At 61.8% G+C, this 56185-nt stretch carries 56 protein-coding genes and 1 pseudogene (1 of these 57 cut by a window edge); 23 read left to right on the top strand and 34 right to left on the bottom strand.

What is annotated here, in order from left to right; translation table 11 throughout:
* A protein-coding gene (gene pcaQ, locus KFO72_RS22630) for a pca operon transcription factor PcaQ (RefSeq protein ID WP_225033079.1) crosses the window boundary here: on the bottom strand, positions 1-575 show its 5' portion. 568 nt of this gene lie to the left of the window's left edge; 575 of the gene's 1143 nt are visible here — the first part of the coding sequence; the start codon lies at positions 573-575; its stop codon lies off the left edge, out of view.
* Positions 576-684: 109 nt separating this feature from the next.
* Here pcaQ and pcaH point away from each other — a divergent pair, with 109 nt between their 5' ends.
* Entirely contained in the window at positions 685-1389 is a 705-nt protein-coding gene (gene pcaH, locus KFO72_RS22625) for a protocatechuate 3,4-dioxygenase subunit beta (RefSeq protein ID WP_062917141.1), read from the top strand.
* A 2-nt stretch (positions 1390-1391) separates the two neighbouring features.
* Positions 1392-1982: a protocatechuate 3,4-dioxygenase subunit alpha gene (pcaG, locus tag KFO72_RS22620; protein ID WP_225033078.1), complete on the top strand. Its 591-nt coding sequence runs from the start codon at positions 1392-1394 to the stop codon at positions 1980-1982.
* Between the two features lie 179 nt (positions 1983-2161).
* Here pcaG and KFO72_RS22615 read toward each other — a convergent pair whose 3' ends face one another.
* The 4 genes from KFO72_RS22615 to KFO72_RS22600 all read right to left on the bottom strand — a co-directional run bounded on the left by KFO72_RS22615 (position 2162) and on the right by KFO72_RS22600 (position 5878).
* Positions 2162-2947 carry a class II aldolase/adducin family protein gene (locus tag KFO72_RS22615; RefSeq protein WP_176054609.1) on the bottom strand — a complete coding sequence of 262 codons (786 nt, stop codon included), beginning with the start codon at positions 2945-2947 and terminating at the stop codon, positions 2162-2164.
* Positions 2948-3039: 92 nt separating this feature from the next.
* Positions 3040-3294: an H-NS family nucleoid-associated regulatory protein gene (locus tag KFO72_RS22610; RefSeq protein WP_035997725.1), complete on the bottom strand. Its 255-nt coding sequence runs from the start codon at positions 3292-3294 to the stop codon at positions 3040-3042.
* Between the two features lie 326 nt (positions 3295-3620).
* Entirely contained in the window at positions 3621-5273 is a 1653-nt protein-coding gene (locus tag KFO72_RS22605) for an acyl-CoA synthetase (RefSeq protein ID WP_054933543.1), read from the bottom strand.
* Positions 5274-5569: 296 nt separating this feature from the next.
* The gene (locus tag KFO72_RS22600; RefSeq protein WP_036001651.1) at positions 5570-5878 is read right to left on the bottom strand and encodes a hypothetical protein; all 309 of its coding nucleotides are present in this window, start codon (positions 5876-5878) and stop codon (positions 5570-5572) included.
* A gap of 352 nt (positions 5879-6230) precedes the next feature.
* Here KFO72_RS22600 and KFO72_RS22595 point away from each other — a divergent pair, with 352 nt between their 5' ends.
* The 3 genes from KFO72_RS22595 (at position 6231) to KFO72_RS22585 (ending at position 9596) form a co-directional block, all read left to right on the top strand.
* Positions 6231-7130 (top strand): DUF72 domain-containing protein, encoded by a 900-nt coding sequence (locus tag KFO72_RS22595; protein ID WP_225033077.1) that lies wholly within the window; start codon positions 6231-6233, stop codon positions 7128-7130.
* Between the two features lie 134 nt (positions 7131-7264).
* Entirely contained in the window at positions 7265-8728 is a 1464-nt protein-coding gene (locus tag KFO72_RS22590; protein ID WP_225033076.1) for a hypothetical protein, read from the top strand.
* Between the two features lie 22 nt (positions 8729-8750).
* On the top strand, positions 8751-9596 hold the full coding sequence (locus tag KFO72_RS22585) for a hypothetical protein (protein WP_225033075.1): 846 nt from the start codon (positions 8751-8753) through the stop codon (positions 9594-9596).
* Between the two features lie 8 nt (positions 9597-9604).
* Here KFO72_RS22585 and KFO72_RS22580 read toward each other — a convergent pair whose 3' ends face one another.
* The 4 genes from KFO72_RS22580 to KFO72_RS22565 all read right to left on the bottom strand — a co-directional run bounded on the left by KFO72_RS22580 (position 9605) and on the right by KFO72_RS22565 (position 15050).
* Positions 9605-11992, bottom strand: coding sequence for a penicillin-binding protein 1A (locus KFO72_RS22580; RefSeq protein ID WP_225033081.1), 2388 nt, complete (start codon positions 11990-11992; stop codon positions 9605-9607).
* 249 nt (positions 11993-12241) lie between these two features.
* The gene (mctP, locus tag KFO72_RS22575; RefSeq protein WP_062917145.1) at positions 12242-13717 is read right to left on the bottom strand and encodes a monocarboxylate uptake permease MctP; all 1476 of its coding nucleotides are present in this window, start codon (positions 13715-13717) and stop codon (positions 12242-12244) included.
* Positions 13714-13911: a DUF3311 domain-containing protein gene (locus KFO72_RS22570; protein ID WP_054933538.1), complete on the bottom strand. Its 198-nt coding sequence runs from the start codon at positions 13909-13911 to the stop codon at positions 13714-13716. The genes mctP and KFO72_RS22570 overlap by 4 nt, the downstream gene beginning before the upstream one ends.
* A gap of 245 nt (positions 13912-14156) precedes the next feature.
* Positions 14157-15050 (bottom strand): LysR family transcriptional regulator, encoded by an 894-nt coding sequence (locus tag KFO72_RS22565; RefSeq protein WP_035997750.1) that lies wholly within the window; start codon positions 15048-15050, stop codon positions 14157-14159.
* A 167-nt stretch (positions 15051-15217) separates the two neighbouring features.
* Here KFO72_RS22565 and KFO72_RS22560 point away from each other — a divergent pair, with 167 nt between their 5' ends.
* The 8 genes from KFO72_RS22560 to KFO72_RS22530 all read left to right on the top strand — a co-directional run bounded on the left by KFO72_RS22560 (position 15218) and on the right by KFO72_RS22530 (position 21864).
* A complete protein-coding gene (locus tag KFO72_RS22560) occupies positions 15218-15943 on the top strand; it encodes a pirin family protein (RefSeq protein ID WP_060605141.1) in 726 nt (241 codons plus the stop codon).
* 44 nt (positions 15944-15987) lie between these two features.
* The gene (locus tag KFO72_RS22555; protein ID WP_054933535.1) at positions 15988-16398 is read left to right on the top strand and encodes a DoxX family protein; all 411 of its coding nucleotides are present in this window, start codon (positions 15988-15990) and stop codon (positions 16396-16398) included.
* Between the two features lie 318 nt (positions 16399-16716).
* On the top strand, positions 16717-17853 hold the full coding sequence (locus KFO72_RS22550; RefSeq protein ID WP_225033074.1) for a porin: 1137 nt from the start codon (positions 16717-16719) through the stop codon (positions 17851-17853).
* 176 nt (positions 17854-18029) lie between these two features.
* Positions 18030-18164: a hypothetical protein gene (locus KFO72_RS42120; RefSeq protein WP_007731897.1), complete on the top strand. Its 135-nt coding sequence runs from the start codon at positions 18030-18032 to the stop codon at positions 18162-18164.
* A 168-nt stretch (positions 18165-18332) separates the two neighbouring features.
* Positions 18333-19361 carry a fatty acid desaturase gene (locus tag KFO72_RS22545; protein WP_107203643.1) on the top strand — a complete coding sequence of 343 codons (1029 nt, stop codon included), beginning with the start codon at positions 18333-18335 and terminating at the stop codon, positions 19359-19361.
* A 48-nt stretch (positions 19362-19409) separates the two neighbouring features.
* Positions 19410-19757, top strand: a complete 348-nt coding sequence (locus KFO72_RS22540) for a MocE family 2Fe-2S type ferredoxin (protein WP_042309950.1) — start codon at positions 19410-19412, stop codon at positions 19755-19757.
* The gene (locus KFO72_RS22535) at positions 19754-21001 is read left to right on the top strand and encodes an NAD(P)/FAD-dependent oxidoreductase (protein ID WP_225033073.1); all 1248 of its coding nucleotides are present in this window, start codon (positions 19754-19756) and stop codon (positions 20999-21001) included. The genes KFO72_RS22540 and KFO72_RS22535 overlap by 4 nt, the downstream gene beginning before the upstream one ends.
* Positions 20998-21864: a sugar phosphate isomerase/epimerase family protein gene (locus tag KFO72_RS22530; protein WP_225033072.1), complete on the top strand. Its 867-nt coding sequence runs from the start codon at positions 20998-21000 to the stop codon at positions 21862-21864. The genes KFO72_RS22535 and KFO72_RS22530 overlap by 4 nt, the downstream gene beginning before the upstream one ends.
* On the opposite strand, the gene KFO72_RS22525 is transcribed toward KFO72_RS22530, so the two are convergent.
* On the bottom strand, positions 21854-22861 hold the full coding sequence (locus KFO72_RS22525) for a LacI family DNA-binding transcriptional regulator (protein ID WP_225033071.1): 1008 nt from the start codon (positions 22859-22861) through the stop codon (positions 21854-21856). The genes KFO72_RS22530 and KFO72_RS22525 overlap by 11 nt on opposite strands.
* A gap of 140 nt (positions 22862-23001) precedes the next feature.
* Here KFO72_RS22525 and KFO72_RS22520 point away from each other — a divergent pair, with 140 nt between their 5' ends.
* On the top strand, positions 23002-23829 hold the full coding sequence (locus KFO72_RS22520; RefSeq protein WP_225033070.1) for an SDR family oxidoreductase: 828 nt from the start codon (positions 23002-23004) through the stop codon (positions 23827-23829).
* A gap of 50 nt (positions 23830-23879) precedes the next feature.
* Here the strand turns inward: KFO72_RS22520 and KFO72_RS22515 are convergent, their stop codons facing one another.
* Positions 23880-24797, bottom strand: coding sequence for a LysR family transcriptional regulator (locus KFO72_RS22515; protein ID WP_054933551.1), 918 nt, complete (start codon positions 24795-24797; stop codon positions 23880-23882).
* Positions 24798-25373: 576 nt separating this feature from the next.
* The gene (locus KFO72_RS22510) at positions 25374-25877 is read right to left on the bottom strand and encodes a hypothetical protein (protein ID WP_176054599.1); all 504 of its coding nucleotides are present in this window, start codon (positions 25875-25877) and stop codon (positions 25374-25376) included.
* Here KFO72_RS22510 and KFO72_RS22505 point away from each other — a divergent pair.
* Positions 25870-26388 (top strand): phasin family protein, encoded by a 519-nt coding sequence (locus KFO72_RS22505; protein ID WP_054933529.1) that lies wholly within the window; start codon positions 25870-25872, stop codon positions 26386-26388. The genes KFO72_RS22510 and KFO72_RS22505 overlap by 8 nt on opposite strands.
* Before the next feature lie 113 nt (positions 26389-26501).
* On the opposite strand, the gene KFO72_RS22500 is transcribed toward KFO72_RS22505, so the two are convergent.
* Both KFO72_RS22500 and KFO72_RS22495 read right to left on the bottom strand, forming a co-directional pair.
* A complete protein-coding gene (locus tag KFO72_RS22500; RefSeq protein ID WP_225033069.1) occupies positions 26502-26690 on the bottom strand; it encodes a hypothetical protein in 189 nt (62 codons plus the stop codon).
* Between the two features lie 41 nt (positions 26691-26731).
* Positions 26732-26953 (bottom strand): hypothetical protein, encoded by a 222-nt coding sequence (locus KFO72_RS22495; RefSeq protein WP_225033068.1) that lies wholly within the window; start codon positions 26951-26953, stop codon positions 26732-26734.
* A 189-nt stretch (positions 26954-27142) separates the two neighbouring features.
* Between KFO72_RS22495 and KFO72_RS22490 the strand changes: the two genes are divergently transcribed.
* Positions 27143-28210, top strand: a complete 1068-nt coding sequence (locus KFO72_RS22490) for a hypothetical protein (protein ID WP_225033067.1) — start codon at positions 27143-27145, stop codon at positions 28208-28210.
* A gap of 72 nt (positions 28211-28282) precedes the next feature.
* On the opposite strand, the gene KFO72_RS22485 is transcribed toward KFO72_RS22490, so the two are convergent.
* The 3 genes and pseudogenes from KFO72_RS22485 to KFO72_RS22475 all read right to left on the bottom strand — a co-directional run.
* Complete coding sequence (locus tag KFO72_RS22485; RefSeq protein ID WP_063787016.1) at positions 28283-28621, bottom strand: DUF4148 domain-containing protein; 339 nt, start codon at positions 28619-28621, stop codon at positions 28283-28285.
* A gap of 94 nt (positions 28622-28715) precedes the next feature.
* Complete coding sequence (locus KFO72_RS22480; RefSeq protein ID WP_225033082.1) at positions 28716-29054, bottom strand: hypothetical protein; 339 nt, start codon at positions 29052-29054, stop codon at positions 28716-28718.
* Between the two features lie 86 nt (positions 29055-29140).
* A pseudogene (locus KFO72_RS22475) lies at positions 29141-29278 on the bottom strand (TetR/AcrR family transcriptional regulator); the annotation flags it as partial.
* A 170-nt stretch (positions 29279-29448) separates the two neighbouring features.
* Between KFO72_RS22475 and KFO72_RS22470 the strand changes: the two are divergent.
* Positions 29449-29832 (top strand): VOC family protein, encoded by a 384-nt coding sequence (locus tag KFO72_RS22470; protein ID WP_060605113.1) that lies wholly within the window; start codon positions 29449-29451, stop codon positions 29830-29832.
* A 102-nt stretch (positions 29833-29934) separates the two neighbouring features.
* Positions 29935-30690 carry an acetoacetate decarboxylase gene (locus KFO72_RS22465; RefSeq protein WP_054933523.1) on the top strand — a complete coding sequence of 252 codons (756 nt, stop codon included), beginning with the start codon at positions 29935-29937 and terminating at the stop codon, positions 30688-30690.
* Positions 30691-30718: 28 nt separating this feature from the next.
* Here the strand turns inward: KFO72_RS22465 and KFO72_RS22460 are convergent, their stop codons facing one another.
* Positions 30719-31606: a ketopantoate reductase family protein gene (locus KFO72_RS22460; RefSeq protein WP_225033066.1), complete on the bottom strand. Its 888-nt coding sequence runs from the start codon at positions 31604-31606 to the stop codon at positions 30719-30721.
* A 93-nt stretch (positions 31607-31699) separates the two neighbouring features.
* Complete coding sequence (locus KFO72_RS22455; RefSeq protein WP_225033065.1) at positions 31700-32590, bottom strand: alpha/beta fold hydrolase; 891 nt, start codon at positions 32588-32590, stop codon at positions 31700-31702.
* A gap of 243 nt (positions 32591-32833) precedes the next feature.
* Between KFO72_RS22455 and KFO72_RS22450 the strand changes: the two genes are divergently transcribed.
* Positions 32834-34168 (top strand): MFS transporter, encoded by a 1335-nt coding sequence (locus KFO72_RS22450; protein ID WP_176054596.1) that lies wholly within the window; start codon positions 32834-32836, stop codon positions 34166-34168.
* Between the two features lie 17 nt (positions 34169-34185).
* Here KFO72_RS22450 and KFO72_RS22445 read toward each other — a convergent pair whose 3' ends face one another.
* The 6 genes from KFO72_RS22445 to KFO72_RS22420 all read right to left on the bottom strand — a co-directional run bounded on the left by KFO72_RS22445 (position 34186) and on the right by KFO72_RS22420 (position 41157).
* The gene (locus KFO72_RS22445; RefSeq protein ID WP_225033064.1) at positions 34186-35259 is read right to left on the bottom strand and encodes a glycosyltransferase family 4 protein; all 1074 of its coding nucleotides are present in this window, start codon (positions 35257-35259) and stop codon (positions 34186-34188) included.
* A 72-nt stretch (positions 35260-35331) separates the two neighbouring features.
* The gene (locus KFO72_RS22440) at positions 35332-36249 is read right to left on the bottom strand and encodes a glycosyltransferase family 9 protein (protein WP_225033063.1); all 918 of its coding nucleotides are present in this window, start codon (positions 36247-36249) and stop codon (positions 35332-35334) included.
* Position 36250: 1 nt separating this feature from the next.
* On the bottom strand, positions 36251-37153 hold the full coding sequence (locus KFO72_RS22435; protein WP_054933518.1) for a glycosyltransferase family 9 protein: 903 nt from the start codon (positions 37151-37153) through the stop codon (positions 36251-36253).
* 240 nt (positions 37154-37393) lie between these two features.
* Positions 37394-38248, bottom strand: coding sequence for a hypothetical protein (locus KFO72_RS22430; RefSeq protein ID WP_225033062.1), 855 nt, complete (start codon positions 38246-38248; stop codon positions 37394-37396).
* 108 nt (positions 38249-38356) lie between these two features.
* Positions 38357-40636, bottom strand: a complete 2280-nt coding sequence (locus tag KFO72_RS22425; RefSeq protein WP_225033080.1) for an LPS-assembly protein LptD — start codon at positions 40634-40636, stop codon at positions 38357-38359.
* 116 nt (positions 40637-40752) lie between these two features.
* Complete coding sequence (locus KFO72_RS22420) at positions 40753-41157, bottom strand: hypothetical protein (RefSeq protein WP_054933514.1); 405 nt, start codon at positions 41155-41157, stop codon at positions 40753-40755.
* Between the two features lie 450 nt (positions 41158-41607).
* Between KFO72_RS22420 and bamA the strand changes: the two genes are divergently transcribed.
* Positions 41608-43917, top strand: a complete 2310-nt coding sequence (gene bamA / locus KFO72_RS22415) for an outer membrane protein assembly factor BamA (protein ID WP_225033061.1) — start codon at positions 41608-41610, stop codon at positions 43915-43917.
* A gap of 172 nt (positions 43918-44089) precedes the next feature.
* Here bamA and KFO72_RS22410 read toward each other — a convergent pair whose 3' ends face one another.
* From KFO72_RS22410 to KFO72_RS22390, 6 genes are all read right to left on the bottom strand, one after another.
* Positions 44090-44368 (bottom strand): PAAR domain-containing protein, encoded by a 279-nt coding sequence (locus KFO72_RS22410; RefSeq protein ID WP_225033060.1) that lies wholly within the window; start codon positions 44366-44368, stop codon positions 44090-44092.
* Between the two features lie 365 nt (positions 44369-44733).
* Positions 44734-45282: a hypothetical protein gene (locus KFO72_RS22405; protein ID WP_225033059.1), complete on the bottom strand. Its 549-nt coding sequence runs from the start codon at positions 45280-45282 to the stop codon at positions 44734-44736.
* Entirely contained in the window at positions 45276-48089 is a 2814-nt protein-coding gene (locus KFO72_RS22400) for a glycoside hydrolase family 19 protein (protein ID WP_225033058.1), read from the bottom strand. Before KFO72_RS22400 ends, KFO72_RS22405 begins: the two co-directional genes overlap by 7 nt.
* Before the next feature lie 22 nt (positions 48090-48111).
* Positions 48112-49494: a DUF2345 domain-containing protein gene (locus KFO72_RS42600; RefSeq protein WP_412101795.1), complete on the bottom strand. Its 1383-nt coding sequence runs from the start codon at positions 49492-49494 to the stop codon at positions 48112-48114.
* Positions 49494-50426 (bottom strand): type VI secretion system Vgr family protein, encoded by a 933-nt coding sequence (locus tag KFO72_RS42595; RefSeq protein ID WP_412101794.1) that lies wholly within the window; start codon positions 50424-50426, stop codon positions 49494-49496. Before KFO72_RS42595 ends, KFO72_RS42600 begins: the two co-directional genes overlap by 1 nt.
* A gap of 179 nt (positions 50427-50605) precedes the next feature.
* Positions 50606-51427, bottom strand: coding sequence for a response regulator (locus KFO72_RS22390; protein WP_224101796.1), 822 nt, complete (start codon positions 51425-51427; stop codon positions 50606-50608).
* Between the two features lie 257 nt (positions 51428-51684).
* On the opposite strand from KFO72_RS22390, the gene KFO72_RS22385 reads away from it, so the two are divergent.
* Both KFO72_RS22385 and KFO72_RS22380 read left to right on the top strand, forming a co-directional pair.
* Complete coding sequence (locus KFO72_RS22385) at positions 51685-53202, top strand: ATP-binding protein (protein WP_225033057.1); 1518 nt, start codon at positions 51685-51687, stop codon at positions 53200-53202.
* Positions 53195-53944, top strand: a complete 750-nt coding sequence (locus tag KFO72_RS22380) for a response regulator (protein ID WP_225033056.1) — start codon at positions 53195-53197, stop codon at positions 53942-53944. The genes KFO72_RS22385 and KFO72_RS22380 overlap by 8 nt, the downstream gene beginning before the upstream one ends.
* A gap of 4 nt (positions 53945-53948) precedes the next feature.
* Here KFO72_RS22380 and KFO72_RS22375 read toward each other — a convergent pair whose 3' ends face one another.
* From KFO72_RS22375 to KFO72_RS22365, 3 genes are all read right to left on the bottom strand, one after another.
* Entirely contained in the window at positions 53949-54215 is a 267-nt protein-coding gene (locus tag KFO72_RS22375; RefSeq protein WP_035997854.1) for an H-NS family nucleoid-associated regulatory protein, read from the bottom strand.
* An 81-nt stretch (positions 54216-54296) separates the two neighbouring features.
* A complete protein-coding gene (locus tag KFO72_RS22370; protein ID WP_007732479.1) occupies positions 54297-54527 on the bottom strand; it encodes a hypothetical protein in 231 nt (76 codons plus the stop codon).
* A gap of 258 nt (positions 54528-54785) precedes the next feature.
* Positions 54786-55583, bottom strand: a complete 798-nt coding sequence (locus KFO72_RS22365) for a hypothetical protein (RefSeq protein WP_054933548.1) — start codon at positions 55581-55583, stop codon at positions 54786-54788.
* Positions 55584-55682: 99 nt separating this feature from the next.
* On the opposite strand from KFO72_RS22365, the gene KFO72_RS22360 reads away from it, so the two are divergent.
* On the top strand, positions 55683-56024 hold the full coding sequence (locus KFO72_RS22360; protein WP_054933508.1) for a helix-turn-helix domain-containing protein: 342 nt from the start codon (positions 55683-55685) through the stop codon (positions 56022-56024).
* The last annotated feature ends 161 nt before the right edge of the window (positions 56025-56185 follow it).

Below are 56185 nucleotides of genomic sequence, written 5' to 3'. Positions count from 1 at the left end.
GACAGCGGGCCCGACGCCAGCGCATGCCCCGCGCGCACCACGGCGACGAGCGGCTCGCTATATAGCTGCTCGAACGTCAGCCCCACCATGCGCTCGGGATCGGCCAGCCTGCCGACCGCGAACTCGATTGCGCCCGCCTTCAGGCGCTCCAGCAGTTCGGTATTCGAGCCCGTCTTGAGCCGCACGATCGCGTTCGGCCACTGCTCGCCGAACAGGCGCATCACGGGCGGCACGAGCGATGTCGCGACGGTCGGCAGCACGCCGATATCGAGTGTCGCGGCAGCCTCGCCTTCCACGCGCGCAAGCAGATCGACGCCCTGGCGCAGCGCGCTCACGCAGGCGCTGGCATGCGGCATGAAGAGCTGGCCTTCGCGCGTCGGCACGGCGCCATGCCGGCCGCGCTCGAACAGGCGCACGCCGAGAATTTCTTCCAGTTCGGCCACCGTCTTCGACACAGCCGGCTGCGTGATCGACAGGCTCTGCGCCGCTTTCTGCACGCCGCCGAACTGCGCGACGGCAAGAAAGCACTGCAGATGCCGGAATTTGACGCGGCTGTCCGCGAGGCTGCGTTGCATAACGGATCGTTATACGAGATGGGAAAAAACGTCATTTTGCATAACTTCTCGGCTTCTATAAAGTCACGTCATCCACTAGCCCAAATCGAATCCCCCAAGGAGACACCTGATGGACGATTCCATTCTGAGTCCGCGCGACTTTCCTTCGCATCCCGCCTATGTGCATTCGCCGTATGGATCGTCCGTCAAGCGCGGCCCGACCCGCCCGCTGATTCCGCTGAAGGAGCGCCTGCGCGACCAGCGCGTGCCCGTCTACGGCGCGGAAGACCTCGGCGCGCTCGACAACGACCTGACGCGCAATGCTGCAAAGAACGGCGAGCCGCTTGGCGAACGCATCATCGTGACGGGCCGCGTGCTCGACGAAGGCGGCCGCCCGGTGCGCAACACCCTGGTCGAAGTGTGGCAGGCGAATGCAGCCGGCCGCTACGTGCACAAGAACGATCAGCACGACGCACCGCTCGATCCGAATTTCCTCGGCGCGGGCCGCTGCCTGACCGACAATGACGGCCGCTACCGCTTCATGACGATCAAGCCGGGTGCGTATCCGTGGGGCAATCACCCGAACGCGTGGCGTCCGAACCACATTCACTTCTCGCTGTTCGGCGACTACTTCGGCTCGCGTCTCGTCACGCAGATGTACTTCCCGGGCGACCCGCTCCTGCAGTACGACCCGATCTTCCAGGGCACGCCGGAAGGCGCCCGCGACCGCCTGATCTCGCGCTTCACGCTCGACGTCACCCAGGAAAACTACGCGCTCGGCTATGAATTCGACATCGTGCTGCGCGGCCCGAACGAAACTCCGATGGAGCGCTAATCATGACGACGCTTAAGCAAACCCCTTCGCAGACGGTCGGACCGTACTTCGCATACGGCCTGTGCCCCGAGCAATACAATTTCGACCTGAAGAGCCTCTTTACGAACGAACTGGCGGACCGCGAGGCAGCGGGCGAGCACATCACACTGATCGGCCAGGTATTCGACGGCGACGGCGCGGCGATCGGCGACGCGATGATCGAAGTGCAGCAGGTGGACAGCGAAGGCCGCTATCCGCAGTCGCGCGAAGACGTGGCGAAGACGGGCTTTCGCGGCTTTGCGCGCTTCGGCACGGGCACGGACCCGCAGAAGCGCTTCATCTTCGAAACGGTGAAGCCGGGTCGCGCGTCGCCTGACGAAGCGCCGCATCTGAACGTGATCGTGACGATGCGCGGCATGCTGCTGCACACGTTCACGCGCGTCTACTTCGACGACGAAACGGCCGCGAACGACAAAGACCCCGTGCTCGCGAGCGTGCCCGCCGAACGCCGCGCGACGTTGGTCGCAAAGCGTGAAGCGAAAGGCGGCAAAGCGGTCTATCGCTTCGACATCCACATGCAGGGCCCGCAGGAAACGGTGTTCTTCGACCTGTGATGCGACGCACAGTGCGTGAGCCTCGTATGCATTCGATGCAAGGTTCATCGCCTGTTCACAAATGAAGGTTAGGATGCGTTGCGCGAGTCAAATCGCGCAACGAAACTCCGAGCAGTTTTTAGACGCCCGCTTTGACGCGGGCTTTTTTTCGTCTGCGATTCGTGGCGCCGCGCCGTGGGTCAACTGCGGTAATCCGAAACCGGATTATCGATCAGCCGCAACGCCGATTCCCACGCCAGTTCGGCGATGCCTTCCTCATCGTCGCGCGCGAACTGGCTGGCCGTTAGCTTGCGCACATGCTCGGGCGGCAGCGTCAATTCCGCATTGCCCGCGAGTGCGTCGATCTGGATCTGACACGCGCGTTCGAGGAAGTAAATCTCCTGAAACGCCGTTGCCGCCGACTTGCCGCCCGCCAGCAAACCGTGATTGCGCAGGATCATCGCGTTGCAAGATCCGAGATCAGCGACGAGGCGCTCGCGCTCGCCGAGATCGAGCGCAATGCCTTCGTAGTCGTGATACGCGAGCGCGCCGTAGAACTTCAGCGCATGCTGACTGATGGGCAGCAACCCCTGCTTTTGCGCGGACACAGCCGAACCCGCCGGCGTGTGCGTGTGAATCACAAAGTGCAGATCAGGCCGCGCGGTGTGCACGGCCGAATGGATCGTGAAGCCCGCCGCATTCACGCGATAACGCTTCGGATCGGCAGCGACCTTGTCCGCCGCTTCCAGAACGCGCCCGTCGCGATCGATCTTCACGAGATCCGACGCGCGCATCTCGTGAAAAAGCACGCCATAGCGGTTGATCAGAAAGTGGTGCTCGGGACCCGGCACGCGCGCCGTGATGTGCGTGTCGATCAGATCGGTCATGCGGAAATGCGCGACCAGCCGGTACAGCGCGGCAAGCTCGCAGCGCGTCGCCCATTCTTCGCTGCTGTATCCAGCCTGTTGCGAGGTCATGTCGGACATGGCGGAGTCTCCATGAAAACAGTCGCGCGGCGCGTGAACTGAAAACGGAAAGCGAAAAAACGGAATCAGTGAAGCGCCCGCGAATGCGGCGCTCAGACGCGGAAATGCTCGATGTCCTGACCTGCGTTGATGGCGCGCGTGAGCCAGTCGGGGCGGTCGCCCTTGCCGTCCCATTCGTGTCCGAATGCATCGCGGTACCTCGGCACGGCGGCGTCCGCGATTAGCGCCTCTTCGAGCGCTTCAAGCGTAATGCCAAATTCATCCATGCGGCGACGGATCCACAAGACCAGCCGCTCACGAGCTTGACCGTCGAGGTCGAGCGTCCGATGTTCCTCTCGCTCTTTCATAACGTGCCGATAACGTATCGAATTACGCGGCCAATTAGCACGCGTTAAATAGATTATTCGCTTCACACTTGCAGCGAAGCCTTAATACGGATCCATCAACTTCTGCCGAATGAAGTTGTCAGCGCGTTTCGACAGATTGAATGGCGGCGAAAAACCCGCATGACGCGTACTGGAATTCGCCATGAACCTTGAAGAACCAAGGTCGCTTCCCTGATTTACTCAGGATTCTAGCATTCATTCCCGTGCGTGCGCGTCATACCCGGTGCTTTGATAGATGCGGAAAGCGGCATGGGCTCTAGGTTTGCGATGATCAGACCATAAGCATGCTACTTTTTCTCCGGCTCCTGATCGATCGCGCTCGACGACTTCACGCGCGCGCGCAATTCGAATTTCTGGATCTTTCCCGTCGAGGTTTTTGGCAATTCGCCGAAGAAGACTGCTTTAGGCAATTTGAATCCGGCGAGCAATTGACGGCAATGCGCAATGATTTCCTCGGCGCTCGCGTCCGCGCCGTCCTTCAGTTCGACGAATGCGCAAGGCACCTCGCCCCATTTCGCGTCCGGCATCGCAACCACGGCGGCCACCGACACGGCAGGATGCCGGTACAGCGCATCCTCTATTTCGATGCTCGAAATGTTCTCGCCGCCGGAAATGATGATGTCCTTGCTCCGGTCCTTGATGCGCACATAGCCGTCTTCGGTGATCACGCCGAGATCGCCCGTATGAAACCAGCCGCCACGGAATGCGGCCTCGGTGGCGCGCTCGTTCTTCAGATAGCCCTTCATGCAGATATTGCCGCGAAACATCAGTTCGCCGATCGTCTCGCCGTCGCGCGGCACGGGTTCGAGCGTATCGGGATCGCGCACGTCGACGGCTGCCTGCAAGTGGTAGCGCACGCCCTGACGCGCGTTGAGCCGCGCGCGTTCGTCGTCGTCGAGCACATCCCATGAGTCCTGCTTCGCGCAGACGGAGGCGGGCCCATACACTTCCGTCAAGCCGTACACGTGCGTCAGATCAAAACCGATCGCCTTCATGCGGGCAATCACGGCAGGCGACGGCGCCGCGCCCGCCACCATCGTCGAGACGCGGTGCGCAATTCCGTCGCGCCATTCGGCAGGCGCGTTCGCCAGCGCGCTTTGCACGATGGGCGCGCCGCAATAATGCGTAATGCGCTCGCGGCGAATCAGTTCGAATACCAGCTTCGGATCGAATTTGCGCAGGCACACATTGACGCCCGCGCGCGCCGCGACGGTCCATGGAAAACACCAGCCGTTGCAGTGGAAGAGCGGCAGTGTCCACAGATACACCGCATGCTTCGGCATATCCCATTCGAGGATATTGCTGAGCGCGTTCAGATAGGCGCCGCGATGGTGATAGACGACGCCCTTCGGCTCGCCCGTCGTGCCCGACGTGTAGTTGAGCGCGATGGCGTCCCATTCGTCGGCGGGCAGCGCCCACGCGAACTGCGGATCGCCTTCTTGCAGGAAAGCTTCGTAGTCGGTCGCGTTCGGGAAATGGCGAGTATCGGCGGGCTGCGCATCGCTGACACTGATAATGCGCAATTGCGGAAACTCGCGCGCGGCACGCAACGCAAGCTCTCCGTATTCGCTATCGACAATCAGCACTTTCGCCTCGCCATGCCGCAGCATATACAGGATCGACGCGGCATCCAGCCGGGTATTCAGCGTATTGAGCACGGCGCCCGCCATCGGCACGCCGAAATGCGCTTCGATCATCGGTGGAATGTTCGGCAGCAGCGCCGCCACGGTCTCGCCGCGCGCGACGCCCGCGCGTTGCAGCGCACTCGCAAGACGCCGCGCTCGCTCATACGTCTCGCGCCACGTGCGGCGCATGTCGCCATGCACGACGGCCAGCCGGTCGCCATAGACTTCGGCGGCCCGCGCAATGAAATCGATCGGCGTCAGCGGAACATGATTGGCTTCGCGGCGGGCGAGCCCCGCTTCGTACATATTCGTCATGGCTGTGTCTCCTCCGAAGCGCGCGGCCTCGTCGGTTCAGTTGTTTTTTGGCAATGGGTTTCGGGTGCGAAACACGGTGACTCACGCATTGTAGATGCGTAATGCACGTGCAAAGCGCACGTGCAAAGCGCACGTGCAAAAGCATCGCATGAATCAATGCTGCAACTAGCCCCGGCACAGGATTTTGTGCGCAGCCGCAATGCAGCGCGGAACGCGCGGCAGCCGCGACGAACGCGGCCCGCGCGCACCTACCGGAAATCGGGCCTTCGCCCTTAGAACATCGCGCGCCTGAAAAATCAGACGCGCGGCAGGTCGTCGATGAATTTCTCGACGTGGCCGTCCGGTACTTCGGTATCGATCCCGTCGTGGCCGTCGGCATGCGAGACCGTTTTGATCTTCGGGCCCAGCAGATTCAGGCCGCCCAGCGTGAAGAACGACCACACGGCATTGCCCGCATGAATGGCCGTCACGACGTCCGCGACTTCGACGATTTCGTGCGGCGAAAGCCATTCATTCGTTTTCGGATTGACGAGAGCCCAACGGACGTGGGTGACGCGGTCAGTCATAGGGTTAATGCGTACGGCATCGATAGCATAGGTCGCCATTTCCACCTCCATCGTCGTCACCCAGGCATCGTAGCACTTATGTCTGGGTAGACGAAACAGGCGCGTATCGCCCTATGCAGACGGACCCATTCGAAGAGCACCGCTCCGTTGCACGGCCACTGTCCGGATGTACTCTGCGGCGCCGGCCGCCGCGTGAAAGCGTCAGTGCAGGGAATGACTGCATCTTCGAATGGCTTCCACTTTCTATAACGGTCGTGCGTAAATTGTTCTGAACCCGGGTTTGCACCAATGCGGCGCGACGCACATACGGGCGCGCGCCGTACTCAGCGTGCTCATGATCCGCGGGCACATGCAGTACGATGGCCGCACTGACCTGCACGGAAGACGAGCCATGTCGATCGAAGTCGGGACGGCGTCGTGGACGGACGCCACGCTCATCAAATCCGGCCGCTTCTACCCGAAGGGCTGCAACAGCGCCGAGGCACGGCTGCGTTTCTATTCGAGCCAGTTTCCTATGGTCGAAGTCGATGCGTCGTACTACGCGATGCCCAGCGCGGCAACCAGCGCGCTGTGGGCCGAGCGCACGCCCGAGCACTTCACGTTCAACGTCAAGGCATTCCGGCTTTTCACCGGGCATCAGACGGAGCGCAAGTTCTTCCCGCCCGACATTCAGCCGCTGCTGCCGCAAAGCGATAAACGAAACCTCTACTACCGCGACGTGCCGCCAGACCTCGTCGACGAGATGTGGCGGCGCTTCTTCGAGGCGCTGGAGCCGCTGCGCAAAGCGGGCAAGCTCGGCGCCGTGCTGTTCCAGTTCGCGCCGTGGATCTCCACCGCGCCGCGCGACACATCACACGTGCGGCACTGCGCGGACCGGATGACGCCCTATCTGACGGCATTCGAATTCCGCAACGCGAGCTGGTTCGACGACCGCCATCGCGAATCGACGCTCGCATTCGAACGCGAACACGGCCTCGTACATGTCGTGATGGATGCGCCCGAAGGCGTGCCGAATCGCGCGCATACCGTATGGGAAGCGACCTCGCCGGAACTGGTGATCGTGCGCCTGCACGGCCGCAACGCGGACACCTGGAGCGGCAGCACGACGGCCGCGGGCCGCTTCAATTACGACTATACCGAGCGCGAACTGGAAGACATCGCCGTGCCCGTGCGGGAAATCGCGAAACGCGCGGGGCGCACGCATGTCGTGTTCAACAACTGCTTCGAGGACGCTGCGCAACGCAACGCGCACTCGATGATTCGCATCCTTCAACAAGAGCGCTTTGCGTAAAAGCGCGTTGGCACCTTCGATCACGCAAGGCATTAACGCGTTTTCCGGTTGCAATTCAGTTTGCATCGACTAGCCTCGTCTTATTCGAACCAGACAAATACCTTTCATAAGACGAAAAAGACAAAGGTGCACCGATGCTACTGACGGCTTATGTGCAGGCCAGCAAGCCGGGCGTATTGCAGCTATGGATCGGCATGTTCGGCGTGGCCGCGCCGCCCGTGCCGCAGGTTTCCATCGACCGGCAAGCGGCCGTGCCGCTCGATCCGCCCGCGTTCTTTCCGATTCGCGATTTCAGCGTCGACGGCAACGGCCAGTCCATCAATCATCAATGCGTGCTGCGCTTCGACGTGCGGGACGAATCGCGGCCGCGACAGATCGTGATCGACGCAGGTGGCGAACGGTTCGAATTCGCCAGTACTTCGTTGCCGAAAGAAGTGCCGACACTGATGGACGGCAGCTTCAATATCCTGTTGTCGTCGTGCTATTCGCAGCCGGAAGATATCGACGGACTGCTCGGCACGATCGTCTCGCAGATCAAGGTGCAACCGCATCTGACCGTGCTCGCGGGCGACCAGGTGTACCTCGACCTGCCGCTCACGCAGCGCGTCCCCGATCAGAACCCGGACCGCGCGCGTCTGCTCGCCAACAAGTACTACCTCAACTGGCTTTCCGGCGCGTTGCGCGTGCCGGGGTTGCAATCGGTACTGGAGCGCGCGCCCGTCGTGTGCATTCCCGACGATCACGAGTTCTGGAACAACTATCCGTTTGCCCAAAAGCAGTTGCCCGATACGTGGACGGACGGATCGCGCCAGTTGCTCGGCGACACGGCGCGCGCACTGTACGAGGACTATCAGATCGGCGGCGCGCCGGGCGGCGCGGGCGGTGCGATCCGGCTCGACGTCGAGCCGTTGAAAATGCTGTTCGTCGATATGCGCTGCGACCGCGACAGTACGTTCAAATCGTTGATGGGCCCTAAAGCCGTTGCAGCGATGCAGGCCTGGGAACACGATCTCGTCGATGCGCGGGCAGCGGGACGACCCGTTGTCGGCCTGCTCGCTTCGGGCCAGGCGCTCTTCATCGATCCGCCCGAAAGCAACTGGCGCAAAAAGACCTTCGATGCCGAAATGCCGAATTACGCGCAATTCGACGTGCTGCAAGCGACCCTCGGCCGGCTTGCGGACCAGGGCGTTCCCGTCGTCTACACGACGGGCGACGTGCATTGGGGACGCGTCGCATCGGGTCACGATTTGCAGACGGGCACGGCGCTCTTCGAAGTGATCGCCTCGCCGTCGCGGTTGATCCGCACGCCGTTGCTCGATACCGCGAAAGAAGCGGCCAATTCGGTCAAGGGGATTTTCGGCGGCGGCAATGCGTGGCCGCGTCATTCCGATCCCGAGGATGTGCCCGACCGCTTCGGCGTGAATCATCGCTTCGCACTCAAGCAGGAATTCGGCCGGCGCGGCGATCAGGTTGCGATCCTGTCGTTCACGCGCGTGGGCAGCGGCGTGGATATGCAGGTCATGTACTACGGCATTTCCAGCGACAAAGCGCTTTCCCAATCGGACTCCACCACGCGCTTCGAACTGCGCGCGCGTTAATCAAAAAAGACGAGGCAAGGTCATGCTGAAGATCGTACGATCGACGACGACGCAGTCGAATCCACAGTTCACGCCATTCGAGCGCAACGCAGGCGAGAGCAATACCGCATGGGGTGAGCGTGCGGTACTCGATATGCAAGCGGGCGGCCCCGATGCATGGACCTATGTCGTGCTGCTGGGCGGCAGCGATACGCTGGCGTTTCGCGTGCGCGTCGCGCAATCGCATCTGCGGCACGACATGCTGCCGTCGTTCTGGTCCGAGTCGATTCTCGTGCGCCTCGCCAGCGCAACGCTCAAGAACGCCGAAGCCTTGCATGTGCCTTTGCATCAGCCGGAAGGGCCCGCGTTCGCAGCGCGCGTGAATGGCGTGGTCGCGCGTCCGTTGACCGATTTCGACGACACGTCGCGCTTTCCGAACATCGCGGTCATCGCGCTACCCATTGCGCAGGACAAGGTGGTCGACAAAGTGGCGAGCTTCGAGCAGTCACGCGCGACGCTCGATGCACTCGAGCATGTTTTGCGCTGGCTCGCTTATGCATGGGGCGCGGCACGCACGCCGAATCCGTTGCACGACAACTACGGCTTGCCGTCTACCTGCATGATCGAAACCGTGTGCGCCGCGGCGAATTTCGACCTGACGCCCGGGCTCGAATCGCGAGCGTCATGCCCTGAAGCAGTCTGGGCCGCGGCGAATTACTGGCATGAGTACTTCGAGAAGTTCAACGGGCGCGAGCCAATTGGGCGCTTTTACGCGCCGCATACCTATCCGATCATCGAGCCGGCCGCTGCGCCTGCGCCTTCTCCTGCCCCTTCTCCTGCCCCTTCTCCCGCGCCTTCCTCCGCGCCCAAACGCAAAGCGAAGAAGTGAGCTTCAGTTCAAGGCTGTGATGCGGGCGCGCTTGCAGCAGGCGTCGACGCGAACGCGGGCGCTTCGCCGTTGACGCCAGCGGGCGCGCTCGCCTCGCCCGGCGCAGGCAGAATCGGCGGCTGCGATGCGGCGGGCGAAATGATCTGCGGCGGTTCGATATCCGTCGGCGCGGAAGCCTCGGCAACGGGCGACGCATTCTGCACAACAGGCGCGGCGGGCGTAGCCGGTGCTGGACGCGGCTTCGGGCGCGGCGCAGTGGCAGGCGTCTGCGTCTTTGCCGAAGACGAGAACAGGTACGCCATCCACGCGCGCAGTTTCATGCGCAAGGTATCGAACATGCCCGGCGGCGGCTCTTCCGCGAACTTCGCGCGCGGATCGACGAGACGCGAGCGCAGCGAACGCTGGAAGAAATCGCCGACGATCGGCAACGCGCTATGCGCGCCCTGCCCCCAGTAGTCGCTGCGCAACGTCACGCGGCTGTCGTTGAAGCCGATCCATGCGCCCGCGACGAGTTGCGGATGCATCAGGATGAACCAGCCGTCCGCGTTGTCCTGCGTCGTGCCCGTCTTGCCCGCGACATCGGCCCGAATGCCAAAACGTGTGCGAATGGCCGAGCCCGTGCCCTTGTTGACGACCGAGCGCATCACATCGAGCAAGGTTTGCGCGCTAGCAATGGGCATCACGCGGTCGGCGCGCGACGGCTGGAACTCGGCGAGCACTTCGCCCTTGCGGTCTTCGATCCGCGTGACGAGCATCGGCGCGACATACGCGCCTTCATTCGCGATCGTGCCGTACGACGACACCATTTCCTTCAGCGTCACCGGGCTCGTGCCCAGTGCCAGCGAAGGCACCGCGTCGAGCTGGCTGTCGCGCACGCCCATCGCGCGCGCAAGCCGCGCGACCCTGGCGGGACCGACCGATTCCATCAATTGCGCGGTAATGCGGTTGCGCGAATACGCAAGGCCATCGCGCAACGTGATGGGACGGCCGCTCGGCGCGTCTTCGTCGCTTGGCCGCCAGATTTCGCCGCCTGCCAGCGGGATTTCGACAGCCTGATCGGGGTAGGTATCGTCGGGCTTTGCGCCCTGTTCGAACGCCGCGCCGTAGACGAACGGCTTGAACGTCGAACCCGGCTGGCGGCGCGCCTGCGACACGTGATCGAACGGGTCCTGCGTAAAGTCGCGGCTGCCCACCCACGCCTTGATCTCGCCATTGCGCGGGTCCATCGCGACGAATGCGGCCTGCACGCGCGTCTTGCTGTCGCATAGCGCTTTCATGAACCCGCGATCTGCCGACAGATGCTTGAGCGCATCCTCGTCGCTCATGCCCGAATCTTTCGCGCTGTGATACTCGGGCGTCTCGCGGATGAACGCATCGAACACATCCTTGTGCCCGCTGCACGCGCTACGCGCATTCCACGCCGCATTCGCGATCGACTGCAACTGGTTGCCCTGGAACGTCAGCGCCTGGGTCGCCATGGTTTGCAGGCGCGAGTCGATCGTCGTGCGCACGACGAGTCCATCCGAATAGATGTTGTAGTCGTTCGCATCGGCCCATGCGATCAGCCACTTCTTCAATTGCTGCGCGAAATGCGGCGCGGGACCGGGCGGCTCCGTCTGACGCTCGAAGTCGACGCGCAGCGGCTTTCCTTTGAGCGAATTGAATTGCGCTGGCGACAAGCGCCCGTATTTCACCATTTGCCCGAGCACGATATTGCGGCGGTCCAGCGCGCGCTCGGGATTGATCACCGGGTTGTAATAGCTGTTGCCCTTCAACATGCCGATCAGCGTCGCGCTTTCGAGCACGGTCAGATTGCCGGCGGACTTGTCGAAGTATGTGCGCGCCGCCATTTCGATGCCGTACGCGTTATAGAGAAACGGCACTGTATTCAGGTACGTTTCGAGAATCTCGCTTTTCGTATAGACGGCTTCGATCTTGAAGGCGGTCAGCGCTTCCTTGATCTTGCGCGTAAGCGTCGGCGCGCGGCCGATGTCGTCGGGATAGAGATTGCGCGCGAGCTGCTGCGTGATCGTCGATCCGCCCTGGCGGTCGCCCGAAAACGTATGCAGCGCCGCGCCCGCCGTGCGTCGAAAATCGATGCCGTGGTGCTCGTAGAAGCGATGGTCTTCCGTGGAGATCAAGGCATCGACGACATGCGGCGAGATGTCGGAGAGCTTCATCCACACGCGGTTGGTCGGCTTGAATTCGGCGATCAGCTTGCCGTCCGCCGAATAGATCTGCGCGGGCTGCTCGATCTTCGCCTTGCGGATGTCCCCGATGCCCGGCGTGAACGGCACCAGGATCAGCACATACAGCAGAACGAGCGCGGGAATGGAGGCGACCGACAACGCCACGCCACGCCATGTCGGACGACGCAAACGTTGCACCGCGCGCATGAGCGGCGGTTTTGCATGGGCCCAGGCCCGGACGGAGATTTCCCGGAGGAACGACAGTATCGACTGTCTCACGCTAACGCACCATCGGCAGAAAAGGCTGCATCCTACCAAAACAGCGCGAATGTCCTGGCGTTTTGCAACAATCGGCGGCGCGAGTGGACGCCGCGATGCGACGCCGGAAACGACATCGGCCGAATCCGCGCCGCTTGCGCGGGCGGATTCGGCCGAACCATGCAAACACCAGCGCGATCAGGCGTGAGCGCGCTTCGGCGTGACCAGCGAAACGATGAACGTCACCACCACGTTCACGACCAGCGCGATCAGGCCAATATAAAGCGGCCAGGTCGAATCGCCGACATGCAGCGCGAACACGGGCTTGAGGCCCTGCGAAATCGCGAGACCCGTGCCCACGACGATCCCCACCAGCCAGCCGAGGAACAGGCCCGGCGTGTTCAGACGGCGCGTGTACAACGAGAACACGATGGCCGGGAAGACTTGCAGAATCCACACGCCGCCGAGCAGTTGCAGGTCGATCGCGTACTGCGTGGGCAGGAACACGATGAACAGCAGCGCGCCGAACTTCACCACCAGCGACACGATCTTCGCCGTCGACGCTTCCTGAGCGGGCGCCATGTCCGGCGACACCAGCGGACGCCACAGATTGCGCGTGAACAGGTTCGCCGCGCCGATCGACATGATGGCGGCGGGCACCAGCGCGCTGATCGCGATGGCCGCCGCCGCGAAGCCGACGAACCACGACGGGAACAGCGTGCCGAACAGCGTCGGCACGACGTCGGACGGCGACTTCACGTGAATGCCCGCGGCAATCGCCATATAGCCGAGCAGCGCGATCAGGCCGAGCAGCAGCGTATAGGCGGGCAGGAAGATCGCGTTCTTGCGCACGGTCTGCATCGACGAAGACGACAGCACGGCCGTCATCGTGTGCGGATACATGAAGGCCGCGAGCGCCGAGCCGAGCGCAAGCGATGCGTACGCGGTGAACTGCGTCGGCTTGAGGATGATGCCCGTCGCGCCGCCCTTCGCCTGGAAGAACTGGTCAGCCGCGTCGAACACATGGCCGTAGCCGCCGAGCTTCGCCGGAATCAGCCACACCGCCGCGATCACGACGATATAGATCATGATGTCCTTGACGAACGCGATCATCGCCGGTGCGCGCAGGCCGCTCGTATACGTATAGAGCGCGAGGATGATGAACGCGATCACGAGCGGTGCTTCGCCCGAGATGCCAAGTCCCTTGATGACAACCTGCATGCCGACCAGCTGCAGCGCGATATACGGCATCGTCGCGACGATGCCTGTCAGCGCGACTGCCGCCGGGAACCACTTGCCGCCGTACTCGCCCTGCACGTAATCGGCTGCCGTGATGTGGTTCTTCGCGTGCGCGATCTTCCACAGCTTCGGCATCACAGCGAACACAAACGGATAGACGATGATCGTATAAGGCAACGCAAAGAAGCCATACGCGCCGACCGAATAGACCAGTGCGGGCACTGCGATCACCGTATAGGCCGTATAGAAATCGCCGCCCACCAGAAACCACGAAATGACCGTGCCGAATTGCCGGCCGCCCAGGCCCCACTCGTGCAGCTGCGTGAGATCGCCAGCTTTCCAGCGCGCGGCGACGAAACCCAATACGGTGACGAGAAGAAAGAATGCGATAAAGACGGTCATCGCGACCGGATTCACAGGGTTCAGATCGCTCATTTAATGCCCCGGTACACGACGTAGATCAGCAGCGACGTGAGCGGAACCCACAGAAACTGATACCAGTAGAAGAAAGGAAAGCCGGCGAATGACGGGCGCGTATCGTTATAGAACGGCAGCCACAGCAGCGCGACATAGGGGATCAGCAAGATGAGCCAGAGCCATGAACGGCCGGCCGGTTCGGTAGGTTCCACGTTTGTCCCTCTTTGGTCTATCTGATTGAATCCGCTTTGCTGATGCGCATGCCGAACAGGCGTGAACGTGCATATTCACGCGCGCGCCCGTTGCACACGCCGTTGCACACGCCGTTGCACGCGCCGTTGCACACGCCCGCAAAGGTACGCGCATTATCTGCGAAAAGTTCCGTTGCTGCTCGCACGGTAACCAGCCCTTATTCGAGGCGCGCAGAAGCTTTCAATTGGTCTATAGAAACGCCGCGCTATCTGCTGTGTATCGCCTTGGCAAAACGATCGCGCAGGAACTGCGTGAACGCGCGTATCGTGACGGAAGCCTGCCGATGCTGCGGATAGACGGCATACAGGGTCAACGGCGGCGAAACGAAATCGCCAAGCACTTCGACGAGCTTGCCGCTCGCCAGCGCATCGGCCACGATGAATTCCGGCAGACGCGCAATGCCGATCCCCGCAATCGCGGCATCGCGGATCACTTCGCCGTTGTTGACGCGCAGCGGGCCATGCACCTCGATAGTCCGGCTCGCGCCATCCACGATGTATTCCCAGCCGCTGCGCGCTTCCTGCCCATATAGCAGGCACGCGTGGCGTGCGAGATCGTCGGGCGTCGCAGGCGGGCGTCGCGCCTTGCGATACGCGGGGCTGCAACACGCAACCATGCGCATTTCAGCGAGCTTTTGCGCGATCAGCGTCGAATCCGCAAGCGTGCCGATGCGCAGCGCCATGTCGAACCCTTCGCCGACCACGTCGACGACCCGGTCGCTCAACTCCAGATCGATGCGCACGTCGCCATGCGCGCGCAGAAACGCGGCGACAAGCGGCGACAGATGGATCATCCCGAACGACATCGGCGCGCTGACGCGCAGCAGTCCGCGCGGGTCCGAGCGCCCCGACGACATTGCCTGCTCGGCGTCCTCGACGTCGCCGAGGATGCGCGTGGCACGCTGATAGAACTCGTAGCCGAGGTCCGTCACCGCGAGCTTGCGCGTATTGCGCACCAGCAGCCGCACGCCGAGGCTCGCCTCCAGCGCCATCACGCGTCGGCTGACGAACTGTTTCGACAGCTGCAGACGGACGGCGGCCGCCGTGAAATTGCGCGCGTCGACGGTGGCGACGAAGATCTTCAGATCGTCCAGCTGCATGGCTTTGCCTTTGCGTTACCCGTTTATTGTCCACTTCTGTGTGACAGTGATTCTCTTTTGGCATCGATTATAGCCACTCTGATTGACCTACACTTCAATCACTGCTTCAGACAACGGCGCCGCCGGTGTTACGAGAGGCAAAGGCAATTCAAAAACGGAGAAGAGAAATGATCGACATCAGACACGCCAGCGAACGCGGACGCGCCGAACACGGCTGGCTTAGCTCGCGTCATACGTTTTCTTTCGCGAATTACTACGATCCGAAACAGATCGGCTTCTCCGACCTGCTCGTGATCAACGACGATCGCGTGGCGCCCGGCCGCGGCTTCGGCAAGCATCCGCACCGCGACATGGAAATCTTCTCGTACGTGCTGGAAGGCGCGCTCGAGCATAAGGATTCGATGGGCACGGGTTCCGTGATCGTCCCCGGCGACGTGCAACTGATGAGCGCGGGCACGGGCGTCGCGCACAGCGAGTTCAATCACTCGGCGAGCGACTCCGTGCACTTCCTGCAGATCTGGATTGCACCGTCGGTCAAGGGCGCGACACCGCGTTACCTGCAGCAGAACTTTTCGGAGCAAGACAAGCGCGGCAAGTTGCGTCTCGTGTTGTCGCCTGAAGGCACGGACGGCTCGCTCGAATTGCGCCAGGACGCTCGTGTGTATGCCGGTCTTTTCAACGGCAATGAAACGGCAGGCGTCGATATCGCCGCCGACCGCTATGCGTATGTGCATGTGGCGCGCGGCAGTGTGAAGCTGAACGGCGTCGAGTTGAACGAAGGAGACGGCGCGCGTATTCGCAATGAGCGTCGCCTCGAATTCACCGAAGGCCAGGATGCGGAAGTACTCGTATTCGACCTGCGCAATAACGAAGTATCGGAATTGTGGTCCTGAGCGGCAAACGCCAACGACCCGGCTACATTGAAAGAGGATTGGACATGAACGCCTTTATCGAACAACGCAAGGATGCACTGCTGCTCGTCGCACGCGTGCTATTGGTCGTGCTTTTCGTGCTGTTTGGCTGGAGCAAGCTCACCGGCTTCTCGGGCACCGAGCAATACATGGCGTCGACGGGCGCGCCCGTCCCGGCATTGGCCGCCGTGATCGCGATCGTGATGGAACTGGCCGTTGGCATCGTCATCGCCGTGGGCTTCAAGACGCGCGTGCTGGCACTCCTGCTCGCGCTCTATACACTCGGCACCGCGTTCATCGGCCATCACTTCTGGACGCAGACGGGCATGGAGCAGTACGTCAACATGATCAACTTCTATAAGAACATCAGCATCATTGGCGGCTTGCTGCTGTTGTTCGTGACGGGTCCGGGCAAGTACTCGATCGACCGCGCATAGGCGAATCGAACGGCAACATGAGTGGTCAAGCGGGCGGCCTTCTGGCCGCCCTTTTTCGTTGTTTGCAAAGCAACGCCGTGTACTTTCGGCATGAATGCAACACTCTTGTCATGTTCGCGGCATGGTCGAAATTGATGTGATAAAAGTCCGCGGGCCTGCATGGGATCACGTGCGCACGGACCGATAAGACTTCAAATGGCCGTTATGCATCGCGCTTGAATAGCGACACACAAAGACGCGAACACAATTGCGCCACCCGCGCCGCACTACAACAACAAGCTCGTGCAGGGGTTCTCAACATATGAAAAGACAACACCCATGACCAAGCAATTCAAACGGACAGTTACCGCGCTGGGCGCAACGGCCATTGCACTCGCTTGCCAAAGCACATTCGCGCAAAGCTCGGTGACCCTGTATGGCGTCGCGGACGTCGGCATTCGCTATCTCACGCATTCGAATGCCAACAACGACGGGCGCCTGTTCATGACCAACGGCGCCATCACGAACAGCCGTTTCGGCATTAAAGGCTCGGAAGATCTCGGCAATGGACTGAAGGCGATCTTCCAGCTGGAAAGCGGCATCGATCTGCAAAGCGGCGCGCAGTCGGATAGCAAGCGCCTGTTCAACCGCGCCGCCTATGTCGGCCTGTCGAGCAACTACGGCACGCTCACGCTCGGCCGTCAAAAGACGCCGCTGTTCGATCTGCTCGGCGACACGTACGATCCTCTGACTGTCGGCAACTACTTCGAAAATGCATGGCTGCCCGTCGCGCTCGGCGCAGGCCTCTATGCGGATAACGCAGTGAAGTACGACGGCAAGTTCGGCGGCCTGAATGTGAAAGCGATGTACTCGTTCGGCACGAACTCGACGTCGACGGGCGCGGACGGCTTCTCCGGCCAGGTGCCCGGCCACCTCGGCGCGGGCAACATGTACGGCTTCACTGCATCGTATGCATTCGGTGCGCTGAGCATCGGGGCCGGCGTGCAGCAGAACAGCGACAACTCGAACCACAAGCAGACCATCTACAACGCGAATGCCGTCTACGCGTTCAGCACGACGAAGATCTACGTCGGCTATATTCATTCGAAGGACGACACGGGCTTTGTCGACAGCACGCTGTCGCAGCGCGATCTCACACTGGGCGTCGATATCCTGAAGGGCTCGGGCCGCAAGGACGACGGTCCGTTCGCAGGCGTGACGTGGCAAGCCACCCCCGCTTTGCTGCTGACGGGCGCGTTCTACTACGACCACATGAAGAACGCGGCAATTGGCGGCGGCGCGCTGGGCAGCGGCAACCGCTACACGGGCGTGGCCGTTGCTGAATACTCGCTGTCCAGGCGCACGGAAGTGTATGGCACGGTCGATTTCAACAAGGTCACGGGCGCGGCGACGGTCGAACTGCCGGGCGCGTCGAACCAGACAGGCGTGTCGCTCGGTCTGCGCACCATTTTCTGATGTAGCGTTACGACATGCGCGCTGCAAGGCGCGCGTGATCGCGATAGCGGGCGGCACGGCTTAACAGGCCATGCCGCCCGTTTCATTTTGTGCGGCGTAGAAGATGCGTCCCGCACAACTGTGATATACAGGGAAAACCCGTAATTGCAGTTATCTCTTTGTAGAGCAGTACCCGTATGAAACGCATTGCCGCCTTTTGTCTGACGACGTGGTCTGCCGCCGCGCTCCTTTATTTTGGCCAGCACTCGGTTGCGCTCATCGCATTGAGCGGAGTCGTCGTGTTCGGCGGATACGATCTGCTGCGCCCCTAAGCCCCTGTTCCGCTGCGCACTGGCGCGCGCTCGCCGCCACTTGATGGAAAACCATCATTTTTCGGCGTGAGGCTTCGCTCTCCTTCAACTATCTTTGTGCAAACGGAATGTGTCCCTGACGCGCCGCGCTGATGGGATTCCCGCAACCACAAAAGAAGGAGACGATTCATGCCCTCGACCTCGGCAGTCGACAGCACCACTGCGCCTTCCCCCTCCGATCCCTCCTTCGACGCGCGCATCGCCGAGCAGTGGTATCAGCCGCGCATTCCGCGCGCGGTGCTCAAGGAACTGATGAAACGCGACGACGCAGCGGGCCTGCGCAATTTCATTCCGTGGTTCGCGTTGCTCGTGGCATCCGGCGCGGTCGCCGCCTTCACATGGGGAACATGGTGGGCCGTGCCTGCCTTCTTCGTCTACGGCACGATCTATTCGTCCAGCGACGCACGCTGGCACGAGCTGTCGCACGGCACGCCGTTCAAGACACGCTGGATCAACGACGCGTTCTATCACCTGTCGTCGTTCATGACGATACGCGAGGGCTACTGGTGGCGCTGGAGCCATGCGCGCCATCACACGCACACGTACTTTCAGACGCGCGACCCCGAGATCCAGGTCACGCGCCCGACCAAAGTACTGCCCATCGTCGCGGACTTCGCGGGGCTGGTCGGCTGCACGCTCGAAATCGGCAAGGTCGTGCGTCATGCGTTCGGCCGCGTCGATGCCGCCACCGACGCGTTTTTGCCCGCGAGCGAAAAGCCGAAAATGATCTGGTCGTGCCGCATCTATCTGGCCGTCGTGATCGGCACGATTGCACTCGCGCTCGCGTTGCATAGCTTCCTGCCGCTGATGTTCGTGTGGACGCCGCGCTTCTACGGCGGCTGGTTGCACCAACTGCTAGGCCTCACGCAGCATGCGGGGCTCGCTGTCAACGTGAAGGATCACCGGCTGAACACGCGCACCGTGCACACCAACTTCGTGTTCCGCTTTCTCTACCTGAACATGAACTATCACCTCGAACATCATCTGCTGCCGATGGTGCCGTTCCACGCGCTGCCGCGCCTTCACGACGCGATCAAGGACCAGTTGCCGCCCGCGTACCCGAGCGTGTATGCCGCGTATCGCGAGATGCTGCCCGCGCTGTGGAAACAGCGCAGCGATCCGACGCACGTGATCGAGCGGACCCTGCCCGCTGCGTGATCGCCGCGACGCCCCGTCAACGCACGAAGAACATTGGAGGAGATAGCCATGAGCGTCGAAACGAATGCAAAGGTCCACTGGATTGCCGCCTGCGCGCCCGACGATATCGACGAGGAAGACGTGATGCGCTTCGATCACGACGGCGCGAGCTACGCTGTCTATCGCATCGCGGAAGGCTACTACGCATCGGATGGCTGGTGCACGCATGAGCACGCGCATCTCGCCGACGGCTTCGTCGTCAATCGCGAGATCGAATGTCCGCTGCATCAGGGGCGCTTCGACATTCCGAGCGGCAAGGCGAAGAGCGCGCCCGTTTGCGTGCATCTGAAGACCTATCCGGTGCGCGTCGAAGACGGCGAGGTGCTGCTCGGCCTTCCCGTGCAGGACGCATCATGAGTGCACAAGCCGCGATGGTGATTATCGGCGCAGGCCAATGCGGCGTGCGCACGGCAGCCGCGCTGCGCGAGAACGGCTGGGAAGGCGAGATCACGCTGCTCGGCAACGAAGGCTCGGCGCCGTACGACCGGCCGCCGCTGTCGAAGGCCGTGCTGCTCGGCCAACGCAGCACGGCGCAATGCGCGTTCTACGACGACGCGTTCTATCGCGACCAGCGCATCGACTTGCGCGTCGATGCCTGCGTGCAGCAGATCGACCGCGGCGCGCGTAAGGTCGTGTTGCGCGATGCGCGCACGATCGACTATCAACGTCTGCTGATCGCGACGGGTGCCGAGCCGAGGCGGCTCGACGTGCCGGGCGCGAATCTCGATGGCGTGCATCTGCTGCGCACGGCAGGCGATGCCAACGCGCTTGCCGAAGTATTGCAGCCTGCACGGCGCATCGTGATTATCGGCGCGGGCTTCATCGGCCTCGAAGTAGCCGCGTCCGCTGTGGCGCGCGGCTGTGAAGTGGTCGTCATCGAGGCGGGCGCCCGCGCGTTGATGCGCGCGGTGCCTGAAGTGGTGGCGGGCTATCTGATCGACAGGCATCGCCAGATGGGCGTGCAGTTCCACTTCCGCGCACAGATCGAGCGGCTGCTGGGCAGCACGCGCGTGACGGGCGTGAAGCTCAAGGACGGCACGCAGATCGACTGCGATTGCGTCGTGGTCGGTATTGGCGTGAAGCCGCGCACGGAACTCGCCGAAGCGGCAGGCATCGACGTCGCGGACGGCATCGCCGTCGACGACACCTTGCGCACGAACGACCCGCATATCTTCGCAGCGGGCGACGTGTGCTCGTTTCCCCATCGTCTGTTCAGACGGCGCATCCGGCTCGAATGCTGGAAGAACGCCGAAGATCATGCGCGCATCGTCGCGCGCAACATGCTGGAGCGTGGCGAAACGTATTCGGAAGTGCCGTGGTTCTGGTCGAATCAGTACGACATGACGATCCAGATTGCCGGCCTGCCCGCCTTCGGCGTGCAAAGCGTGGTGCGCGAAACGGGCGACACGTCGCGCATTTTCTTCGCGCTCGACCGCGACGGCGTGCTGGTCGGCGCAAGCGGCGTCGGTAAAGTCAGCGAGATCGCGCGTGACGTGCGCGTCGCGCAGACCTTGATCGGGCAGCGCGCCCGCATCGACCCTGCCTTGCTCGAAGATCGTAGCGTCAAACTGAAGGGACTCGTCGCCGCGGAGGCGCTATGACGCAACGGCTCGCCGTGTATCAGTCGCTGTGGGCGATGGAGCGGCGTCATACCGACGGCTTCGAGCGCACACTCGAAGACAACGTCGCGATGATCGCGCAAGCGGGCTTCGAAGGCGTGAGCACATCGTACGGCTCGCGCGAAGACGTGCGGCGTCTTGCGCCAGTGCTCGCGCAACATGGCCTGCAAGCAGAGGCGCAATGCTTTCCGCGCACTGTCGAAGACCTGTGCCCGATTCTCAAACACGCTGTCGAGTTCGGCGCGCACCATATCGACTTGCAGCCGGACGTGCGGCCGCGCCGTGTCGCCGACGCGCTCGCGCTGATCGACGGCTGGCAGCGGCTCGCGGAACAGGTGGACATTCCCGTCTACATCGAAACGCATCGCGACCGCATGACGACCGACCTGCATTTCACGCTCGATCTGCTCGACGCGCGGCCCGATCTGCGGCTGCTTGGCGATCTGTCGCATTACCTCGTGGGCCGTGAATTCGCGTGGCCCGTGAACGAAGAAAACGAGGCGGCGATGCAACGGATCATCGATCATTCGTGGGCGTTTCATGGACGCGTCGCGAGCCGCGAGCAGGTGCAGATCGAAATTTCTTTCGAGCCTCACCGCATGTGGGTCGATCTGTTCCTGCGCTGGTGGCGCGACGGTTTCGTGTCGTGGCGCAAGCGCGCCGGACCCGACGACACGCTCGTCTTCACCTGCGAACTCGGGCCGAAGCCTTACGCGATCATCGGGCGCGACGGCAACGACACGACGGACCGCTGGGCCGAATCGCGGTTGATGCGCGAATGGATACTCGAAGTGTGGAACGAAGTCGCGCTGGAACCGGCGCCTGCGCTCGACACTAGTCCGTAAGCGGCAGGTTCTCGCGCAGCAGCACCGTCACGGGTATCTGCTGCGCCAACGTCACGCCGGGATCGCGATGATAGTGACGCAGAATTACTTCGATCGAATGCAGCGCTTCGCCTATGGGGTTCTGGTCGAGCACCGCATCGAGCACGCCTTCGATCAGCAAACGCCGCGACGTGTCGTTCAGTTCATGGCCGATCAGCACGGTCTTGTGCACGCGGTCGAGCTTGCGCAACACGTTGCCAATGCCCTCGTCGCCAACCGAGATGTTGTAGATGCCGCGCAGATCCGGATAGCGGCGAAACGCGTCGCGCGTGAGGCTTTCGGTGAGCGACGTTTGCTCGCGGCTCTCCACCGTCTCGACGATATCGCAACTCGGAAACCGGCGCCGCAGCACGGAACGAAACCCGCTTTCGCGTTCTTCATGGCCGAGAAAGTCATGCATGCCCGTCATCACGAGCACCTTGCCGCCCGCATCGCCGAGAAAGCGGCCCATCAGTTCGCCGGCGACGCGCCCCGCGCAGCGATTGTCGATGCCCACGTAAGCGAGCCTGCCCGTGCCGGGCAGATCGCTCGCGAGCGTCACAACGGGCATTCTGTGGCTCACGTGACGCAGCGCCGCCGTGATATCCGGGTGCTCATACGCGACGATCACAAGCGCATCGGCCTTGCGCGTCGCGCGCTCGATCGTCTCGACGACAGCCTGCGGCTCGAGGCTGTCGAAGTACGTGACGGCGCAGATCACGCGCTGCGCCTCGAAGGTCTTTTGCGCGAGGTCGAAGCCCTGCTTCAGATGTACGTAATACTGCGCGACAGGCTGCTGCAACAGGATCGCGATGCGCAGCCAGCGCACCGATACCGCTTCGAGCGCGCGATCGATCTTCAACTTGCGCGCCCATTCGAGCACACGCGTTTCCTTGTCGCGCGAGACGCCGCCACGCCCGTTCAATACCCGATCGACTGTCGCCTCACTGACACCCGCTGCGCGGGCAATGTCAGTCATGCTCGTCTTGCGGCGGCGCGTATCGGACATGGCTGGCTTGGTTGTAGTCGGCAGATGCGCCATGATCGCATCGACGCCGCGCGGGCAGCAAGCCGAGATATCCACTATCCATCGCAGTACATCGTTGAAGGAGAGAGTGCATGGCGCAATTCGATTCGAAGGTCGCGATCGTCACGGGCGGATCGCAAGGCCTAGGCGCGGCGATTGCCGCTTTGTTCGTCGAACGCGGCGCGCGCGGCGTCGTCATTTGCGGACGCGCGAAAGAAAAAGGCGAAGCCAAAGCGCGCGAGTTGAACCGCATGGGCGAGACCCATGGTGCAAAGGTCGTGTTCGTGCAGGCGGATCTGGCGAATGTCGATGACTGCCGCAAAGTCGTCGCCGCCGCCGATCAGCACTTCGGCCGCGTCGATGTGCTCGTCAACGCAGCGGCGCTCACCGATCGCGGCACGATACTCGATACCGATCCCGTGCTGTTCGATCGGATGTTCGCGACCAATGTGCGCGCGCCGTTCTTTCTGATGCAGGAGACGATACGCGTAATGCTGCGCGAGCGGATCGAAGGCGCGATCGTCAACATCGGCTCGATGTCGGCGATGGCCGGGCAGCCCTTCATCTCCGCGTATTGCGCATCGAAAGCCGCGCTCGCGACGCTCACGCAAAACACCGCGTATGCGCTGTTGCGCAATCGCATCCGCGTGAACGGGTTGAATCTGGGCTGGATGGCGTCGGACGGCGAAGACCGCATTCAACGCGAGTTTCATGGCGCCGCCGACGACTGGTTAGCACGGGCCGCCGCCGCACAACCATTCGGCCGTCTGATCGACCCGGCCGAAGCGGCGCGCGCCGTCGCATTTCTGGCCAGCAGCGAATCGGGCTTGATGACGGGCTCGATCGTCAACTTCGATCAGTCGATCTGGGGCGCGTATGAAGATGCGCCGCATCCCGCCGAGCCCATGAAGAACGTTTGAAACGGACCGCCCGCTGTGCTCACGGTGAACGCAGCAGGCAAACGTCCAGGTCAGTCCTGCTTGCTGCGCAGATCGGGATTCTGGTGCGCGATTTCCGATACCCAATCGACAAATGCGCGCAGCCGCGAACTGAGATTGCGGCGATGCGGGTAGACCACGGATAGCGGCGTCGACGGGCTCTCGTAGTCGGTGAGAATTTCCGTCAACGCGCCCTGCCGGATCAGCTCGGACACCATGAAGCGCGACGGCTGGATGATGCCGTGGCCCAATGCGCCCGCGTTGATATAGACGGAGCCGTCGTTCACGGCGAGCACGCTCTTCATCTGGACTTTCACGACCTCGCCGCCCACGCTGTACTCGAACGGAAAGGTTCTGCCCGAGCGCGCCGATACGTAGTTCACAGCCTGATGCTCGCTGAGTTCCTCGAGCGTCTTCGGCGTGCCGTGCCGTTCCAGATAAGCAGGCGACGCACACGTGACGATGCGCGCGCTGCCGATGCGCTTGGCAACCAGGCTCGATTCTTCGAGCATGCCCATGCGGATCACGCAATCCACGCCGTCCTGGATCAGATCGATATTGCGATCCGCGAGACCGAGGCGCACGTCGATTTCCGGAAAGCGTTGATAGAAGTCGTCGAGCGAAGGCAGCAACAGCGCGCGCGCAAGCGTGCCCGACGTATCGACGCGTATCGTGCCCGCCGGACTTTCCCGCTTGTTCGACAGCGACGATTCGGCATCCGCGACTTCGGCGAGGATGCGCACGCACCGCTCATAAAACAGTGCGCCATCTTCCGTCACGCTCACCTGCCGCGTCGAACGATTCAACAGGCGCACCCCGACATGCTCTTCGAGCGCCTGAATTGTTCTGCTCACTTTTGCGCGCGGCAAATCGAGCATTTCCGATACCTTCGAAAAGCTGTTCGCGTCCACCACGCGAGTGAAGATCTCCATTGCCTCAAAGCGATCCATTTCCTGTGCCCTGTCATTGTTTGGCGGCAACACCTGCTGCTGCGGCAGACATTGCCCAATCGAACGGAACGGCGTCAGCACGTTCCGACTGCCGGCTGCGTCTCGCGCGCAGCCTGACGGGTAGAAAAATAGCACGGAGAAAATCGGCACGTGCGAGTAAGGGCGCGAACGGCGGGGCTTTTAGGGGACGCTACGCGGTGTTTCGCGGCTCGCTCCAGTAAAAAACCGGACGCCGGAACGCGGCTCGACAAACGCTGGTGATTAACCAGTTCGATCAATCAGCAAGGCGCCACGTATGATTAATATTATTTATTTCAAACGACCCGAGCGTCATTCATCTTTAAAGCCAGTTTTTATCTATGATTCGCATTCGCGAATTGGACGCGTGGAAAACGTTTTAAAGCATGATCGTGCGTATGGATGCGCCCCAAACATCCCGCGCCCGTTGTCCCAAAAGGGTTAGCGGGCAACGGCCAACGTCACGCGGGAAGGTCAGCAGTATTTCCCTGGTCACCTGAATTACACACGCAATACTTGCCGCATATCCGCCGGAACGGTGTACTTTGCCACGTACGGTTAATTCCGATTGAAATTTAAAAAGCAGAGCATTACGATGAGAACCCCGTCGATGCCATAAGCATTGCTCGGACCAAAAAACCTCCAAAACATATTTGCTGGCTGCAAAGGCATTTGCAGATCATTAATGTCAGCAAGCGCAGGCGCTGCGCCTTTCAGGAGATACCCGTGCTGAGCCCACACGAATTTTCGACGCTCATGCTGATCAAGAACGCGACCTCCCAGTCCGATTTCGATCAGGCCGATCTGCTCGCGCTGGCCGACCGCGAGTTCATCACCATTGACCTGCCCGAAGCCAGCGTGACGCCTCGTCTCACGGACCGTGGACACGCGTTGCTCGCGCGCCTGGGTGGCGCGCCCCTGTGAGGCTGCCGGGTCACACTCGGAGAAGCGCCAGGCAACCAGCGGCAACTCCCCTTTGACCAGCGGGCGTCGATCTACGATCACATCGGCGCCAGCCGGATTTTTTGTGCATACAACCTTGCGAGGCCATTCGATGCTCACGACCATCGACGAATTGACTGCTGCACAGAAAGCCGGAGTTCAGACGTTCTTCAACATGACGAACGAGGCGGTCAGCGGCTTTGAGAAACTCGTTCAACTGAACTTGCGCTTCTTGCGCGACAACACGCAGCGCGCGATGAATGCACTCGCCAATGGCGAGGCGCCGGCCATGGCTGCCCTCAGCCGCGGCGACGTGTCGGCGATCGAACGTGCGGCGCTCTATAACCGCCAGGTGTTCGAGATTTTCGCTGGCACGCAGGCCGCGATCGTCCGGCATGCGACGGCGCAATACGAAAAACAGATCAGTACGGTGCAAGCCGAACTCGGCGACGCTGCGCAGCGGGCGCCGGCAGGCGCCGAGGTCGCGGTGACGGCGATGAATTCGGCCATCACGGCAGCAAACACATTCTATGAAAGTGTCTGGAAAACGGTTCAGCAGGCGGTCCATACGGCCGAGAGCAATGTGAACGTGATGACACGCAGCGCGACGAGTGGCTCGCACGCCGCCTGAACGGGCGACGCGCGACATGCAGTTGTAGGAAACCGGACGCGATCCCCGCGTCAGGCGCATTTTCAGCCCGCTTTCGAGCGGGCTTTTTTTGTCGCGTGCAGCGCAGGTCTACCTTATTTGAAGCTCGCTTCGTCGTCGCCGGGCGCGGGGCGGCCGTTGCCGTCTTCATCCGGTGATGGCTCGGGCGCGAGCGGGTCCATGTCGGGCGGAATGCCGGGCGCCGGGCGCGGCTGGTCGCCCGGTTCGTCCAGCGGCTGATTGGCGGGATCCGCGAACGGATCAATAGTCGGGTCGGTTTGCATGGCTTGCTCCCTGCTTGGTCCCTTGCTGCTGGTAGGTGGCGCTAGTTGCGTTGCGCGCCCTTCGGCGGGGCGCCCTTCGACTCGCGCGGTACGACGGGCGGCTCGAAATCCGCGTCGGTCGGCGCACCGTGTGCGGCCTTGTCCTTTCGTGTGCTTCCGGCACCTCCCTTCTCATTTGCGTCCCTGTTGCGCGCAGGCATCGGCGCTTCCGGTCCACCCGGTTCGTCCATCGTGTTCGGCTGCTCTGTGGTCGTCGTTTGCATATCGCGCTCCCTGTGATGCGCTGTTCGCCGCGTCATCGCTCTCTGAACAGCAACTAAGCAGCAACGCGTATTCCCATGCAACGCCGTGGCGTGACTTCGAACACGAGGCATGCCACGTGCTCATCGCCACGGACGTCTTTACCTGGGCGCCTCATCCGGCCACGCCACCCTGCATATTTTTCTACTCCGATGAAAAGACTTCATGGCCTCGTCACCTGTTGCGCGCTCACCTTGTTCGCGGGATGCACCAGCATCGGCCCCACGCGTCTGAAAGCGGATCAGGTCGACTATGCGCGTGCGCTCGGCGACGCAAAAAAGCGGGAGATACTCGCGGCCGTCGTCGGGTTGCGTTATGCCGACGCGCCCTCGTTTCTGACCGTCAGCCAGATCATCGCGGCCTACAACGTCGACGCATCCGCTGCATCGACGCTCAACGCAGGCTCGGGCAGCGTGCCGAACTATGCGTCAGCCACGGGGACGTTGTCGTATTCGAACCATCCAACGTTCACCTTCACGCCGACCACGGGCGAAGCGTATGCGCAGGCGTATATCCGTCCACTCGCGCCGTCGCTGGTGCTGCCGCTCGCGGAGGGCGGCATCCCGATCGATCTGCTGTTGCGCATTTCCGCTCAGTCGATAGGCGGATTGCAGAATGGCACTGCCTTAGGCGGCGAAGACAGCGCGGGCTCGCCGCAGTTCTTCCAGCTGATACAGGCGCTGCGGCGGCTGCAGCTGGCGGGCGAACTGAATGTGGAATCGCGCAACGTGAACAATGAGCAGCATGTCTATCTCGTGCTCGGCACGGCCACGACGACGGGCGAGGCCAATGCCGCGCCCGACCTGATGCTGGTGCGCAAGCTTCTGCATCTGAAGGGCAATGCCGGTAACTTTGAGATCGTGTATGGACAGTCGTCGCGCGGCGGCGATCAGATTGCGATCCTGACGCGCTCGGTGCTCGGCATTCTCACCGACCTCGGCGCTCAGGTTCGGGTGCCTCACGACACGATCGACGACGGCTCGACCAAGCCGACCGTCGCCCTCGTCGGCGGCGAAACACGGCCCACGGTCGTTGTGCAAAACGGCGACAAGCCGCCCGCCGATGCTTACGTCGCAGTCCGCTACGGTGCGACAACCTATTGGGTCGAGCGCAACGACTTCGACTCGAAGTACGCCTTCACGGTCGTGCAGAATCTGATGGCGCTTGCTGAAGCCGACACGGCCAGCAAGGCGCCCGTCGTGACGATACCTGCCAACTGACATGCGTTGTAAGACAGGCGGGTTGCATAATCATGCGACCCGCCTGACCTCACGTCTTCACACAACCCTGGACTACTGACCGAAGTACACACCCTTCGTGCCGTCGCTGGAACGCGAGCCCATTGGCTGTGATGTGCGGCCGGATGCCGCCGTACCGTTCACCACGCCGCCGTAGCTTTCGCCCTGCCCTTGTTGCTCTGACAAACGGCGCTCGGCGGCTTGCGCGTTAGCGGGATAGTGCGTGCGGTCGCCGTCGCCCGGACGATACCCTTGGCTCTCGACGTTCATCAGGTCCTGCCTCACTTCACCGCGCGTTGCGGGCTGGTTCGGCTGGACAGTCGTTTGTGCAAAAGCCGTAGCGGAAACACCCATGACGGCGGCAAGAATGGCAGCGTGCTTAAGCAGTTTCATGACTTCCTCCATGAAGTAGGTAGTACACCTTCAATGGTGCAAGCGCTGTACCCGCCAACTCTGTGTGAAGTAACCCTCATGCAAGCCGTGTCGATTATTTCTCGAACCGTTTTCGCGTACCCGTCATTGATGCGGCTTTTGGTGCGGTTTGGTTGCGTGCACCACAAATCAGCGCCATACCTTCCGCAGCCGTCGCCCGCAACGAGGCGCGTGAATCGCCCGCGCGCAAACGCAATGCAAGACTATGCAAGATCGCCGATGCGACGCGTGCGAGCACGGCAGCATCCGCGTCGGCGGAAAGCTCGCCGTCTGTCTGGCGCGCCGGATGCGCTTTTCGAATGCTCGATCGAATGATTTCACGCCTTGCGCCAATCTGGTGCGCACGATTCCGTCGACTTTCGATTCGACCACGGCCGTGCCGATCAGAAAACATCCGCGCGGCTCGCCGCCAGCGGGCAGATAAAGCGCATGCTTGTCGCCGAACGCGGCATACAGGCTGGGGCGATTCATACCCGTCGCATCGCTCAGCGTATCGAGCGACGTGCCCGAATAGCCGCCTAGCCAGAATGCATCGGTGGCGTTGCTGAGCGCATCGTCCGCATCGTACGCACGCGGCCGTCCGCATGCACGCTTCTCACTTTTTGTACTGTCTCGCATACAAATATTGGCACCCCTGATTTTTGTCCACCATGGTACAAAAACCCGCTGTCGATGCGTATTACCATCGCCACATGCAGTGCCCGCATGTGGCCAAAGCATTGGCCGAAGAAACGGCGTTGTATCGTGAAGAACAGGCGCTTCAATAACAGACCACGCGAGGTTTAACGATGCAGGTCAAACGGATCGTCTCGAATGTCCACGCGCAGGACGCGGCGCGCGCGCAGCGCTTCTATCACGAGATTCTCGGCCTCGACCTGCTGATGGATCACGGCTGGATCCGCACCTACGGCTCGAATCAGCCGATGACAGTGCAGATCAGCTTCGCGCAGCAAGGCGGCTCGGACACGCCCGTGCCCGACCTGTCGATCGAAGTCGACGACGTGGACGCCGCCTGTAAAGCGATGCAGACAGCCGGCTTTGCGATCGAATACGGCCCCGTCGACGAACCGTGGGGCGTGCGGCGCTTTTATGTGCGCGACCCGTTCGGCAAGCTCGTCAACATTCTCGCGCACCGCGAGGACGCGGGCGCTTACACGGCCCCACCAGATTGACGGGCGTTAACGGAAAATTGCCATCGAATGGACACACCGCTGCGCACGCAATCGCTTTACTATTGACGCGCGCAGTGTGCGCTGCCTACCGGGAGAACATCCATGGACCTGGAGTCGATCCGCAAGAACGCGTTTGCAATGCCCGTACACAATCCCGCCTTTCCGCGTCCGCCGTTTCGTTTTGTGAATCGCGAGTACTTCATTATTTCGTACGAGTCCGATCCTGATGCGATCGCTGCCGCCGTGCCCGCGCCGCTCAAGCCGGAGAACACGCTGGTGCATTACGAATTTATTCGCATGCCCGATTCGTCCGGATTCGGAGACTACACCGAAAGCGGCCAGGTCATTTCGGTGCGCGACGCGGACGGCCGGCTCGGCAACTACACGCATTCCATGTATCTGGACGACGAAGGCCCGATTGCGGCAGGCCGCGAAATCTGGGGCTTTCCGAAGAAACTCGCGCGTCCGCATATCAGCGTGGACGGCAACGACACGCTGCTCGGCACGCTCGATTACGGCACGCAACGCATCGCGACAGGCACCATGGGTTACAAGCACTGGACACTCGACATGGAAACCGAGCGCGCGAAACTCGCCGACACGCCGAACTATCTGTTGAAGGTGATCCCGCATGTCGACGGGACGGCGCGCGTGTGCGAGCTGGTGCGTTTCTTTCTGCGCGACGTGACGGTGCTCGGCGCGTGGGCGGGACCGGCCGCGCTCGAATTGCGGCCCCATGCGCTCGCGCCCGTCGCGGATCTGCCCGTGCGGCGCGTGGTCGGCGCGCGCCAGGTCGTCGCCAATCTCACGCTCGATATCGGCGAAGTCGCGTTCGACTATCTGGCGAACGCCGGATAGCGAATAGCAAGGCGGCGCGCACCGTTCGCTATTTGCCTTCGATCAGCTTGACGAGCGTATGCAGCAGGCGGTTCGACGGCGTGGCAACGCCGAGCGCGTCGCCACGCCGCACGATCAGTCCGTTCAGGTGATCGATCTCGCTGCGCTTGCCGCGCGACAAATCCTGCGCCGTCGATGAATACTGCCCAGGCATTGTCTCGGCAATCATCCGTACGGCCTTGTCGATGTCGCCGGGAATCGTGACGCCATCGGCCTTCGCGACAGCGAGACACTCGCCGACGATGTCGCGCATCACGGTTGCCACGCCCTCGCCTTTCACGAGCCGGCCATAAGGCAGCTGCGTGATCGCCGACAACGCGTTGTAAGCGCAGTTGAGGATCAGCTTTGCCCACAGAGCGCCGCGCACGTTGTCGGAGATTTCGGTGGGCACGCCTGCCGCGATCAGCGCCTGCGCAACCTCGGCGCTCGCGCTGGACGGCTCGATCACCAGTTCGCCGCGTCCATGATGCCGCACGTGCCCCGGCCCGGCCATTTCCGTCGCGACATAGACGACGGCGGCCGCCACTGGCTGCGCAATCACCTTGCGCACTTCGTCGGCGTTTTCGACGCCGTTCTGCAGCGACAGCACGAGCGTATCGGCGGCGAGAAACGGCTTGATTTCCAGCGCCGCGCTGTGCGTGTCCGTCGATTTCACGCAGAACAGCACGAGCTTCGCGCCCTGCACCGCACTTGCCTGGGTGCTTGCGGCGAGGGGAATGCGCTCGTCGAACGATTGCGCCTGCAGACGCAGGCCGCTCGTTTCGATCGCCTCGACGTGTTGCGGGCGTCCGATCAATACCACTTCATGTCCCGCGCGCGCCAGCATGCCGCCGTAGTAGCAGCCCACCGCGCCCGCGCCCATCACGGCGACTTTCATATCAACGCTCTTGTGTACGGAATCGAAGCTTCAAAACTTACCACACGCTGCGTGCCGGAGGGCCGAACACGGTCATGACGACATGCGCTTTCATCAAGCGCGCGGTCGCACGGCGAGCAATGCGTCGGCGAATGCGGCGGGCGCCTCCTGCGGCAGATTGTGGCATGCGCCGTCGATCACGCGGTACTCGTACGGGCCCGTGAAATGCGCCGCATGATGCGCGGTCCCGCCGATTCCCATCACGCCGTCGGTGCTGCCGTCGAGCGCGATCGTCGGCACGGAGATGGGCGGCTGCGCGGCGAGCAGCCGTTCCATCGCGTCGTAGCGCGGATCGCCCGCCACCAATGCAAAGCGATGCCGGTACGAATGAATCACGACGTCGACGAAATCCGGATGATCGAACGATGCTGCCGTGCGCGCGTAGCACGCGTCGTCGAAACGCCAGGTGGGCGACCAGAGCGTCCATAGCAGACGGCACAGCGCGCGGCGGTTTTCAGTGAGGCCAGCACGGCCGCGCTCGCCGTGAAAATAGTATTGATACCAGTGACGCAGTTCGTTTTCCGGCAGCGCAGGCCTGCCTGACGCCGCGATGTCCTGGATGTTGTAGCCGTTGACCGTCACGAGCCCCTGCACGCGCTCTGGATAAAGCGCCGCGACGATACACGCGGCGCGCCCGCCCCAGTCGTAGCCGCCGAGCAACGCGCGTTCGATCTGCAATGCGTCGAGCAGCGCGAGCAGATCGGCGCCGAGCGCGGCCTGCTGGCCGGAGCGCGGCGTGGTCGAGGCAAGGAAGCGCGTCGGCCCGTAGCCGCGCAGGTACGGCACGATCACGCGCGCGCCTTGCGCGGCAAGCAGTGGCGCGACTTCATCGTAGGCGTGAACGTCGTACGGAAAACCGTGCAGCAGCACGACGGGCCAGCCTTCGGGCTGACCGGATTCCTCATAGGCGATGTCCAGCAGTTCGGTGCTCACGTGCTTCGGCATGATCGGCGGCTCCTTTTCAGGCGACCTACAGACGACGTTCGGGGCTCAGCGAGCGTTCATGGTAGCGCCGTCGCACGAATCGCGCTGCGCGCTTGCCGCGCGCAAAAGAAGGTCGCTTTACAGCAAACCAATGTCGTATTCTTGCCATGCCAGCCGTCCAGCCGCCCGCTACATTCGATCAGACGAAGCCCCGCAAACCGTCGCCATCCGGGTGCCGCGCGAGACGAACCACACCGAGCAAGAATGAAACAGGCACACGATCCGGCGACCCAGCCGTGCGGCGCATTCCCTCTGCACAACACGCCACCCGTCGCCGATTTCGTCGACAGCGGCCCCGCCCTCGGTACGCCTGTCACGCCCGTGCCCGCGCCGCCTTCCGTCGGCAGCCTGCGCGCCACTGCCATCCTGCTGCTCGGCTACGCGATCCTCATCACGGGCAACGGCCTGCTCGGCACGCTGATCTCGCTGCGGCTCATCCAGCAGCAGGCGCCGTCGATCGTCGTCGGCGTCGTGCAGTCCGCGTATTACGTCGGCTTCATGCTGGGCGCCGTGTATGGCGGCTCATTGATCGGGCGCGTCGGCCATCACCGCGCGTTCGTCACCTTCGCGGCGGCGTCCGCCTGTTGCGCGCTCGGCTACGCGGTGTGGGACGCGGACGCGGTCTGGGTGGCGCTGCGCTTCATCACGGGCTTTTGTCTCGTCGGCATTTTCACCGTGGTCGAAAGCTGGTTGCATCAGGTCGCGAGCAACGCGCAGCGCGGGCGCGTGTTCTCCGCCTATCTGATCACGAACTATCTCGGCGTCGGCATTGGCCAGTTTCTGATTGGCCTCGCCGACCCGGCGGGCTTCGAACTGTTCAGCGCGGTCGCCGCGCTGTTCACCGCGTCGCTGATTCCCGTTGCGCTGGCGGGCACGGCACCCGGCCCGATCGCCGCGCACGACACTCATGCGGGTGCTTCCTGCGGCGCGCGGCTCGCGCGCGGCCTGTCGGGCTTGCAGACCATCTACCGATGGGCGCCGCTCGGCGTCGTCGCATGCCTCGCGGCGGGCCTGCTCAACAGCGCGTTCTACACGATGCAGCCGGTGTTCATGCGGCGCGTCGGCTATTCGGTGCCGGACGTGTCGCATTTCATGGGCTTCGCGCTGCTCGCCGCGCTCGTGCCGCAGTGGCCCGTCGCGCGGCTCGCCGATCTGTTCGACCGGCGCAAGGTGCTGCTGTGCCTCGCGGCGCTCGCCGGGTCGCTGAGCGTCGTGCTGTCTATGCTGCGCGACGGCGTGCTGATCGAAGCATTCGGTTATCTGTATGTCGCCGTGGCGTTCTCGATGTATGGCGTCGTCACGTCATATGTGAACGACTGCGTTCCCGCCGACGAGCGGATCGCCGTCAGCGCGGGCCTGCTGCTGATCTTCTCGCTCGGCGCGAGCGGCGGGCCAACGCTCGCGTCGGCGATGATGGCGATCGCCGGGCCCGCCGGTCTTTATCTCTTCACGGCTCTCGTGATGGGGCTGCTCGCGCTGCTGACGCTGCGCGACCTGCGCACGAAGACGCCGGCGCGGCGCGTCGCCGACGCGCATTAGGCTTTCCTTCCTGCCGTCTACACGTGGTCCGATCCCACCTGATCCGCCAGCGCAAGCAGATCCGACACATGCCGCGCGATGCACGGGTCGTACAGCACCGCATCGCCTGAGAACGTCGACCGCGCGTGCCGTGCTTCCCGCGCGCTGCGCACGGCGTCCGTCAGCACACGGCGCAAGCTGTCGACGTCGTTCGGCGCGAACACGAGCTTGGCCTGCGGCGCGATCACATCGTGGCAACCGATATTCGACGACAGGATCACGGGCGTGCCGCACATCGCCGATTCGACGCCGACGAGACCGAACGGCTCGTAGCTCGACGCGAGAATCGTATAGTCGGCTGCACGGTAGCCGTCTTCGATCGCGTTCACGTAGCCGATATAACGCAGCCGCTGCGACGTGCGTTCGGGCGGACGCCCTGCCACCGCGACCACGACGGGCAGATCGAGATCGCGCAATGCGGCTTCGATCAACGGCAGTCCCTTGCGCTCGTGACTGCTCGACGGAAACAGCAGCACGATTTCGTCGTCGGCAAAACCGAGACGCTTGCGCAATGCGCGCCGCTCGTCGTCGGTGACGGGCGAGAAGCGGCCGTTGTCGACGGGCGGATACAGCACGCGGATCTTCGCGTCGTCGACGCCGTACAGCAACCGCAATTCGTCGCGCATCTGCGGCGAATGCGCGACGACAAAGCGTGCACGCCGATATTGACGGCGCTCCAGCGCAATCTGGCGGCGATCGAAGAACGACGGCGCGCGCCTCGTCGCGCTGAGAAAGCCCAGATGCGTGCCGCCGCAAATCGCGATCTCCGACGCTTCGACGCGATTGCAGCCGATCAGCACATCCACTTTTGCGTCACGCCGCATCGCGCTCAGGCGCCGCGAAAACCATTCGTCCCGCCACTTCCCGGGCAGGAACGACACGTTGATCCGATGCGGTTCGACGAGGCGGCTTTCCGGCAACTTCGGATCGAACGCGCGGCCGAACACGGCCAGCTTGATCCCGGCCGCGACGAGTCCCCGTGTCACCTCGATCGCATAGCGTTCGAGGCCCCCGCTGTACTTCAGTGCATTGCACGACAATCCGATTTTCATGCTTTTTGTTCGATCACCAAACGGCACTGGCAAGTCATCGCGCTTCCGATGTCAGGACACATCGCGCGTTCTTTAGCCCTGCTCCGCCAATTGCCTGAACACAGCGACAACGCGTCGACACGTCAGCGCCTCGCGCCAGAACTTTTCCTTCAGCCGCGCCGTCGGCAGCCATTGCCACGGCAACACGACGCGCACGGTGCCCCACGCCGGCCGCCAGCGCTCGGCCACGGCCCGGCGGCGGAACAGGCTGATGGTCGGAACGGACAGATTCGATGCCAGATGGCCGATACCCGAATCGTTGCCGATGAACCAGCCCGACTCATACAGCCAGCACGCGAGCGCATGCAGATCGTCGAATGCGGGCGCGGCGATGCCGAGCCTTTCCAGGTCGCTCCAGCGTGCCCGCTCGTTGGGTGCAATCACGAAGCACACTTCGTAACCGAGCGCCTGCAGGCGCCTCGCCAGCGTAATGAAACGCGCGCGCGTCCAGCGCTTGTCGTCGGTGCTGGCCTCGGGATGAATCACGACGCGATGCCGATACCGCCGGTGCTTCAACGTCGCGGGCGCCGTGATGCCGTTCTCAGTCGTGCCCGTGACGATACCGAAGCGCGTACGGCAAAAATGCGCGAAGCGCTCCGCCATGCAGCCGGGCGCATCGGCGTACTCGATATCGTGCAGATCGATCACATGGGGATGCGTGCCTGCAAGATGCGCAAACGGCTGATGCCGATGCATTTGCAGAACGGCGTCGAATGTTTCGAGGCGTGTTGCGCAGTCTGCCTCGCGTGGCAGCGGATGAATCTCGACATGCGGAAACCAGTGCCGCAGCGCGAAAATCGGCGTGCCGAACACGCAGACGTCGATACCGCTTGAGCGCAGGTTCTGCACGATCACCATCGAAACCAGCGAATCGCCGATTGCATTCGACATCACAAACGCGACTCGCCTGATCGACGCGAGGCGCACGCTGTCCGGCATTGTCGCGTCCACGTCAGACGGCCTCGTGTTGCAATTGCTGGAATGCGCGCAGCACCTGATTCACCGACAGCGCGTACTTCCAGCCGCGTTCCTTGAGCCGTCCCGTCGGCAGCCACGCGCCGCCCACCAGCACCTTGCCCGCGCCCCAGCCCGGACGCCACGTGCGCGCGATGCCGCGGCGCATGAAGAGCGACAGCGTCGGCACCCGAAGGCACGACGCAAGATGACCAATGCCCGAATCGTTGCCGATGAACCAGCCGCTTTCCACGAGCCACGCGGCGACGTTATCGAGCGTGCCGAGGCGCGGCAAGCCAATACCGTGCTGTTGCACGTGTTCCCAGTCGGCACGCTCTTCGTCGGTCACGATGAAATGCGGCTCGAAGCCCTTTGCTTTGAGCGCCAGCGCAAGGCGCACGAAACGCGGCGCGAGCCAGCGCTTGTCGGGCGTGCTGGCCGTCGGATGAATTGCCACGCGCAATGGGTGCTTGCGATGAACCAGCCCTGCCGGAACCGCGAGGCCATTGCCAGGCTCCGCGTGCTGCAGACGCAGCGACTCGCGGCAGAACTGCGCGAGGCGGGCCGCCATCGGTTCCGTCGAAGGCGCGCGGCACAAATGCTCCAGCACCAGCACGTCCGGATGGCGTTGCTCGAGGCGCGGCACCGGACGGTTGGCGTGAAGCTGGATGATGGTATGGAATGGGCGCAGCCGCGCGTCGACCTCGTCGTCGCGCAGGGCGGGCTGGATATCGATGCCGGGAAACCAGTCGCGCAACGCCTGCATGTGCTGACTGAACACGGTGACTGTCTTGCCGCTCAATTGCAGATTGCGCGCGACGGTCATCAGCAGCAGCGAATCACCCAACGCCGGCGACGTCGTCACCGCTACGTTCAAAGCCGAATCGTTGGCGTGCTGCATGGTTGTTGCTCTCGGTGAATGACGTGGACCTGCCGTCGCGCGTCGACGTATGCGATCGCAGCGCATTATAGGTTTGGGCCTGTCACGCAGGATTTGTGTAATCTTTCCGACTATTACGCCGCAAGCGCCGCATGCCGCAACAGCCCGTGCGGCGCGCCGTCGAATCGCGCCGGCCCCGCCCATGTCTTACGCGGCAAAGAATCTGAAAGCATGATCGACGTGTGAGAGCGGCAGTCATGTTCAGCCTGTCCGCTTTGCGTCGCCGTTGTAGTAGCCCAGGTCCGTTTCCGACAGAAGACGCTTCATGTGCGGCCCGTGCGTGTGCAGCCCGGCGGCTTGCAGCCATTCCTTCTTGCCGCGCAAGCGGTCGAATGCGTCGTGACGGGGCGCCTCGGCCGCACTCGGCCAGTGATGACAGACGAGACTCAACGACTCGCAAACATCCCTGAAATCCGGGTGCACGGGCTCGCGTTCGTCCATGCCGAGCACGGCGCGTCGCCCGAAGCGTCGAATCACGCCTTCGTACAGCCGCTTTTCGAGGACGTCCTGGTCGCCGGGTTGCAATGAACGGATGACGTCGAGCATCGCGGGCGTGCTCTTCGCGATGAAGAACTGGGTGGACAGGGATTTGCGGTCGCGTATGCCGTAACGCGAGCCGCACCGTCGCAACCACAGCGCGAGGCGCGCGCGCAGCCTTCTACGGATGTCATCCGAACGGCTCCATTCCGGCACGCGGTCGGTGCTCCAGGACGATGCCGCGACCAGCGCGTGCGGCGATTTTTCGAGCCGCTCCAGATAACGCACGATCACGTTCTGGTCAAAGATCCACGTGTCGGCTTCGAGGTGGATGACGTAATCCGCTTTCAGCTTCGTCACGGCTGTTTCGATCGACGCAACGAGCAGATCGTGCGCGCCGCGCGTCAGCGGCTTCGGCTCGCGCATGACCAGAATGTCTTCGATGTAGCGCGTATAGCTCGAATCCGCGCACGCATGCACGATGGGCCACTTGCGCGGCCAGTTCAGCTTGATAATCTCCATCGAAATGCGCGCGCAATCGGTGCGATTGAACGAGGTCAGGCAAACGGCGACTTGCATGTTCGAATAGCGTCTTCAAGAAGCGTCACATACTGCATCAGATTCGCACGGGAATTCGCACCCGCTCCTCGCGCGTGTCTTACATAATATTTCCGCCGCCGCGCACGGTCATTGATATTCGCTAAAGCGCGAAACAGGTGCCGCTTCGGCAGGCGCCGACGAATAGCCGGGCACGTCCGCCTTGAACTGATCGAGCAGACCGCGGTCGGTGCGCGACAAGCCCTTCAACTGAAGTTGCATCAGCACACGCGTACCCGTGCTCGGCGAAGTGCTGCCCGTCGCGTTCGTGTACTTTTCCAGCGCGAGCGCGAGCGACCAGCATTGCGCGTCGTATTGCAACCCCAGCAGGCCCGCGATCAGACGGTGTGTGCTCATGTCGTAATTGACGCGCGCGACGCTCGCCAGGTTCTTTGCGAGCGGCCATTGCCCCGACACGATGAACTGGTTCACGGGTTGAAAGTCCAGCGTCGTGTTGGCGCGCGTGTACCGGTAGGCGATATTGAGCACATGTGCCGTCGCCGGCGACCACGCAAGGCCGATCGATCCTTGCGTCAGATAGTTGTTCGCCTGGCTGTACTGCAACGCGTTCTCTACATTGATACCCGCGCCGACCTTGATTGAACTGCCGGCGATCAAGCTGGTCCGCGCGACATTCGCCGTGTCTTCCGTGTCGTATAGGGTCACGCGTGGTTGCCTGAAATCGTAACGCTGCGCGATCACGAAGCGCGCGCGTTCGTCGCCCGTTGCCGCGTCGATCAGGCGCGAGGTCAGCGCGGCCGTCAGGCGGCTTTCGTCGGACACGCGGTCGTTGCCGGCAAATGCGTTGTCGCTGAAAAGTTCGCCCAGACCGAAGTCCGCTTCCGTGGTGTCGAAGAGTGGCGCATAAGTCTGGTTGCGATAAGGCGTATACACGTAAAAGAGCCGGGGCTCCAGCGTCTGGATGTACGAGCTTCCCCAGATGCGCACGGCGCGCTCGAACGTCATGCCCGAGTCCAGACTCAAGGTCGGGATGTTCACGTTCACGTTGCGTGGCTGTCCTGCGGGTGCGTCGGACGCAATCGAAGTCAGATTGTACGAAGCGAAGTGCCATTTGATCTTCGGCGTGAAGAACCAGCCTGGCCGGACGATCGGATAGCTGACGAAAGGATTGAACACGAAGCGCGTGCCTTGCGTTGCATCGTCCGATGAAAGCGTGAAGCGCGTTGCGTCTGCCTCGAAGCCATAATCGAAGCCACCGGCGTCGTATCGGTTGTAGCGCACGTTGAGCTGCGGCTCGCGGTTATAGGTCGTGTCGCTGGAAAAGGACTGCCAGTGCTGCTCGCGTGCGAGCACGGACCAGGGTCCGCTGTTGTATGTGAGACCCGCTTCCTGCTGATACAGCGTAGTCGAAGTGGTCGGAAACGCGCTGCCCGAGCCGAGATCGGTCGACACATTGGCATCCGAGACACGGTTGTAATTGACGTACGCACCGAAGCCGGAGCCGATATTCCACACGTGATCCAGATCGATCGAATAGCGGCGCTCGTGAGTCGTGATGTCGTTGGGCAAGTAGGCAATCGACAGCGAACCGGACGACGCGCTCGTCAGATACCGGTATTCCGCGCTCAGCATTGCGCCGCGCTTCGACATGTAGCGCGGCGCAATGGTCAGGTCGTAGTTCGGCGCGATGTTGAAGTAGTAAGGAACGGTGATGTCCACGCCGTTCTTCGAACTCATCGACCATGTCGGCGACAGCAGGCCGCTGCGGCGCGCGCCGTCTAGCGGGAACGATAGCCACGGACTCGCAAGCAATGGAATGTTCTGAAAGAACAGCACGCCATTGCGCGCGACGCCTTCATCGGCGCCACGGTCCATCGTGAATTGAGACGCGCGGATATACCACGCCGGATTCGTCTCGCACGCACAGGTGCTGTACGTGCCGTCTTCGATCTTCGAACGCTCGTTGTCGAGCAGGTCGGCGCGCTTGCCGCTGCCCCATCCGCCGTTCAGGTAGAAGTGGTATCTGGGTTGTGCAATGAAACCTGCGCTAGCGTTCACGCGCAACTGGCTGAACGGTCCGTCGAACACGTCGCCCTTCGAAACAATGCGTACGCTGCCATATGCATCGGCGACGTCGTGGTCGGGATCGTAGTGCAGCGCATCGCCTTGCACGACGAAACCATAGCGGCGCAGCTCGGCTGCGCCCTTGAGCGACAGGTCGCTATCGACGGTGCCGGTGACGGACTCGCCCAATGCGATCGTTGCCGGTTTTGCATCGGGCGGGTTGGGTGTTTCGGTGAGCTGCGGTGCGATGCGCAAGCTCCATGCATCGGAGAGGCGTTCGGCATCGGCCGCGTCGCCGGCGAGTTGCGCGTTAACCTGCAGCGGCGCCAGCAGGCAGAGCACCAATGCGGCAATGGGCCTGATAGCGAGGCCCTGGACTTCTCGGCGAAATATCAAAGCGGAATCGTGGCGTCTGATTGACGGGCGGACGCCGGCCCGAATGAAGATGCGTCCAGAGCGTCTTACTGCAACGTCACGGCGTCGCTGTTGACCTGAGCGACGGCAGCGCCTGCCGACGCAGCGACACCGCTCAGCGCCTCGATCAACGGCGCAATCTGCTCGCACGGCAAGGAAAACGAAATGCCCATGTTGCCCGCGAGCCTGAAGCGAATGACGGCTGTCTGCGTGCCGTTCAGGCGCCCGATCTCCCAGCCGTAACTCTGAAACGCAAAGGCCATCTGCCCGTTCTGGTTGATGATCCGGTCCGAATGCTCGATCGCATTCGGCAACGCGACCAGCAACTGGTCGAGCACGGAACGGTGGATTGCCGTGGTCGCATGATTGCCGTGAATCAGCAGGTGTAGACCGTCTTCCGTCATCTGCAGATCGCCAATCGAATCGACAACATGCGTCTCGCGCTCAGCCATGGAGCACCTCGCTCGCGCCTGTTCGCATGCCTGATTGCACGTCGGCTGTGCGCTCGCGATGTGTGCGCGTGGCTTCGACCCACGGTTCATAAGACGAGGCCCGCGCCATCCAGGCGGAGAAAAGCGGCGTGGAGCTGACGCGTAACACAGCAACCAGTACGACGGGATCGATATGTTCGAGCATGGCGAAGAACCAGAGGTGGGTGGAGTCGGCACGATAACGCCACCTTCGCTCTCATCGCGTTACCACGACCCTACCGATTCTTAGCTGCATCTTTCCGCCTTTGCACGACGTCGCCAGTGCAACAGGCGTCGTTGTTCATCGCCGCCCTATTCCTTACCTGAAGCAACAAATATTCAGAAAGTTTGGCGTAACCCTGCGCAAGAAGCCCATTCCTATACTCGCGGCTTTCCATAGTGAGTCGCGTCCCGCTCTCAACAAGACCCTCGATGAAACAAAGAGCATCAACTATCTGTCTCGCCAGTGCGATTACGGTGTGCGCCACGACACTGACGCCATCGATCGCGCTTGCCGGCGACTCCGTGGTCGTCACTGACATCCGGCTGGACGGCTTGAAGCGCATTGAAGCGGGAACGCTGCTCGCCAACCTGCCCATCAAACGCGGCGAGGTTTTCACGGAGGACAAGGCCTCGCAGGCCGTGCGCGCAATCTATGACACGGGCCTCTTCAGCGACGTCAACGTGTCGCTCGAAGGCGATGTCGTGGTGGTTCACGTCGTCGAGCGCCCCGCCATTGCGGAGATCGATTTCTCCGGCATTCACGAGTTCGAGAAGGACAATCTGACGAAGGCGCTGCGTGCCGTGGGCCTGTCGCGCGGCCGCCCTTTCGACAAGGCGCTCATCGACAAGGCGGAACAGGAACTGAAACGCCAATACCTCACGCGCGGCTACTATGCCGCGGAAGTGGAAACCACGACGACGCCCGTCGATAGCGGACGCGTGTCGGTTCTGTTCTCCGTCATCGAAGGTCCGAATGCGAAGATCAGGCAGATCAATTTCATCGGTAACCAGGTGTTTTCGGAAAGCACGCTGCGCGACGAAATGGAACTGTCGACGCCGAACTGGTTTTCCTGGTACACGAAGAACGATCTCTATTCGAAAGAGAAGCTCGGCGCCGATCTGGATCGACTGCGCTCGTATTACCTGAATCGCGGCTATCTGGAGTTCAGGATCGACTCGACTCAGGTTTCGCTGACGCCCGACAAGAAGGAGATGTATCTGACGCTCAACCTGCACGAAGGCGAGCCCTATACGATCACAGGCATCCGGCTCGCGGGTAATCTGCTCGATCGCGAAGCGGAATTGAAGCCGCTCATCGGCATCAAGCCCGGTGAAACGTTCTCCGAAGAGAAGCTCAAGGCAACGACGAAAGCCCTCGTGGACCGGCTCGGCGAATACGGCTACGCGTTTGCTGCTGTCAATGCGGTGCCGCAGATCGATCAGGACAAGCACACTGTCGATCTCACGCTGCAAATCGATCCGGGACGACGCGTGTACGTGCGCCAGGTGAATGTGGAAGGCAACACCCGTACGCGCGACGAAGTGATACGGCGAGAAATGCGCCAACTCGAAAGCGCGTGGTTCGATTCGAACCGGCTTGCGCTTTCGAAGGAACGTGTGAATCGCCTCGGCTATTTCACCGACGTCGACGTGACGACCGTGCCCGTTCCCGGTTCGAACGATCAGGTCGATGTCGACGTCAAGGTGTCGGAAAAGCCGACGGGCGCGATCACGCTCGGCGCAGGCTTTTCTTCGTCGGACAAGGTGGTTCTGTCGGCGGGCGTCACGCAGGACAATGTGTTCGGCTCGGGCACGAGTCTTGGCGTCAATGTGAATACGGCGAAGACGTATCGCACGTTGTCGGTCACGCAGACCGATCCGTATTTCACCGTCGACGGCATCAAGCGCATTTCAGATGTCTACTATCGCACCAGCTATCCGCTGTACTACAGCAACGACGAGAGCTTTCGTATCGTCTCGCTTGGTGCAGACCTGAAGTTCGGCATTCCGTTCTCGGAAGTCGATACCGTCTACTTCGGCCTCGGCATCGAGCAGGACCGCTTCAACACCGACTCGTCGACGCCGCAAGCCTATCTCGACTATGTGAAAGAATTCGGCCGCGTGGTCAACAACGTGCCGCTGACGGCAGCCTGGTCGCGCGATGCGCGCGATAGTGCGCTCGTGCCGAGCCGCGGCTATATGCTGCAGATCAACGGCGAGGTCGGCACGCCCGCGGGCGAAACCGAGTACTACAAGACGGACGTGCAGAGCCAGTATTACTACTCGTTCGCGCGTGGCTTCATTCTGGGCATGAATTTCCAGGCGGGCTATGGCAATGGCTTCGCGGGCAAGGCGTATCCGATCTTCAAGAACTACTACGCGGGCGGTATCGGCTCGGTGCGTGGGTATGAATCGAGTTCGCTTGGGCCGCGCGATTCGTCGACGGGCGATTCGATCGGCGGCTCGAAGATGGTGGTCGCGAACATTGAGATGACATTCCCGCTTCCGGGCAGCGGATGGGATCGCACGTTGCGCGTCTTTACTTTCGTCGACGCGGGCAACGTGTGGGGCAACGAAGGCAACAGCACGGGCGCGAACGGCTTGAGATACAGCTATGGCGCGGGCCTCGAGTGGATTTCGCCGATTGGCCCGCTGAAGCTCTCGGTCGGATTTCCTATCGTCAGGCATATAGACGATAAGTACCAGGTGTTTCAGTTTCAGATCGGGACTTCGTTCTGAATGTGCTGGGAAAGCTTCACTGCGGTCTTTTTATGGTCCGGTCACTTGCTCTCTCTCGCGATGTGACGCACCCCCACGCGTGGGCGTATGGTTACGCTGCAACCAGACTTTCTGGAATCTTGCGAGGCACATGCCAAACGGACATAGCGGCGAGAGGTAACCTGCGTGCCGGTCAACACCCGCTATCGTGTTGCGAGGCGATCAGCGTGGGCGAAGGATCACACTTGCACACACACCAGTCGCCACTTAGCGCTACCTGCTTACCATTCGGACCTGTATCGTTCTGACTGTCGGTGCACATGATCCGACCTGTCGAGTTGCACTTTGGACACCACACCGAATCGCCTTCATAGGCTACGGCGCGACCATGAATAGTTTCTCCGCCTTCAGGCGCAATTACGCGACCTCCTGCCGTTGTGGTGTCGCCGTTGCATACGTCATAACGTCTCATAAAGCTCCCGATCTTTTAATGCCAGAGGTCCGCAAACGCGAGGAAGTACTACTGCCAGAACTTGGGGTTGAGCAGCACTGCCTTCTTACAATCCTTTTAGTCCGCAACCCTGGTTTAAGGCATTCCGGACCTCGTACTGCTTTCCTCGATATGACCAGTACGTCGCTTCGATCAACGTGTGAAGCGGAAATAGCAAACAAGACACCACCGGTGCGCGTTTATCACGCTCGCGGCTATCTTGAACTGGTCACTATCAGGTTCTGCCAGCACATACGCAGCGATTTTGGAGAAAGAGTGCATCGCTCTACCTTTTAAAATACTCCGGTCCGGTTGGAAAAGTAGCGAATCATTGATATGAGCCGGCGTTACTGACCAAGTTGAATTGCGCGAAGCCTCTTTCTTATCGAAGCGGCATCTTTAAACGCGTATATCACCGGAGCGCCATCTCTCCTAACGCCGTCCCAGCCCTCAGGAAAGGCCTTCATAGCCGTGCTATCACGGACGATATTTGCCCCCTTCGATGAACGAACATATTTGTATATAAATACTTGGTAGTAGTCTCCTACATAATCCGCTGCTTTCGAATTTACACTCCATCTGACCAGCGTTACGATCTCTCGGTTTTGCCAATAAAAAACCGTCACGACCTTTGGGCTGGATCCGTTTACTTCATAGCTGTCAATTGACAATATTTCTCCATCACGACACTGCCAAGTAGCTTTCACATTGAAAAGCGGCCCACTCGATGGATTGTGCAAGTCCTGCAGAGGCTCTTCAAAAAATGATACGGAACAACCTGCACGAACTGCGTCAGCGGCAATCTTATCTGGTGATTTGTTAGCAGCGTGCGCCCACCGAGCCAAACTCGATATGCCCAATAGCAACGCCAGAGAGGCAAGTTTCTTTATCACCATCCGTTTTCTCCCGTAAGAGTTGATTCCCAATCGTGCTTGCAGGGTTGCTGGCCTTTGTTCAAATGTTCGAAAGCGCGCTTTGTCGCGTCTTTACGGAGAGCAAAGTCTTTCATTGCTGGATTTATCACCTTGGTCACACCTCGGACGTTGTTTGCGTCGGCTGATGTACTGATAGCGTGGCTATTCCAGAACCACGCAGACGAATCGGCCGCGACAAATGAATCATTTTCAACTTTACTTGGGTCATCCGCGACGTCAATCCCACTGGCCATTTTGTATTGCTTGTATGTGCCCAGCCACGTCATGTGGAGAAGCCCTCGCCCACGGTAGTCGCGCCCTGGATATTCCTCGTCGCCGAACAACACTTCGCCGAGTTCTGCATCGTTACGAATCAAGTTTCGCTTTGAATAGTCTTCGATTTTCGGAAGGGACCATGTCGGATGCAGTCTGTGAAGACCGGCCTTCAATGCAGTTGGGTAGGTCGCCCATAAACGATCGCCATTCGTGTAATACAAGCTTTCCCGAAAAGCAGTGAACCCACCGCACTCAACTGCACATTGACCGAGAAAGTGCGAAGCACGGTTACATGTATTGATGCCGTACTTCACGAAAGCGTCTGTTACTGTCACGGAGTAGTGCTCCGCATCGTCGCCGCTTATATTCAGAAATATGGACTTAAGTGTGCTCGCCGTGAGCGTAAGATCGCTACCGCAGTGCGGACATGTCAGTCGTTCGCTAGTCGAGAAATTGCCAACAAGCGCTATTGGATGTATATGATTCACGACCGGACTAGCTGGGAAGCCTTCGACCGCACCCTTAACGTCATCCCACCATTGCAACTTCTTGATCCGCTGCAACTCGCACTGCCAGTTCTCACGCGCATTTCGCATCAAGGGCGTCAGTGCCTCCCACCGGCTCATCCCGCCACCCCATTCGCTCTCATAGCGCAGGATCACATGTGCCAGTTCGCTGGCAAGCCAGGACGTGTTCATGGCCCGCTGGAGTTTTCTCGCTGTGACCACTTCCTGGCCGTCCTTGCCGCTCTTCTTTTCACCGTATTGCAAAGGGATTCGGCTCACGGTCCGCTCAAGCCGCTGAAGCAACACACTCCCGTTTATCGCCGCCGTGGATGGCTCGAATTCCGTCTGCTCCCTCCAGTCGGCTGAGCCAGTCACAGAAAGGTTACGGCGAAACGCATCGGTCAGCGCGACGCCCGTCGCGTCGACGATCTCGAAACCAGGCCAAGCCCACGGGCTTTCCCAAGTCGTGCCCGGATGCGCTTTTTCGCAGACCCAGCCCCGCTGATCCGTGCCGTCTGCGGCAACAAGGCTGATTCGCCACCAATGTATGTTCTCGTCATCAACGGCAACGTTACCGTCGCCCAGACCATCAAGCTGCGCGCGCGGGAACGCAAACGTCTGTGCGTTCGCCGGATCGGCAACAGCCCGAACCTGCAACGGAAAACGCATCCAGGCCGACAGGCCGTTCGGCCCACGGTTCAGATCATCCCGTCGGATCCACACGGGGCCGCCATCCAGAGCGGCGATACTGCCGATGGTCAGGTATCTCGGCTGCACCTGCACCCACGGTCCGGATTTCGGGCTGCGAGTGGTCTCCTTCGCGTCGTATAGCGGGTGACGTGTGCCCAACTTGTGGTCCGGCTCAGCCGGGTGTATGACCAGCTTTGCGCCCGCCTGAACGACCAGAACGGTGCGATCGCTTGCAGGCAGTTGCGCCGCCCGCGCGCGACACTTCCCGATGAACTCTTTCAGTTCGTCGCCGGCAAACACTTCAAGATGCAACAACTGACGTGCGGGGACGGGAGGTAGTGGTGTCGAGCGCTCATAGTCATGGTATTCGCCGACCTGTCCCATCAGCGTGCCAGCCTTGACGGGAATCGGCTGCGGCGGAACGACCACGCTTCCCACTCCCCGCGGCTCTCTTACGGGTTGCTGGTCGTGTAGATACAGCCAACCCCAATCGCCCTCGGACGTTACGGATGCCGTTCCCGACTCGTCGCCGTCAGGTTGCACCCACGGCACGTCTTTATCCTCCCAACCGAAATAGCCGCCGCTCTTTGCACTGACCAAATGCCCGGCTGAAATGGAACGAATGTGTCCCCATTCGCCGCGTCTCTCGCCGATGATTACCTCGCTTCCTTCCGGCAAGAACGCAACGTGATGGCCCGCGATGAACTGGTTTCTCTTCTTTCCGGGTTTCGGCTCCGACCAGACGAATGCGCCCGCTGCCTCACCACCGTTCTCCTGTCTATTCTTGTTGCCGATGCGGTAGGCGTCCACGCCGGGCCACCAGCCAGGACGCACCATGCTTCCATCAGCAAGGTAGGTGGACCAGTCGGCCACGTGCATATAGAGGCTAAAGAACGTCAGCGTTTCGTCGGCAGGTTGCCCTTTGGCGGTATTGCCTGGCGCAGGTGGCATCGTCATATGGTGGCGCACCAGCACGAAGCCGGTTGAGTACATCGCCCAGCGACGGTCCTGTGTGAAGTGAAGTTGCGGGTACGCGTCATCGAGCCTGAACGCAACAACCTCGCCATTGGCGATGACCCGCACGCCGCCAGTCTGGTCAACGCGGCTGGATGAGCCTTTGCCAAAATGCACACCGCCGTGCGGGAACCCGTTTACGCCGAGCGGAAAGAAGCCATCTTCCATACCCGCGAGTGCGTGATAGAAGATATCCGGGCCGGTTATTTCCTTGTGATCCCTTCCAGGAAACGGATAGCGCCACGTCTGGGGCGAGGACACTGCCGGCGCTGCGGCCCGTTGATTATTCTGTTGTGCACTCATGTCGTGAAGTCGTTTAACACTGTTAGCCTGAAAACTTCGAGCCGTGACGCGCGAGGTCAGCAATATCGTTTGCATACGGTAACGCCGTTTTCTGCATCGTCCCGTCCGGGCTCTTTTTCTGCCACGTGATGGCTTTTTCGATGTAGTCGCCGTTGGTGGCATTGGTGATGTTTTCCGGCGTCATGCGGAAATACGAGTTACCGCATTTGAGCAGGATCTCTCTTTTCGCCTCGATGATCACAGACCCGTCAACACTGCGAATAGCGGTATCGTGCAGCGATGCAAGGTCGATAGCGTCGCTTTGTGCCTGAATCTGAACCGGGCCTTTCGCCGCAAAAATCGTTATGCCGAGCTTCTGCACGAACAGCGAAATCTTCTCGCCCGCAGCAACTGTGAATCGCTTCAGCACGCTCCAGTCAGCACTGTTCCCGGCGGTCGTCTGGACGCTATCGTTTGCCACGAACTGCATCGATTTGCCGGACACCATGCCCACCGTGCCAGGTGCGCCCGCCAGAATGCCCGGCTGCTTCAGTTGGTCCAGTTCATCATTGGCCGCTTTCTGTGCATCCGTGTCAGCAGGGTCGGCCTTCGACGCGCTAGCCAAGTCCGCGAGTGAACGCGCGAGCACCAAAGCCCGCTCCAGTTCCGCGACGGTCTCCTGCATGTCCAACTGCTGGCCGCTCGCGCCGGGCCTGTCGTAGGCACTCAGATACAGGCCACTGCCGCCACGTAGCGCGTTATATCCCGATGTGCGCAGTTCGACGCCTTCGCCACGCTTTTGCTTCTTCGAGTCGACCAGGAAGCCGAGATTCAGCTGCGTCTTGCCCGAATGATCAGTCGAGAGCTTGATGCCTTCCTGACCTTCCCAGTCCTCCATACGCAGCTTGTTATTGCTCTGCGTGCGAATGACATTGCGCGAGAGCCAGCGGTTGTCGCTGGTGATGTGATCGACGGCCTGGCTGTTGTGCATCGCGTGCGCGATGTATGGGCGGTTCGGATTGCCGTCGTGGAAGGCGATGGCGACCTCGGTGCCGTCGAGCAACGGGAAGTGAAACCCCGTTTGCAACGCACCCGCAAACGGCTTTGCAAGACGTAGCGGCACACTCTCGCCGCCCGGATTCCACTCATCGAAATCCAGATCGAAGCGCACGACGTAGTATCCGGCTGCCGTCAAATACGCATACTTGTACTGGTCGGGCGACGTCACGCGGGCACTGAGTGTGCCCGCAATCCTCGGCCACGCCGCCTCCTCCAGCGCCAGCCGGAAACGCCGGTCAGACGGAATCGCCTTGTACGTGTTCGAGTAGGCATCGTCCCGCGCGCCACGATGGACCGCTTCGACAACGACCTGGCCGTTTGGCGCGTCGGGCAGCGCTTTATCAATGTGCAGGATGCGCGCGGGCATCAATGCAAGAAATTGCTCTCGCCTTCATACACGACCTGCGACGCAAGTGCCGCCTCGTGCCTAAGTTGTGCTTCCCACTTCGCGGCCTGGGCGTCAGAGTGATGCGTGCCCCACACATAGGGCTGGCCGTAGGTGGTCTTGTCTTCGGCTGCTACGTTGGCGTCGTCCCTGTACCGCTCCCATGCGCTGTCGTGGTTATAGTCGGCGACCAGGAACGATTGCGCTACGGTCTGCGTCCGCGTAACGAGCGAACTGACCGCCTCGTTACCCGACTCCAGACCAGCCTGCTCGCGATACGGCACATCTAGCGACGGCTGATAGACGTAATGGTCGATGTCGTCGCAGACGTTCAGAACATCGCCATGCTCACCCGCTGCGATATAGCTGTAGAGCCCTTCCTGCTTCATCAGAAGCTGGACCCACGCAAGGTCATCCATCTGGTACTGCATGCGGAACGCGTGCTGCGGATACGTGCGGCGCAGCCGGAATCTGTACTGGTAGCCCCGCAAGCCATGTCGTTTCAGCACCTGCTCGATGATTTCCGGCGCTGTGAGGTGCTGGTAGATACGACTGGCATGTGCGCGCGCCAGCTTCGAATAATGTGCTTCCAGCACAAGCTCATAGCTGGTGAAATCGCGCGTTGTCTTCAGTTCGGTAAGGCTGGTAATCCAGCCCGCAAATCGACGCCCGCCGCGGTCTACGGGGACAATCGAAAACGTCGCATCCTTGCCGAGACAGTCGGCACGCGCGAGTCGATGCGGGTGCGTGAGCTGGATTGTGACGCGGTAGGGTTCGCCGAGTCTTTCGGTCGCGACAAATGAGACTACGGATAGACCGCTTGCGCTCACACTGCCGGGTACTTCAAGAAAGTACGACTGTCCGCCGCTCAGTTCGTTGATACACAGATTATCGCCTTCAAAACCTTCAGACATATTTTGATATCCGAATTATCCCGATGCCTGGGCGACATCATGGGCCGAGGACGATTCGAACGCGCAACTGCATGCCGCACCATGAGATATGTCTGAAAGTGGCGCGCGCAAGGAACTCTATGCATACTGAGTGATGAAATCAGAAAATTGGATCCTTCAAATACCGCGCACAGCATGCGCTACTGAATTCTCCGCGCCGCATTTTCAAAACGCATGCGCTCCTCCGCAACGATAGGCGCCGCAAGGTCGAGCACGGGCACCCGCGCACCGCCTCGATCCCCCGCCGCGCCGTGGCGCGGCAGCGCGTCGTCGGGGGCGAACATATAGCCTTCGCCGCGCAAGGTCTTGATGTATTGCCGGCCCGTCGGCGACAGCTTCAACGCGGCGCGTAGCCTGAATACGACGACGTCGAGCCCGCGCTCCGTCACGCTGCAATGCCGCCGCAGCATGTTGAGAATACGCACGCGCGACAGCACCTTCATCGGGTTCGACGCAAGCACCGCGAGCAGCGCGAATTCCGTGCTGCGCAGCGGCACTTCCGCGCCGCCTCGCGTCAGCACGCGGTCGGCGACGTCGACTTCGAAATCGTCGAATGCGATCGGCGCACGCTCGATATGCATCGGCACGTGCGACGGCGGCCCAGAACGCAACGCGTTGCGCACCCTTGCGATCATCTCGCGTGGATCGTGTGGATCGACGACATAGTCGTTCGCTCCGAGCTCGAATGCGAGCACCTTGTCGACGACGTCGTCGGACCGGCTAACGATGATCACCGGCAAGTCGTAGCCGAGCGAACGGATACGCCGCAACGCCGTCAGGCCGTCCACTTCAGGCAAGCCGTGACGCATCACGATCAGCGACGGCACTTCGACTTCCAGGCGCCGTTCCAGCGAGTCGGTGTTGTACAGGACGGACATCTCGATCTTGTGCTGCTGCACATGTGCCCGAAGTGTGTCGCGGCTGGCCTGATCAGGCTCGACGACGAGCAGATGGATGGTCATGAACTTTCCGTCCTTCTCCCATTTGAATGGAGGTCCATGATAGTGAGCAACTGTGCAGGCAAGACGGAGAAAATTAAGGAGATTGTGTGGAGATTGCCGAACGGTCATCCGGCGCCGCGCACGTCGCGTCAAAATAGCGCCGTGGCGGCATATCGATAGCAACTGGCATGCATGCGGCGCTCGAGCGCCCGCTAAAGCACGCCGACAGGGAAACACAGGGTGGCAAGCATGAAAAGTGGCGGCCGTGGGGTCTCGCCATGAGAATCGGCATTACGTCGAAGCTCTTCGTCGCGATTTCGGCGGCGTGCATACTCGTGGCCGTCACGATGGGCGTTGCCGTGCGCTGGAGTTTCGAACAGGGCTTTCTCGGCTATCTGCAGCGCCAGTCACAATCGCATTCCTCGCGCCTGCAGCAGGAAATCGAAGCCGCCTGGGCGACGCATCGAAGCTGGGATTTCCTCAAGGATCCGGTGGCGGCGGCAGCCGCCATTCCCGAGGCGATCGACGCGGGCGTGCCGCCTCCCGGTCCGTCCGGCCCTCCCGACATGAACGCGCCGCACGACGACCCGCCGCCTGACGGCGCGCCGGGCGGCAACGGCGCCGAGCCGGGGCCGCCGCCTGGCGACGCGGGCGCGCCTCCCCAGAGGCGCGACATGCAAAGCCCGGGGCCGCAGGGCAACCGCCACCCGCCGTTCCGCGTCTACGACACGGACATGCACAGCGTGCTGCAAAAGGGACCGCCGCCGCCACCCGATGCGCCGCGCCTGCCGCTGACCGTCGACGGCAAGGTGATCGGCTGGCTGGTCGTCGCCGGGCCCGAAGTGATGTTTCGTTCCGCGGACCGTCAATTTCAGGCTCAGCAGGTTCGCACGACATGGATCATCGCCGGATTCGCCGCCTTGCTGGCCGCGTGCGTCGCCGTCGTGCTCGCGCGTTTGCTGCTCGCGCCCGTGCGGCGCCTCGTGCTGGCGACGCACCGGCTCGCGAGCGGCGACTATTCGATTCGCGTGCCCGACGCGGGCAGCGACGAACTTCACGATCTGGCCGCCGACTTCAACCGGCTCGCAATCTCGCTCGGCGATGCCGAACGTTCGCGCCGCAATCTGATCGCGGATATTTCGCACGAGTTGCGCACACCGCTTGCCGTGCTGCGCGGCGAACTCGAAGCGATCGAAGACGGCGTGCGCAAGCCCGACCGCGCGACGCTCGCGTCGCTGCAGGCGGAAGTCGCGCTGCTGAGCCAGTTGATCGACGACCTGTACGAGCTGTCGCTCGCGGACATCGGCGAACTGTCTTTCGAGAAGGTGCGGCTCGACGTCGCGCCCATCGTCGAAGCCGCCGCCGAGTCGTTCAGAGACCGGCTCGCCGACAAGAAAATCGCACTGGAAACCGATATCGACGCCGCGGGCATCATCATGCTCGGCGACCCGTACAGGCTGACGCAGTTGATGAAGAACCTGCTGGAAAACGCGTTGCGCTATACCGATTCCGGCGGCAAGGTCCGCGTGGCCGTCGCGAGGCACCAGCACGAGATTCGAATCGACGTGCAGGATACGCACCCCGCCGTGCCCGAGCCTTTGCTGCCGCATCTGTTCGACCGGCTGTTTCGCGTCGATGCGTCACGCAGCCGTCAAAGCGGCGGCGCGGGCCTGGGGCTCGCGCTGTGCAAACATATCGTCGGCCAGCATGGCGGCACCATCGACGCATTGCGCTCGCCGCTGGGAGGACTGTGGATCGCGGTCCGGTTCGCTACGTTAGAAGCCAAAGATGACTGACTCTACTCTTGCCCGCTCGCCTGCTTCAGTGCTGATCGTCGAAGACGAGCCGAAGCTGTCGGCGCTGCTCACGGACTATCTGCGCGCGGAGAACTTCGACACCAAGGTGATCGAAGATGGCCGCGACGTGATCGCTTCCGTACGCGCGCATCCGCCTTCGCTGATTCTGCTCGATCTGATGCTGCCGGGACGCGGCGGGCTCGAAATCTGCCGCGAGTTGCGCACGTTTTCGGATGTGCCCGTGATCATCCTGACCGCGCGCGTCGATGAGATCGACCGCTTGCTGGGCCTCGAACTAGGTGCCGACGATTACGTCTGCAAGCCGTTCAGTCCGCGCGAAGTCGTAGCGCGCGTGAAGGCGATCCTGCGCCGCATCGAGTCGCTATCGGGTGCGGCGCGCACCGGCGCGGAGCCGGTTTCAGGCGGACTGGCGATCGATCTCGACAGGCATGTCGCGTCGCTCGATGGAAAAGACCTCAATCTCACGCCGATCGAAATCAGGCTGCTCGCGCTGCTGCACTCGACGCCCGGCCGCATCTATTCGCGCGACCACCTGCTGCGGCAACTGTATGACGATCATCGGGTCGTGGCCGACCGGACGGTCGACTCGCATGTGAAGAACCTGCGCCGCAAGCTTCAGAATGTGCGGCCGGATCACGACATGATCCGCTCGATTTATGGCGTCGGGTATCGCCTGGACGTCGTGCCGCCCGAAAGCCGCGACGATGGCGATCCGGGCTGAAGGATCAGTTTGCCTGGCCTTCGCAGCGGAAGAAATCGATGTTCTGGCCCGACGCGACGGCGCGGCGCAGCCACTCAGGCAAATCGCCCCGGCCGTCCCAGACGTGGCCTGACGCATCCTGATAGCGGATGGCGCGAGCATTGCGTTCGTCTTCGGCGAACGAGCGTTCAAGCGCGTCGAACGTGATGCCGAATTCGTTCATTCGATTCTGAATCCACGCGATCAGACGCTCCCGCGCCTGGCCGTCGAGTTTTGCGATTGAAGTAGACATTGCTCGTGCGATTCGAAGTGCGATTCGTAGTGTGGAAAGATCAGCAATCCATTCGTACGGGCGAAATCATGATTGACTGACTCAATTGCGCCGCCGCGCGTCGATGCGAACCACCGAGTCGAATAGCGCCTGGGCTCGCGCCAGTTCGTCGAGCGCGCGGTCCAGTTGCGCAACGGCAGCGGCATGCCCGGCCGTCGACGCAGCATCTTCCGGGTCGGCGCGCACGGCGCGAAAAGCCAGATCGACATTGCGTGTCGCTTCGACAAAACGCTGTGCGGCCTGAGCCTGCCTTGATTGCATCATTGCCGACATAAGCATTCCTCCATCTGGATTCGGTTCGGATATTCAGCTTGCGATGCGTGGGGCTCGCCCATTTGCGGTTCACGCCGGCGGCTTTGGGTGCGAGCCGGCGCTACAAAATGGATTGACTGCGGCATGCTGCCGATTTTCTCTCCGCTCGGTGCGAAGCGCCAGGTCTGATTTGCAACAGCGTGCGTTTTAGTACACAAGCACCCGACATTCAGGTTTCCCAGGTTTTATGCGCCAGACGCCTGTTTCAATCCCCGTCTGTCATAACGCGAAACTGGCCTGCGCTTGCGCCGCGTTGAAGGCCGCCATGGCCTCGACGGGCGGCATGTCGAACAGATCGCGCGTGAAGCCGCGCACGCGCTCCTGCGGCGGCCGCGTGCGCAAACGCCCGACCAGTTCGATGAAGGCCGCAAAGTCGCCGTCGCGCGTGGCCTTGTTGACCTCCGCGAAGTCGCGCGCCTTGAGTACGACGGGCTGCGCGAGCCGCACGAAATACGGCGCTTCCAGCTCCACGGCAAGTGCGACGGGATAGCGCTTGCCGCTCAGTTCGCCCGAGCGCGACGTGCAGTCGACGACGGCCGTGCCTTGCGCGGGACCCAGCACCTTGCCCGTGCTGACGCTGCGCAGGTGCTCCGGGTAGATGTGCAGCCGCGTGCCCATGCTCAGTTCAGTGGGCGACGAACACACCAGCGCGTAGTGCTGCTCCCTGCGCCGCCCCGAGGGCAACACGGTGCGGCTGACCACGAACGCATGCGGCGGCAGCTGCCGCACCTGACCCGTGCTGTCGATCCACGCATTCCACAGCAGCATGTCTTCGCGCTTGCGCCCGCCTTGCCGCGGCTTGCTCGACGCCGGCGAAAAGAGCGCGAGCAGCGAGCCGGTGCGATGTGCCGCGATTTGCGCGCTATTGCCGAGCGACTGACCGACGCCCCACAGAAAACGCCCGCCGCCCAGCCTCCGCTCCCATTCTTTCTGGAGAACGATGTTGGGGAGTTCCTCGCTGGACTCGGTGCCTGTCTTGGTCCAGCAGAACGTGGGCGGTAGGTGCTTCAGTGTCATCAACTTCCTCGGGACTGCCGTTCGGCTCGCCGACTTGCGAGCCATTGGCGAAATGGTCAGCCATTCAACAAGCGTTAATGTATAGATATAATGCATGGAATGGAAGCCCTGAAGAGCGATTTTCCCGTGCAGGACCTGTTGCGCCGCTTGATGGCAGACGTGCGCTCGTCCAGCGAAATCGCGCGGCTTTCCGGGGTGAGCCAGCCTACGGTGTCGCGGCTCCGGCTGTCGAAGGGGCGCCGCGTGCGCAAGAGCGCGTCATTCAATAAGCTATGCAGTTTCTATGGTGTGGAAGCGCGCCATGTGGGCGGGCGGGCGACGGGCTACAACGAGTTGCTGCGCAACGCGATCGTCGACGCGTGGGACGGCTCGGAAGAGCACGGCCGCGCGTTGCTCGTCGTGATCAAGGGCTTGAAGGGATTGAGCGCGAAGGTGGAGTGAGCGGCGCGCGCTCGCGGGGGTATGCGGAGGGTTTGGGACAGGTTTGAAGCAGACGGGCTTCGTGTTCAGTCGAAGCCCGTCGTTGGATTGCGGATGGTTCGCGCGTTCAGAACTGATCTTCGGACAACGCGAGCACGCCCTCGCCGCCCTTCGCGCTGGTG

The sequence above is a fragment of the Paraburkholderia sp. XV genome (assembly GCF_020177535.1).
In the GTDB taxonomy this organism is placed as follows: domain Bacteria; phylum Pseudomonadota; class Gammaproteobacteria; order Burkholderiales; family Burkholderiaceae; genus Paraburkholderia; species Paraburkholderia caribensis.
Note: the sequence above shows the minus strand (reverse complement) of the source record. Positions and strands in the feature narration are given on the sequence as shown.

Bases quoted from the DNA above. Each gene is read 5' to 3' on its own strand.
- KFO72_RS22605 (WP_054933543.1), bottom strand. From the start codon at position 5,273: ATGACGAATATGTACGAAGCGGGGCTCGCCCGCCGCGAAGCCAATCAT.
- KFO72_RS22490 (WP_225033067.1), top strand. From the start codon at position 27,143: ATGAAAAGACTTCATGGCCTCGTCACCTGTTGCGCGCTCACCTTGTTC.
- mctP (WP_062917145.1), bottom strand. From the start codon at position 13,717: ATGAGCGATCTGAACCCTGTGAATCCGGTCGCGATGACCGTCTTTATC.
- KFO72_RS22525 (WP_225033071.1), bottom strand. From the start codon at position 22,861: ATGACTGACATTGCCCGCGCAGCGGGTGTCAGTGAGGCGACAGTCGAT.
- KFO72_RS42120 (WP_007731897.1), top strand. From the start codon at position 18,030: ATGAAACGCATTGCCGCCTTTTGTCTGACGACGTGGTCTGCCGCCGCG.
- KFO72_RS22535 (WP_225033073.1), top strand. From the start codon at position 19,754: ATGAGTGCACAAGCCGCGATGGTGATTATCGGCGCAGGCCAATGCGGC.
- KFO72_RS42600 (WP_412101795.1), bottom strand. From the start codon at position 49,494: ATGCCCGCGCGCATCCTGCACATTGATAAAGCGCTGCCCGACGCGCCA.
- bamA (WP_225033061.1), top strand. From the start codon at position 41,608: ATGAAACAAAGAGCATCAACTATCTGTCTCGCCAGTGCGATTACGGTG.
- KFO72_RS22595 (WP_225033077.1), top strand. From the start codon at position 6,231: ATGTCGATCGAAGTCGGGACGGCGTCGTGGACGGACGCCACGCTCATC.
- KFO72_RS22515 (WP_054933551.1), bottom strand. From the start codon at position 24,797: ATGGATCGCTTTGAGGCAATGGAGATCTTCACTCGCGTGGTGGACGCG.
- pcaH (WP_062917141.1), top strand. From the start codon at position 685: ATGGACGATTCCATTCTGAGTCCGCGCGACTTTCCTTCGCATCCCGCC.
- KFO72_RS22580 (WP_225033081.1), bottom strand. From the start codon at position 11,992: ATGCGCGCGGTGCAACGTTTGCGTCGTCCGACATGGCGTGGCGTGGCG.
- KFO72_RS22600 (WP_036001651.1), bottom strand. From the start codon at position 5,878: ATGGCGACCTATGCTATCGATGCCGTACGCATTAACCCTATGACTGAC.
- KFO72_RS22500 (WP_225033069.1), bottom strand. From the start codon at position 26,690: ATGCAAACCGACCCGACTATTGATCCGTTCGCGGATCCCGCCAATCAG.
- KFO72_RS22410 (WP_225033060.1), bottom strand. From the start codon at position 44,368: ATGAGACGTTATGACGTATGCAACGGCGACACCACAACGGCAGGAGGT.
- KFO72_RS22430 (WP_225033062.1), bottom strand. From the start codon at position 38,248: ATGCAAGTCGCCGTTTGCCTGACCTCGTTCAATCGCACCGATTGCGCG.
- KFO72_RS22540 (WP_042309950.1), top strand. From the start codon at position 19,410: ATGAGCGTCGAAACGAATGCAAAGGTCCACTGGATTGCCGCCTGCGCG.
- KFO72_RS22460 (WP_225033066.1), bottom strand. From the start codon at position 31,606: ATGAAAGTCGCCGTGATGGGCGCGGGCGCGGTGGGCTGCTACTACGGC.
- KFO72_RS22545 (WP_107203643.1), top strand. From the start codon at position 18,333: ATGCCCTCGACCTCGGCAGTCGACAGCACCACTGCGCCTTCCCCCTCC.
- KFO72_RS22615 (WP_176054609.1), bottom strand. From the start codon at position 2,947: ATGTCCGACATGACCTCGCAACAGGCTGGATACAGCAGCGAAGAATGG.
- KFO72_RS22590 (WP_225033076.1), top strand. From the start codon at position 7,265: ATGCTACTGACGGCTTATGTGCAGGCCAGCAAGCCGGGCGTATTGCAG.
- KFO72_RS22445 (WP_225033064.1), bottom strand. From the start codon at position 35,259: ATGAAAATCGGATTGTCGTGCAATGCACTGAAGTACAGCGGGGGCCTC.
- KFO72_RS22505 (WP_054933529.1), top strand. From the start codon at position 25,870: ATGCTCACGACCATCGACGAATTGACTGCTGCACAGAAAGCCGGAGTT.
- KFO72_RS22470 (WP_060605113.1), top strand. From the start codon at position 29,449: ATGCAGGTCAAACGGATCGTCTCGAATGTCCACGCGCAGGACGCGGCG.
- KFO72_RS22360 (WP_054933508.1), top strand. From the start codon at position 55,683: ATGGAAGCCCTGAAGAGCGATTTTCCCGTGCAGGACCTGTTGCGCCGC.
- KFO72_RS22495 (WP_225033068.1), bottom strand. From the start codon at position 26,953: ATGCAAACGACGACCACAGAGCAGCCGAACACGATGGACGAACCGGGT.
- KFO72_RS22455 (WP_225033065.1), bottom strand. From the start codon at position 32,590: ATGCCGAAGCACGTGAGCACCGAACTGCTGGACATCGCCTATGAGGAA.
- KFO72_RS22400 (WP_225033058.1), bottom strand. From the start codon at position 48,089: ATGAGTGCACAACAGAATAATCAACGGGCCGCAGCGCCGGCAGTGTCC.
- KFO72_RS22550 (WP_225033074.1), top strand. From the start codon at position 16,717: ATGACCAAGCAATTCAAACGGACAGTTACCGCGCTGGGCGCAACGGCC.
- KFO72_RS22485 (WP_063787016.1), bottom strand. From the start codon at position 28,621: ATGAAACTGCTTAAGCACGCTGCCATTCTTGCCGCCGTCATGGGTGTT.
- KFO72_RS22435 (WP_054933518.1), bottom strand. From the start codon at position 37,153: ATGCAGCACGCCAACGATTCGGCTTTGAACGTAGCGGTGACGACGTCG.
- KFO72_RS22520 (WP_225033070.1), top strand. From the start codon at position 23,002: ATGGCGCAATTCGATTCGAAGGTCGCGATCGTCACGGGCGGATCGCAA.
- KFO72_RS22565 (WP_035997750.1), bottom strand. From the start codon at position 15,050: ATGCAGCTGGACGATCTGAAGATCTTCGTCGCCACCGTCGACGCGCGC.
- KFO72_RS22390 (WP_224101796.1), bottom strand. From the start codon at position 51,427: ATGACCATCCATCTGCTCGTCGTCGAGCCTGATCAGGCCAGCCGCGAC.
- KFO72_RS22560 (WP_060605141.1), top strand. From the start codon at position 15,218: ATGATCGACATCAGACACGCCAGCGAACGCGGACGCGCCGAACACGGC.
- KFO72_RS22375 (WP_035997854.1), bottom strand. From the start codon at position 54,215: ATGTCTACTTCAATCGCAAAACTCGACGGCCAGGCGCGGGAGCGTCTG.
- KFO72_RS22480 (WP_225033082.1), bottom strand. From the start codon at position 29,054: ATGTTTTCTGATCGGCACGGCCGTGGTCGAATCGAAAGTCGACGGAAT.
- KFO72_RS22380 (WP_225033056.1), top strand. From the start codon at position 53,195: ATGACTGACTCTACTCTTGCCCGCTCGCCTGCTTCAGTGCTGATCGTC.
- KFO72_RS22370 (WP_007732479.1), bottom strand. From the start codon at position 54,527: ATGTCGGCAATGATGCAATCAAGGCAGGCTCAGGCCGCACAGCGTTTT.
- KFO72_RS22365 (WP_054933548.1), bottom strand. From the start codon at position 55,583: ATGACACTGAAGCACCTACCGCCCACGTTCTGCTGGACCAAGACAGGC.
- KFO72_RS22385 (WP_225033057.1), top strand. From the start codon at position 51,685: ATGAGAATCGGCATTACGTCGAAGCTCTTCGTCGCGATTTCGGCGGCG.
- KFO72_RS22610 (WP_035997725.1), bottom strand. From the start codon at position 3,294: ATGAAAGAGCGAGAGGAACATCGGACGCTCGACCTCGACGGTCAAGCT.
- KFO72_RS42595 (WP_412101794.1), bottom strand. From the start codon at position 50,426: ATGTCTGAAGGTTTTGAAGGCGATAATCTGTGTATCAACGAACTGAGC.
- KFO72_RS22585 (WP_225033075.1), top strand. From the start codon at position 8,751: ATGCTGAAGATCGTACGATCGACGACGACGCAGTCGAATCCACAGTTC.
- KFO72_RS22465 (WP_054933523.1), top strand. From the start codon at position 29,935: ATGGACCTGGAGTCGATCCGCAAGAACGCGTTTGCAATGCCCGTACAC.
- pcaG (WP_225033078.1), top strand. From the start codon at position 1,392: ATGACGACGCTTAAGCAAACCCCTTCGCAGACGGTCGGACCGTACTTC.
- KFO72_RS22555 (WP_054933535.1), top strand. From the start codon at position 15,988: ATGAACGCCTTTATCGAACAACGCAAGGATGCACTGCTGCTCGTCGCA.
- KFO72_RS22450 (WP_176054596.1), top strand. From the start codon at position 32,834: ATGAAACAGGCACACGATCCGGCGACCCAGCCGTGCGGCGCATTCCCT.
- KFO72_RS22530 (WP_225033072.1), top strand. From the start codon at position 20,998: ATGACGCAACGGCTCGCCGTGTATCAGTCGCTGTGGGCGATGGAGCGG.
- KFO72_RS22420 (WP_054933514.1), bottom strand. From the start codon at position 41,157: ATGGCTGAGCGCGAGACGCATGTTGTCGATTCGATTGGCGATCTGCAG.
- KFO72_RS22405 (WP_225033059.1), bottom strand. From the start codon at position 45,282: ATGGTGATAAAGAAACTTGCCTCTCTGGCGTTGCTATTGGGCATATCG.